The sequence below is a fragment of the Methylosinus sp. RM1 genome (genome assembly GCF_011378635.1).
Taxonomy (GTDB): Bacteria; Pseudomonadota; Alphaproteobacteria; order Rhizobiales; family Beijerinckiaceae; genus Methylosinus; species Methylosinus sporium.
Window position 1 is genome coordinate 1 of sequence record NZ_WOVC01000014.1, and the last position, 57,346, is coordinate 57,346.

At 63.9% G+C, this 57,346-nt stretch carries 50 protein-coding genes, 1 tRNA gene and 1 pseudogene (1 of these 52 cut by a window edge); 26 read left to right on the forward strand and 26 right to left on the reverse strand.

Annotation, left to right across the window (positions count from 1 at the left end; translation table 11 throughout):
* Positions 1-705: pseudogene (locus FMZ75_RS21555) on the reverse strand (relaxase/mobilization nuclease domain-containing protein); the annotation flags it as partial.
* A 669-nt stretch (positions 706-1,374) separates the two neighbouring features.
* Complete coding sequence (locus tag FMZ75_RS11525) at positions 1,375-1,770, reverse strand: transposase (RefSeq protein ID WP_255461805.1); 396 nt, start codon at positions 1,768-1,770, stop codon at positions 1,375-1,377.
* Positions 1,771-1,841: 71 nt separating this feature from the next.
* On the opposite strand from FMZ75_RS11525, the gene FMZ75_RS11530 reads away from it, so the two are divergent.
* From FMZ75_RS11530 to FMZ75_RS11540, 3 genes are all read left to right on the forward strand, one after another.
* Complete coding sequence (locus FMZ75_RS11530; RefSeq protein ID WP_166142913.1) at positions 1,842-2,042, forward strand: hypothetical protein; 201 nt, start codon at positions 1,842-1,844, stop codon at positions 2,040-2,042.
* Positions 2,039-2,542, forward strand: coding sequence for a hypothetical protein (locus FMZ75_RS11535; RefSeq protein WP_166142915.1), 504 nt, complete (start codon positions 2,039-2,041; stop codon positions 2,540-2,542). The genes FMZ75_RS11530 and FMZ75_RS11535 overlap by 4 nt, the downstream gene beginning before the upstream one ends.
* 188 nt (positions 2,543-2,730) lie before the next feature.
* Complete coding sequence (locus FMZ75_RS11540; protein WP_246728912.1) at positions 2,731-3,462, forward strand: imm11 family protein; 732 nt, start codon at positions 2,731-2,733, stop codon at positions 3,460-3,462.
* Between the two features lie 173 nt (positions 3,463-3,635).
* Here the strand turns inward: FMZ75_RS11540 and FMZ75_RS11545 are convergent, their stop codons facing one another.
* The gene (locus FMZ75_RS11545; RefSeq protein ID WP_166142917.1) at positions 3,636-3,905 is read right to left on the reverse strand and encodes a hypothetical protein; all 270 of its coding nucleotides are present in this window, start codon (positions 3,903-3,905) and stop codon (positions 3,636-3,638) included.
* 1,131 nt (positions 3,906-5,036) lie between these two features.
* On the opposite strand from FMZ75_RS11545, the gene FMZ75_RS11550 reads away from it, so the two are divergent.
* Entirely contained in the window at positions 5,037-11,510 is a 6,474-nt protein-coding gene (locus tag FMZ75_RS11550; protein ID WP_166142919.1) for a S8 family serine peptidase, read from the forward strand.
* 480 nt (positions 11,511-11,990) lie between these two features.
* On the opposite strand, the gene FMZ75_RS11555 is transcribed toward FMZ75_RS11550, so the two are convergent.
* Both FMZ75_RS11555 and FMZ75_RS11560 read right to left on the reverse strand, forming a co-directional pair.
* Positions 11,991-13,418, reverse strand: coding sequence for a FecR domain-containing protein (locus FMZ75_RS11555; RefSeq protein WP_166142921.1), 1,428 nt, complete (start codon positions 13,416-13,418; stop codon positions 11,991-11,993).
* 14 nt (positions 13,419-13,432) lie between these two features.
* Positions 13,433-14,767 (reverse strand): tetratricopeptide repeat protein, encoded by a 1,335-nt coding sequence (locus tag FMZ75_RS11560; RefSeq protein WP_370464706.1) that lies wholly within the window; start codon positions 14,765-14,767, stop codon positions 13,433-13,435.
* Between the two features lie 349 nt (positions 14,768-15,116).
* On the opposite strand from FMZ75_RS11560, the gene FMZ75_RS11565 reads away from it, so the two are divergent.
* The 8 genes from FMZ75_RS11565 to FMZ75_RS11600 all read left to right on the forward strand — a co-directional run bounded on the left by FMZ75_RS11565 (position 15,117) and on the right by FMZ75_RS11600 (position 25,787).
* Positions 15,117-16,004, forward strand: coding sequence for a transporter (locus FMZ75_RS11565; RefSeq protein ID WP_166142923.1), 888 nt, complete (start codon positions 15,117-15,119; stop codon positions 16,002-16,004).
* 39 nt (positions 16,005-16,043) lie between these two features.
* Entirely contained in the window at positions 16,044-17,693 is a 1,650-nt protein-coding gene (locus FMZ75_RS11570; RefSeq protein WP_166142925.1) for a cytochrome-c peroxidase, read from the forward strand.
* Positions 17,694-17,818: 125 nt separating this feature from the next.
* A complete protein-coding gene (locus FMZ75_RS11575) occupies positions 17,819-20,602 on the forward strand; it encodes a cyclic nucleotide-binding domain-containing protein (RefSeq protein WP_166142927.1) in 2,784 nt (927 codons plus the stop codon).
* Between the two features lie 22 nt (positions 20,603-20,624).
* A complete protein-coding gene (locus FMZ75_RS11580) occupies positions 20,625-22,187 on the forward strand; it encodes a hybrid-cluster NAD(P)-dependent oxidoreductase (protein WP_166142930.1) in 1,563 nt (520 codons plus the stop codon).
* A 348-nt stretch (positions 22,188-22,535) separates the two neighbouring features.
* Entirely contained in the window at positions 22,536-23,651 is a 1,116-nt protein-coding gene (locus FMZ75_RS11585; RefSeq protein ID WP_207783399.1) for an alpha-amylase, read from the forward strand.
* A gap of 157 nt (positions 23,652-23,808) precedes the next feature.
* On the forward strand, positions 23,809-24,069 hold the full coding sequence (locus FMZ75_RS11590) for a hypothetical protein (RefSeq protein WP_108918084.1): 261 nt from the start codon (positions 23,809-23,811) through the stop codon (positions 24,067-24,069).
* An 84-nt stretch (positions 24,070-24,153) separates the two neighbouring features.
* Positions 24,154-24,999, forward strand: coding sequence for a DUF692 domain-containing protein (locus FMZ75_RS11595; RefSeq protein WP_166142932.1), 846 nt, complete (start codon positions 24,154-24,156; stop codon positions 24,997-24,999).
* On the forward strand, positions 24,996-25,787 hold the full coding sequence (locus FMZ75_RS11600) for a putative DNA-binding domain-containing protein (RefSeq protein ID WP_166142934.1): 792 nt from the start codon (positions 24,996-24,998) through the stop codon (positions 25,785-25,787). Before FMZ75_RS11595 ends, FMZ75_RS11600 begins: the two co-directional genes overlap by 4 nt.
* 16 nt (positions 25,788-25,803) lie before the next feature.
* Here the strand turns inward: FMZ75_RS11600 and FMZ75_RS11605 are convergent, their stop codons facing one another.
* From FMZ75_RS11605 to FMZ75_RS11620, 4 genes are read right to left on the reverse strand one after another with little or no spacing between them, the layout of a single operon-like run.
* Positions 25,804-26,277 carry a DoxX family protein gene (locus FMZ75_RS11605; RefSeq protein WP_108918071.1) on the reverse strand — a complete coding sequence of 158 codons (474 nt, stop codon included), beginning with the start codon at positions 26,275-26,277 and terminating at the stop codon, positions 25,804-25,806.
* Positions 26,274-27,053 (reverse strand): putative DNA-binding domain-containing protein, encoded by a 780-nt coding sequence (locus FMZ75_RS11610; RefSeq protein ID WP_370464707.1) that lies wholly within the window; start codon positions 27,051-27,053, stop codon positions 26,274-26,276. Before FMZ75_RS11610 ends, FMZ75_RS11605 begins: the two co-directional genes overlap by 4 nt.
* Entirely contained in the window at positions 27,050-27,919 is an 870-nt protein-coding gene (locus FMZ75_RS11615) for a DUF692 family multinuclear iron-containing protein (protein ID WP_166142936.1), read from the reverse strand. Before FMZ75_RS11615 ends, FMZ75_RS11610 begins: the two co-directional genes overlap by 4 nt.
* Before the next feature lie 51 nt (positions 27,920-27,970).
* On the reverse strand, positions 27,971-28,255 hold the full coding sequence (locus FMZ75_RS11620) for a DUF2282 domain-containing protein (RefSeq protein ID WP_108918068.1): 285 nt from the start codon (positions 28,253-28,255) through the stop codon (positions 27,971-27,973).
* Between the two features lie 409 nt (positions 28,256-28,664).
* Between FMZ75_RS11620 and FMZ75_RS11625 the strand changes: the two genes are divergently transcribed.
* The 3 genes from FMZ75_RS11625 (at position 28,665) to FMZ75_RS11635 (ending at position 30,709) form a co-directional block, all read left to right on the forward strand.
* Complete coding sequence (locus FMZ75_RS11625) at positions 28,665-29,531, forward strand: 4-(cytidine 5'-diphospho)-2-C-methyl-D-erythritol kinase (protein ID WP_166143033.1); 867 nt, start codon at positions 28,665-28,667, stop codon at positions 29,529-29,531.
* Positions 29,528-30,328, forward strand: coding sequence for a 23S rRNA (guanosine(2251)-2'-O)-methyltransferase RlmB (gene rlmB / locus FMZ75_RS11630; protein ID WP_166142938.1), 801 nt, complete (start codon positions 29,528-29,530; stop codon positions 30,326-30,328). Before FMZ75_RS11625 ends, rlmB begins: the two co-directional genes overlap by 4 nt.
* 78 nt (positions 30,329-30,406) lie before the next feature.
* Positions 30,407-30,709, forward strand: a complete 303-nt coding sequence (locus FMZ75_RS11635; protein WP_166142940.1) for a hypothetical protein — start codon at positions 30,407-30,409, stop codon at positions 30,707-30,709.
* Here FMZ75_RS11635 and FMZ75_RS11640 read toward each other — a convergent pair.
* The gene (locus FMZ75_RS11640) at positions 30,706-31,599 is read right to left on the reverse strand and encodes a LysR substrate-binding domain-containing protein (protein WP_166142942.1); all 894 of its coding nucleotides are present in this window, start codon (positions 31,597-31,599) and stop codon (positions 30,706-30,708) included. The two genes, FMZ75_RS11635 and FMZ75_RS11640, sit on opposite strands and share 4 nt — an antisense overlap.
* 196 nt (positions 31,600-31,795) lie before the next feature.
* Between FMZ75_RS11640 and phnA the strand changes: the two genes are divergently transcribed.
* A complete protein-coding gene (gene phnA / locus FMZ75_RS11645; protein ID WP_166142944.1) occupies positions 31,796-33,013 on the forward strand; it encodes a phosphonoacetate hydrolase in 1,218 nt (405 codons plus the stop codon).
* Positions 33,014-33,060: 47 nt separating this feature from the next.
* Complete coding sequence (gene pstS, locus FMZ75_RS11650) at positions 33,061-34,095, forward strand: phosphate ABC transporter substrate-binding protein PstS (protein WP_166142946.1); 1,035 nt, start codon at positions 33,061-33,063, stop codon at positions 34,093-34,095.
* Here pstS and FMZ75_RS11655 read toward each other — a convergent pair.
* From FMZ75_RS11655 to hslV, 4 genes are all read right to left on the reverse strand, one after another.
* Positions 34,062-35,258, reverse strand: coding sequence for an acyltransferase (locus tag FMZ75_RS11655; RefSeq protein ID WP_166142948.1), 1,197 nt, complete (start codon positions 35,256-35,258; stop codon positions 34,062-34,064). The two genes, pstS and FMZ75_RS11655, sit on opposite strands and share 34 nt — an antisense overlap.
* Before the next feature lie 127 nt (positions 35,259-35,385).
* Positions 35,386-35,461, reverse strand: a tRNA-Ala gene (locus tag FMZ75_RS11660).
* A gap of 118 nt (positions 35,462-35,579) precedes the next feature.
* The gene (gene hslU / locus FMZ75_RS11665; protein ID WP_166142950.1) at positions 35,580-36,887 is read right to left on the reverse strand and encodes an ATP-dependent protease ATPase subunit HslU; all 1,308 of its coding nucleotides are present in this window, start codon (positions 36,885-36,887) and stop codon (positions 35,580-35,582) included.
* 18 nt (positions 36,888-36,905) lie between these two features.
* Complete coding sequence (gene hslV, locus FMZ75_RS11670) at positions 36,906-37,472, reverse strand: ATP-dependent protease subunit HslV (RefSeq protein ID WP_018265038.1); 567 nt, start codon at positions 37,470-37,472, stop codon at positions 36,906-36,908.
* 89 nt (positions 37,473-37,561) lie between these two features.
* On the opposite strand from hslV, the gene FMZ75_RS11675 reads away from it, so the two are divergent.
* Positions 37,562-38,212 (forward strand): class II aldolase/adducin family protein, encoded by a 651-nt coding sequence (locus FMZ75_RS11675; RefSeq protein ID WP_166142952.1) that lies wholly within the window; start codon positions 37,562-37,564, stop codon positions 38,210-38,212.
* A gap of 242 nt (positions 38,213-38,454) precedes the next feature.
* Here FMZ75_RS11675 and mtnA read toward each other — a convergent pair whose 3' ends face one another.
* The 3 genes from mtnA to FMZ75_RS11690 all read right to left on the reverse strand — a co-directional run bounded on the left by mtnA (position 38,455) and on the right by FMZ75_RS11690 (position 41,502).
* Positions 38,455-39,543: an S-methyl-5-thioribose-1-phosphate isomerase gene (mtnA, locus tag FMZ75_RS11680; RefSeq protein ID WP_166142954.1), complete on the reverse strand. Its 1,089-nt coding sequence runs from the start codon at positions 39,541-39,543 to the stop codon at positions 38,455-38,457.
* Positions 39,544-39,662: 119 nt separating this feature from the next.
* Positions 39,663-39,953, reverse strand: coding sequence for a hypothetical protein (locus FMZ75_RS11685; RefSeq protein WP_166142956.1), 291 nt, complete (start codon positions 39,951-39,953; stop codon positions 39,663-39,665).
* A 331-nt stretch (positions 39,954-40,284) separates the two neighbouring features.
* Positions 40,285-41,502, reverse strand: coding sequence for a polyhydroxyalkanoate depolymerase (locus tag FMZ75_RS11690; RefSeq protein WP_207783401.1), 1,218 nt, complete (start codon positions 41,500-41,502; stop codon positions 40,285-40,287).
* Positions 41,503-41,639: 137 nt separating this feature from the next.
* Between FMZ75_RS11690 and FMZ75_RS11695 the strand changes: the two genes are divergently transcribed.
* Positions 41,640-42,293, forward strand: a complete 654-nt coding sequence (locus FMZ75_RS11695) for a glutathione S-transferase family protein (RefSeq protein ID WP_142863069.1) — start codon at positions 41,640-41,642, stop codon at positions 42,291-42,293.
* Positions 42,294-42,324: 31 nt separating this feature from the next.
* On the opposite strand, the gene FMZ75_RS11700 is transcribed toward FMZ75_RS11695, so the two are convergent.
* Positions 42,325-42,561: a hypothetical protein gene (locus FMZ75_RS11700; RefSeq protein ID WP_142863052.1), complete on the reverse strand. Its 237-nt coding sequence runs from the start codon at positions 42,559-42,561 to the stop codon at positions 42,325-42,327.
* Positions 42,562-42,735: 174 nt separating this feature from the next.
* Here FMZ75_RS11700 and FMZ75_RS11705 point away from each other — a divergent pair, with 174 nt between their 5' ends.
* Both FMZ75_RS11705 and FMZ75_RS11710 read left to right on the forward strand, forming a co-directional pair.
* Positions 42,736-43,476, forward strand: coding sequence for a hypothetical protein (locus FMZ75_RS11705; protein WP_142863051.1), 741 nt, complete (start codon positions 42,736-42,738; stop codon positions 43,474-43,476).
* 81 nt (positions 43,477-43,557) lie between these two features.
* Complete coding sequence (locus FMZ75_RS11710) at positions 43,558-44,088, forward strand: transposase (protein ID WP_142863050.1); 531 nt, start codon at positions 43,558-43,560, stop codon at positions 44,086-44,088.
* A gap of 370 nt (positions 44,089-44,458) precedes the next feature.
* Here FMZ75_RS11710 and FMZ75_RS11715 read toward each other — a convergent pair whose 3' ends face one another.
* From FMZ75_RS11715 to FMZ75_RS11730, 4 genes are all read right to left on the reverse strand, one after another.
* Positions 44,459-46,372, reverse strand: a complete 1,914-nt coding sequence (locus FMZ75_RS11715; RefSeq protein ID WP_166142958.1) for a S9 family peptidase — start codon at positions 46,370-46,372, stop codon at positions 44,459-44,461.
* A gap of 109 nt (positions 46,373-46,481) precedes the next feature.
* A complete protein-coding gene (locus FMZ75_RS11720) occupies positions 46,482-47,399 on the reverse strand; it encodes a neutral zinc metallopeptidase (RefSeq protein WP_166142960.1) in 918 nt (305 codons plus the stop codon).
* A complete protein-coding gene (locus FMZ75_RS11725; protein ID WP_166143037.1) occupies positions 47,396-48,271 on the reverse strand; it encodes a TIGR00282 family metallophosphoesterase in 876 nt (291 codons plus the stop codon). Before FMZ75_RS11725 ends, FMZ75_RS11720 begins: the two co-directional genes overlap by 4 nt.
* Positions 48,272-48,395: 124 nt before the next feature.
* Complete coding sequence (locus FMZ75_RS11730) at positions 48,396-49,157, reverse strand: SDR family NAD(P)-dependent oxidoreductase (RefSeq protein WP_108918052.1); 762 nt, start codon at positions 49,155-49,157, stop codon at positions 48,396-48,398.
* Positions 49,158-49,237: 80 nt separating this feature from the next.
* Between FMZ75_RS11730 and FMZ75_RS11735 the strand changes: the two genes are divergently transcribed.
* Positions 49,238-49,672 carry a MarR family winged helix-turn-helix transcriptional regulator gene (locus FMZ75_RS11735; protein ID WP_166142962.1) on the forward strand — a complete coding sequence of 145 codons (435 nt, stop codon included), beginning with the start codon at positions 49,238-49,240 and terminating at the stop codon, positions 49,670-49,672.
* Between the two features lie 28 nt (positions 49,673-49,700).
* Here the strand turns inward: FMZ75_RS11735 and FMZ75_RS11740 are convergent, their stop codons facing one another.
* The gene (locus FMZ75_RS11740) at positions 49,701-50,132 is read right to left on the reverse strand and encodes a helix-turn-helix domain-containing protein (protein ID WP_166142964.1); all 432 of its coding nucleotides are present in this window, start codon (positions 50,130-50,132) and stop codon (positions 49,701-49,703) included.
* A 2-nt stretch (positions 50,133-50,134) separates the two neighbouring features.
* A complete protein-coding gene (locus FMZ75_RS11745; protein ID WP_166142966.1) occupies positions 50,135-50,362 on the reverse strand; it encodes a DUF4160 domain-containing protein in 228 nt (75 codons plus the stop codon).
* 169 nt (positions 50,363-50,531) lie between these two features.
* Between FMZ75_RS11745 and FMZ75_RS11750 the strand changes: the two genes are divergently transcribed.
* From FMZ75_RS11750 to FMZ75_RS11760, 3 genes are read left to right on the forward strand one after another with little or no spacing between them, the layout of a single operon-like run.
* Positions 50,532-51,731, forward strand: coding sequence for an aminodeoxychorismate synthase component I (locus FMZ75_RS11750; protein WP_166142968.1), 1,200 nt, complete (start codon positions 50,532-50,534; stop codon positions 51,729-51,731).
* On the forward strand, positions 51,683-52,378 hold the full coding sequence (locus FMZ75_RS11755) for an aminotransferase class IV family protein (RefSeq protein WP_166142970.1): 696 nt from the start codon (positions 51,683-51,685) through the stop codon (positions 52,376-52,378). The genes FMZ75_RS11750 and FMZ75_RS11755 overlap by 49 nt, the downstream gene beginning before the upstream one ends.
* Positions 52,375-52,851: a GNAT family N-acetyltransferase gene (locus tag FMZ75_RS11760; RefSeq protein ID WP_166142972.1), complete on the forward strand. Its 477-nt coding sequence runs from the start codon at positions 52,375-52,377 to the stop codon at positions 52,849-52,851. Before FMZ75_RS11755 ends, FMZ75_RS11760 begins: the two co-directional genes overlap by 4 nt.
* A gap of 139 nt (positions 52,852-52,990) precedes the next feature.
* Here the strand turns inward: FMZ75_RS11760 and clpB are convergent, their stop codons facing one another.
* On the reverse strand, positions 52,991-55,606 hold the full coding sequence (gene clpB / locus FMZ75_RS11765) for an ATP-dependent chaperone ClpB (RefSeq protein WP_166142974.1): 2,616 nt from the start codon (positions 55,604-55,606) through the stop codon (positions 52,991-52,993).
* 243 nt (positions 55,607-55,849) lie between these two features.
* Here clpB and FMZ75_RS11770 point away from each other — a divergent pair, with 243 nt between their 5' ends.
* Complete coding sequence (locus FMZ75_RS11770) at positions 55,850-57,169, forward strand: hemolysin family protein (protein WP_166142976.1); 1,320 nt, start codon at positions 55,850-55,852, stop codon at positions 57,167-57,169.
* A gap of 22 nt (positions 57,170-57,191) precedes the next feature.
* On the opposite strand, the gene FMZ75_RS11775 is transcribed toward FMZ75_RS11770, so the two are convergent.
* Positions 57,192-57,346: the end of a DUF4167 domain-containing protein gene (locus FMZ75_RS11775; RefSeq protein WP_166142978.1), read on the reverse strand. Its footprint extends 805 nt past the window's final position; 155 of the gene's 960 nt are visible here — the last part of the coding sequence; its start codon lies beyond the right edge, outside the window; the stop codon is at positions 57,192-57,194.

The window sequence follows — 57,346 nt, forward strand, 5'->3', positions numbered from 1 at the left end:
GAGGATGCGGCCGTCGTCGAGCACGCCCCGGACGATGATGTGGGTGTGAGGATGGCCGGTGTTGTGATGGTCGACAGCGATCCAGTCGAGGCTCGTGTCGAGGTCCTTCTCCACCTGCCGCATGAGGTCGCGGGTGAAGCTCCGCAGGTCGGCCATGTCGCCGGCATCCTCCGGCGCGACGATGAAACGGAACTGATGACGGTCGTCGCGTCCGCGCTCGACAAAGGCGCGGCCGTCTGCCTCGTTCTCGATCGCCGAATAGGCGTGGCCCTTCTCGCCGTCGCGGGTGACGCCATCGCGTTCGAGATAGCGCAGGTGAGCGTCGACGGCCTTGCTCGCGGCGCCGCGCATTTTTGGACCGCGCGTTCCGCGTTGCGGGTTGAGCTTCACGACCCGCGCCTTGACGACGACGCGACGCGCTCGGAACAGCCCCGCGGAGTCGCGCCGCCAGCCGCCGCCGTCTCTCGGAAGGGCCGCCGCCACCTTCGCGCCTCGTCCCCGCGCGTTGAACCGGCCGCTTCCTTCCCCTTTCCGGCCGACTGCGTCCGCAGAGCCTCGGCCGATCCGGTTGGGATTGCCGCCAGCCTTTCTGACAGCGATCTCGACTTGCCGAACGAAGGGCAGCGAGCGCGGACGGACGCTCCTTCCGCCAGCTCGGGATCGGCCGGGTCGAATGTGGAAATCGTCTCTGTCGTCGCTCACCATTCCAAGACGATCGGCGTCAAAATCGGCCTGTGCAATGGCTCTCGGGCGCCGATCGCAATGGAGCGCAAAAATACCGGCTGTGGCGTAGAAGCGGCGGGGCCTGCCACGTCACACCTCGCGAGCGCTGGCGTCTATCACGCTGCAAATACGAACGAATTCGATTCTACCGGAAACCGCCGCACATCGCGCGGTATCATGCCTGCACATTTGTAGCCTGCAAAAACCAATGTGCAGACAACCAATTACGAGCGACGCGAGGTGCGAACGTCAGTTCGCTTTATCTTGCCGTCTTAATCGGGCGTCGTCGTGTTGTCTTCTTCGCCATGTGTGTCTCCGTCTTGGGATAGTATCCGTTTCTTTTCTTCGATGCGACAGCCTACGCCAGTAGGCGATGAGAAGCGCCTGGGGGTCCATGCAGTCTTTCGTGCTCGGTCCCGCGTGCCGGGCGGGCGCACATTTTTGCGTCGGGATCGCGGGGCCACACAAGCATTCGGGCGCGCTGTCGGCCTCCGAGGAGGCGTCGTCGCCGGCAAGATATCGTGCTCTCCGCATCCGCTTCGATCCACCAGCTTCTCTCCCGCCGAATGGCGGAACTCGTGTCGGCGCCGCGCCGTCAATTCGTCGTCGTGTCGTCGTTCCCGCGCGCTTCGATCGACTCCGACGGCGCGCTCACGACGCGATCGCCAGCGTCCTCTTCGCTCCGCTTTTCGGCGCGCCCGAGGACTCCTCCTGCGCCGAGAAGCGGAACGCGCTGCCGTCGATCCACATCCGATGCATGATGACCGCGAGCTTGCGGGCGACCGCCACGACGGCGCGCTCGTGGCCACGCTTTGCTGCGATCTTGACGCCCCACGCCTTCACGGCGCACCATTTCTTGGAGCGCACGAGCATGGCGCTGGCCGCTTCGTAGAGCGCCGTGCGCACTTCGCCGTCGCCGCATTTGGAGATGTGGCCGTCGATATCGATCGTATCGCTGCTCTGAATGCGGCGTGATGTCAGTCCGAAATGCGCGCCGACGGTCTTCGATTTGGCGAAGCGGGTCGGCGCCTCGACCAAGGCAAGCATAGCGCTTCCGGCGTGGTCAATGGTGTGCGTTTCTCTTTGAGTTATATCTCCAACTTTGATAATATCGTCTCGTGCTCGATCTCAACGGCGACGGGATCACGCTCTCCGATTGGGTTTCGAACACCGTCCTCTTCAATGTCCTCGGCGACGGCAGGCTGCATCAGATCGGACGGACCGTCGGCGGCGACGGCATTCTCGCGCTCGATCTCAATGGCAATGGCGTCATCGACAATATAACCGAGACGATTTCCGCGCAGTTCTCGACTGGGTGAGCTTTAATGACAGCCTCGACGCGCTCGCCTCGCTCGCGCAGCCCGGCGCCGGCGTCTTCTCGCGCGCGACATCGGACATCAATTGGCGGACCGGAAATTCCTATTTCGACGATTTGCGCGTCTGGGTTGACGCCAATGAGAACGGCGTCACCGACGCTGGCGAATTGAAGACGCTCGACGAGCTCGGCATTGCGTCGATCTCCCTGCAAGGAACCGGCAATCAGGGCGAGACGATCGCCGACAATGACATTGTGAACCGGACGAGCTTCACGCGGGCGGACGGGACGACCGGCGAAGTGGCGAGCGTCGACTTCGAGGTCAATAGCGCGGGAGCGACGCTGACGCAGCTTCCCGGCGCGACAGTCGTTCGCGCCTATGGAGCCGAGACGGTCACGAGCTATAATCGTGACCGACAACGCTGGCCATGCGATCGACGTATCGAATTTCGCGCTCGCAGACGGAACGCATCCGGACGGCTTCTATTCGACGACGGGCGATGACGCCTTCCTCGCCGATCCAAACGATACGCGCTCCTATTGGCTCGGCGGCATCGCCCAAAATGATATTCTAAAAACGCATTTCGTTTTATTGCTGTATATTGACAGTTGTTCGATATAAATGTAATATATATCGTAATTTGGTTCGATCCGCGGGCATTCCGAAATGCTGTCGCGCAGGGGATTTTGAAATGAGCTATGATGCACCCGTACAGCTGCAGGATACGTGCCGGGACGAGGTTGAGCCGGTTGGCTTGGTTCGATGTGGCGCGACGCGGTGGGAGGATGCCATGACAAATAAACCGCAGACCAGCGGGCAGGGGATTTTTTGTGAGACGAGGAAGTACTATACATTCGCGACGGATTTCACCCTCAAAGACGCCCCTTTGCGACGATGGGTGAATGAGGAAGAGCAGATGAGGAATTTCCGCGCCGAGTCGGGTAAGCCTTTTCGTGGGATCAAGTTCTCGGAGCCGCCAAGAATAAGCTTTGATCGGAAGGGGCGTTGCGGCGCTGTGCTGGACGCCGATCCAATTACGTTGGGGATATGGCTGGTGTCGGATCGGTTGAAGGCGCTCTTTGAGCGTATCGATCCTGACCCCGAGGCTTTCGTCTTCCAGCGCGTCGATGTCGACTACAGTAATTTCCCCGAGCCTGGCCCAGGATTCTCGTTCTGTTACTTCATGCGCGAGTTAGACTGTATCGATGAAGAAAAGTCCACGTTAAGGTATTACGACAATGTTCCCGGCGTGAAGGGGTATCGTGCATTGCTCGATGTCAAAATGCGCCGGGAGACGGTCGGGTCGGCGCACGCATTTCGGCTGAAATACGCCACCTTGAAGTTAATCGTCGATGATTTAATCGTAGATGCTGTAAAGGCAGAGGGAATTCGCGGATTCGATTTCACGCCTATCCAAAAATAGCGACACGCGACATTGCGCAGGGCGATAGTTTTAGGAATTCCGCTATGACGAACAATCCAGTGATTCAGTTGCATCACGCGCTTCAACAGGCTGTCGGCGAAAAGAATGATGTTCTCAAAGCGCTGATAGCCAATGGTTGGAATATCGACGCATCCGAGAATACATTGTTCTTATCAAATGATGCGGAACTGGCGAATGCGACCGGTACAGTCCGTCATGCGGGCAATCACGCCCGCATAGACAAAGTAGAGAATGCGATATTGAATGAGTTTGGTGAGCAGCCGACGCAATTCGGCAATAAGACCAATCTTGATTTGATGAAGGAGGCCAATCCAGCGGGTCTGACAGCGGAAGAGCGCGCGGCGCGCGAGCAGGTGTTCAGGGATGCCGAAGCTCTCGCTAACAATCTTCGTGACTATACAACCAAGGCAATTGTTGACCATGAATTACCTCTTGTCGGCATCGCCGACGCCGACATCGCGCGCGTGTTCGGCACTGCCGCCGATGGCTATGCGGCGTTCGAGGCAGGCACTTCTGGTGGTAGCAATTCTCTCGCGGCTTTTCGTGCGGAGGAACAGTCGATCAAAGCAGCGGGTGGGGATATTCGCTGGCAAGCGTTCAACACCGGCGACAAGGTCGAGAAGCTCGTCGATTATGCAAAAGCGCACGATCTCCAGTTATACGGGGGAAAGCCGACCGAGGCCGGACTGAGAAATTATGTGGTGGCCCGGGGCCTTCCGGTTCCCGCCGCACTGGAGAAATCACTCGCCGTAGAGGCGACCCGAGGCGTCGAGAAGGCGATGGTGTCTGACATCGCCGCCGGCGGACGCGCTCTCGGCGTCGCCGGAGCTGTTTTGCTTTCAGCCCCTGACGCAATCGGAACCTATGTCGCGGCTCGGGCGAATGGCGAATCCGTCCTGTCAGCAGACGGTAGAGCGGCAGTCAAAGTTCTTGAGGGGCTCGCAATCGGGGCATTCTTTCTCGTTCCGGGCATGGCCGAAGCGGCTGTCATCGGTGGAGGCATATTAGCCGGATACGTTGTGCTGAAGTCCGTGACATCAAGCGCGTGGGCCTATGTTGGAGAGCCGATCGAACAGATAAAAAATCAGTTGATAGAAGGCGATCTCACTGGCGCGATGTCCTCCGTGATCGATGTTCATGCAGCAATCACGCGATGGTCACGGGAAGTAGTCGCGCCCTATGTCAAGAACATTGTCGATGACGTCGCTGCTTTCGCGAACGATCCGACAGGCCATGTTCAGAGCCTTTCTCAACAAATCTGGAATTCGACGAAGGGCGAACTGGGGAACCTCTTATCTGGTGGTAGCCAATTCCTGCGGGAAAATGCCGGCGCCATCATGAACGCCGTCGGACAAGGCGTTACGAACTCGCTTCCCGTGGAGGCCCAATTGGCGACGCAGATGCTGGGGGGAAGCGCAGCAAGCATCAACGCGAATTTTGCTTCTCTCAAGAACAAACTGGATCGCTCTGGTCTTGGCAGTTCTCAGCCAAATGGTTCTGCGAACAACTCCCGTCTCACCGTCACCGGCCAGAACTGGTCGAACGGCGCGCCGGTGAAGCTGTCTCCCACGCTCACCGATCCGCAGCCCAATGCGCCTGGCGGCTATGGGATCGTTTCCGGTTCTGGGGCCTTCACCGCCTCGACGCCCGACATCAACATCGATGGCATCGAGCCGGTGGCGCGGAATTATATCGTCACCGGCAATGTCAATCCCGCCCGCCAGACGACGCAGTCGAAATCTAGCAACGTGGCTCGGCGCCTCGACCAAGGCAAGAATAGCGCGTCCGGCGTGGTCAATGGTGTGCGTTTCTCTTTGAGTTATATCTCCAACTCCGATAAAATCGACCCCCTCGTGCTCGATCTCAACGGCGACGGGATCACGCTCTCCGACTGGGTCTCACAGACCGTCCTCTTTAACGTCCTCGGCGACGGCCGGCTGCATCAGATGGGATGGGCCGTCGGCGGCGACGGCATTCTCGCGCTCGATCTCAATGGCAATGGCGTCATCGACAATATAACCGAGACGATTTCCGCGCAGTTCGACTGGGTGAGCTTTAATGACAGCCTCGACGCGCTCGCCTCGCTCGCTCAGCCCGGCGCCGCCGCCTTCTCGCGCGCGACATCGGACATCAATTGGCGGACCGGCAATTCCTATTTCGACGATCTGCGCGTCTGGGTCGACGCCAATGAGGACGGCGTCACCGACCCCGGTGAATTGAAGACGCTCGACGAGCTCGGAATAACGTCGATCTCCCTGCAAGGAACCGGCAATCAGGGCGAGACGATCGCCGACAACGACATTGTGAACCGGACGAGCTTCACGCGGGCCAACGGGGCGACCGGCGAGGTGGCGAGCGTCGACTTCGAGGTCAATAGCGCCGGAGCGACGCTGACGCAGCTTCCCGGCGCGACGGTCGTTCGCGCCTATGGAGCCGAGACGGTCACGAGCTATGTCGTGACCGACAACGCCGGCCATTCGATCGACGTGTCGAATTTCACGCTGGCCGACGGAACGCATCCGGACAGCTTCTATTCGACGACGGGCGATGACGTCTTCTTCGCCGATCCGGACGATACGCGCTCCTATTGGCTCGGTGGCGGAACCGGATCGCTGACGCTGTTCGGCGGGGCCGGCGACGATCTTCTGTTCATCAACGCCGCGACCGCGCAGGCCAATATAGACGGCGGCGGCGGCTTCGATATCGTCAAGGTCAATGACACGCTCGGCGTGACGCTCGACCTCGCCGCCGCGCATGTGGAGGAGGCGATCGGCGACGATGGCGACGACGTGTTCAACGCCTCGGGGATGTCCTCCAACGCCTTCCTCGACGGCGCCGGGGGCAATGACATTCTGATCGGCGGCATCGCCGACGACGCCATCACCGGCAATACGGGCGATGATTACATCGACGGCGGTGCCGGAAACGACGTGCTGCGCGGCGGCGACGGCAGCGATCTCATCTTCGGCAATGAGGGCGACGACATTGTCTATGGCGAGGGCGGCGACGACATTCTGGTGGGCGGCGCAGTGTCTGGACCGGACGGCGCCAATATGCTCGAGGGCGATGAAGGCGACGATTTTCTGATCGGAACCGGCGGCTATTCGGTCGCGAGCTATCGGGGCTCGTTCGCCGATTACACCGTCACGCAGAATGAGGACTGGACCTTCACCGTCGCCGACCGCCATGCGGATCGCGACGGAACCGACACGCTGAAAGACATTTCGACGCTGAATTTCGCCGACATCACCAATGTGGCGCTCGATCCCAGCCTGTCGACCTACGGGCTGACGCTGCCCGCCAATGATCGAATCGATGTTTCGAGCATCGGGCCATATGTGATTTCCGCGGGCGTTGTGCTCGCCAATGACAAGAATATGGCCGGGCGCTCACTGTCGATCCGGCAATTGCTCGACGTGAACGGCAATCCGATCGTGCGCGGCGCGATCGGCGCGGCGATCGGCGGGACGGTGGCGCTCAGCACGGACGGGGCGACGATCACCTTCACGCCCGAGACCGGCTTCACCGGCGTGATGAAGTTCAAATATCTGGTGCAGGACAGCACGGGGCAGACGGGCCTCTATGCGCAGCAAGCCGGCACGTCCAATATGGCCGAAATGGCGGGAACGGTTTTTCTCGACACGCCCGACCATCCGACCGACGAAATGTTCGACGCGCAATGGTATCTGCCGGAAATCAATGTGCTGCCGATATGGGAGGACTATACGGGCGCTGGCGTCAGCATTGCGGTCTTCGACGCTTCGGGCAATGTCGATCTGACACATCCGGATCTCGCGACGAACGCCGGCAATTCGTTCAAGATCGACGGCTCTCCCGGAGTCGACCAATACGGCATGCATGCGACCCTCGTCGCCGGCGTCATCGGCGCGGAACGCAATGGTGAGGGCGTGGTCGGCGTGGCCTATGACGCGACCATCAGCTCCGTGGCGATCCCGACAGACTTCGTCGATCCAGACTATATAGATCTGACGCGCTGGCGGAATTACGACGTCGTCAACAATAGTTGGACGATGAACCCGGCCTTCGTCGATAATTTCCTGACCAATCCCTATTACGAAAACGCCTATGATTCCGCGGTCAGATACGGAAGAGGCGGCAAAGGAACTGTTCTGGTCTTCGCTGCCGGCAATGACCGGGGCGCCCGCAATACCAACGACCTCAATGAGACGAACTCTCTCTACGGCATAACGGTCGCCGGCATCAATGCGAAGACCGACCTTTCGACATTGACCGTCGCGCCGCAACCGTTCAGCACACAGGGCGAGACCATCCTGGTTTCGGCGCCCGGCTCCAACATCGCCTCCACCAGCGAAATTCTGACGAGCTCGACGGGCACGGTCTTTGGCAGCGACTATGCGACGGCCGAAGGAACCTCCTTCGCGACGCCGATCGTTTCCGGCGTCGCGGCGCTGATGCTCGAGGCCAATCCGAACCTCGGCTATCGCGACGTGCAGGACATACTCGCCTATTCCGCGCGCAAGGTGAGTGATCCGGCGACGAGCTGGCAGATCAACCTCGCGACGAATTGGAACGGCGGCGGTCTGCATTACAGCCGCGACTATGGGTTCGGCGAGGTCGATGCGCGCGCCGCGGTGCGTCTCGCCGAGACCTGGCAGGGCCAGAAGACCGCGAACAATATTCTCGGCCGCGACGCCGTCAGCCAGACCGGAACTTTCGGAAATGGAGCGCATCTCGTCGAAGATTACGGGCTTTTCTACCTTTGGGGCTCATACGTCTTGTTGCCCATCGGAGCCCATGTCGAATATAGCAGCTCGTTCACGGCGTCTTATGTGACGCCGGCCTCCGACGTGACGACCGAGCACGTCATGATCTATGTCGATCTCGATGTCGACGTCTATCCAATCGAGAGCCTCGAAGTGATCTATGAGCCGCTCGTCGCGAGCGGCGCGAGCTTCGACTATAATGGAACCCCTTATTCCGCGACGAATTATACCTATGACGATAGCCGGCGATCGATATTGCTGGACGGCGAACAATTGGTTTCCGGCCAATCTAGCTTCTCCACTGGCGCGGACGGGCACAGGCATCTCAATTTCGCATTCGGTTCGGCGAAATATCGCGGCGAGGATTGGAACGGCGACGAACAATGGGTGTTGCGGGTGTTCAGCAATGGTCAGGAAGTAGCGCCCTCCACGAATTGGAGAATAAGAGCATTTGGCGCGAGCGACGCCGCGCCGCGTCAGTGGATATTCACCGACGAGCTTTCCAGCGGCTCATGGATCACCCCGCAAACATCGAGCGATAGTTTCAATGCTTCGGCGGCGACCGGCAATAACATCATCGACCTGCGCGGCGGCTCGACAGATTCGACGATCAATGGATGGAACGTCGCCGTCAACGGCGATCTCGCGAAGGGATTCGGCGGGGACGGCAATGACGTTCTGATCGCCAATGCGTTTGGAGACGAGCTCGATGGAGGCCGCGGGAACGATCAGCTCTTCGGCGGCGCAGGCAATGACACACTAGACGGCGGCCAAGGCAATGACATCCTGACTGGCGGCGGCGGCTACGACACTTATGAATTCGACGCGAAGGGCGGCCAGGACGTCATCGTCAACGGCGTCGCCACGAATGCCGGGCCGAGCGGCGAGCTCGCTATGGGCGGTGGCGTTTCTCTATTCGACCTCCGGTTCATGCGGTCCGGCAATGATCTCGTCATCACCGTGATCGGCGCCGAGAGTCGAGTCGCTGTCCGCGACTGGTTCGCCGGTGCATATGCGCAGCTTACGAAACTCACCTTCTCCGACGGGTCGCAAATTGGAGCATCCGCGATCGCCGCCCTCGCCACGCTCGCCGATGCGCCGAGCGGCGTGATCGAGAACGCCGGCAACATCGCTCTCGTGGCGGCAGGCAATAATTACGGGCTCTACGGCAAGGACGGCTCGGGGAATCCGACGACGGGGCCGCTTCTGCGATATCAGGGCGGCGCCGTGACTGCGGGCCAGTTCTCGGGGTGGTCGCCGGTAGCCGCGGCGCAAACGGCGAGCGGTTATATGGTGGCGCTCCAGAGTGCGGACACAGCGTCGTATTCGATCTGGAGCGTCGACGCCGGCGGCAATTGCGTCACCAGTGTGGGCATCGAGAAGAACGACCCTCGTCTGTGGTCGTATGAGACGCAATTCAATTTCGATCTCGGCGGCGACGGCAAGATCGGCGCGCCGCTTTCGCCGAGCGGCGTGATCGAGAACGCCGGCAATATCGCTCTCGTGGCGTTGGGCGGTTATTACGGGCTCTACGGCATGGACAGCGCGGGGAATCCGACGACGGGGCCGCTCTTGCGATATCAGGGCGCCGACGTGACTGAGGGCCAGTTCTCCGGGTGGTCTCCGGCAGCCGCGGAAAAAACGGCGAGCGGTTATGTGGCGGCGTTCCGAAGTGCGGACAGCACGTCGTTTTCGATCTGGAACGTCGACGCCGACGGCAATCATCTTTCGCATGTGGGCGTCGATGAAAGCGATCCCGGTCTGTGGTCGTATGAGACGCAGTTCGATTTCGACCTCGACGGCGACGGCAAGGTCGGCGCGCCGGTTTCGCCGAGCGGCGTGATCGAAAACACCGGCAATGTCGCCCTCGTGACGGTGAGCGGTTATTACTGGCTCTACGGCAGGGACGGCGCCGGGAATCCGACGACAGGGCCGGTCCTGCGATATCAGGGCCCCGGCGTGACGCCGGGCCAGTTCCCCGGATGGTCGCTGGTCGCCGCGGAGCAAACCGCGAGCGGCTATGTGACAGCGTTCCGGAGCGCGGATCTCACGTCGTTTTCGATCTGGAGCGTCGCCGCCGACGGCAATTATGTTTCCAATGTGGGCGTCGCGGAGAACGACCCCGGCCTGTGGTCGTATGAGACGCAGCTCAGTTTCGACCTCGACGGCGACGGCAAGATCGGCGCGCCGATTTCGCCGAGCGGCGTGATCGAAAATACCGGCAATGTCGCTCTCGTGACGGTGAGCGGCTATTACTGGTTCTACGGCAGGGATGGCGCTGGGAATCCGACGACGGGACCTGTCCTGCGGTATCAGGGCGCGGGCGTGACGCCGGGCCAGTTCTCCGGGTGGTCGCTGGCGGCCGCGGAACAAACGGCGAGCGGTTATGTGGCGGCGTTCCGGAATGCGGATCTCACGTCGTTTTCGATCTGGAGCGTCGACGCCGGCGGCAATTATGTTTCCAATGTGGGCGTCGAGGCGAACGACCCGGGTCTGTGGTCGTATGAGACGCAGCTCGGTTTCGACCTCGACGGCGACGGCAAGATCGGCGCTCCGGTTTCCCCGAGCGGCGTGGTCGAAAACACCGGCAATGTCGCCCTCGTGACGGTCGGCGGTTATTACTGGCTCTACGGCAGGGACGGCGCCGGGACTCCGACGACGGGGCCGGTCCTGCGGTATCAGGGCGCGGGCGTGACGCCGGGCCAGTTCCCCGGGTGGTCGCTGGTCGGCGCGGAGGCGACGGCGAACGGCTACGAAGTCGCCCTGCAGTCGACGGAAAAACAGTTCCTGATATGGAACGTCGACAAGAGCGGCAATTACCGATCCAGCGCGGAATTGGGCGGCGCGCGCGATAATGCGGACGGGAGCGGCGGCCTGTTCCTGCAAGGCGATGACCTGACCATAACGCTTTCTCCGACACAATCGACCGTGACTACGGCGGCCGGAAACGCATTTACATTCGGCGGGCATGGGTCCGAATCGATCACGGCCTTCGGTTTGACCGACGAGACATTCGTCTTTACGCCCGGAGCGGGCCAGGACATTCTCTACGGCTTTGTGGCCGGCGGCGGGACAGGACACGACACGCTGCAGTTCGAAGCCTCGGCTTTCGGCGCCGGCCTGACCGCAGCCGATCAAAACGCCGATTGGCAGGCATTGTTGGCGCATACGGCGGACAACGCCGCCGGCTCCGCGGTGATCACAGATGTGTTCGGCGACAGCATCATCCTCAGCGGCCTTTCGAAAGCGTCGCTGACCGCGAGCGATGTGCGATTCGTTTGAATACGGCTTCGACGATTTCCGGCGCGGATCGGGGCGAGACGTCCATGGGAATTTGACGGAACCGCTCGGCGGCGCGCAACGCGCTCGCGTCGTTCCATTCTATGCTTCCCTCGCAGCGATCGGCCGCCTCTCCGCCGCCGGCTTCCATGCGCCGAGCCCGCCGCGCCTCTGGAGGCGGCGCGATAGGCACCGGATACTCGGGGCCTGGATCGAGCGGGCTCGGCCTACTTTTTATAGCATGATTTCAATCGTATAAGCGTTCACATCTTTGTCCCGACCGGCGCGCCAATCCTCAAAACATAATGGGCGCCATGCCGCCGAGAGCGCAGCCTATCCCGCGGGCGCGGATCGGGGGCGTCGCTCGGACGCCGCCGTCAGACTATAGCGGTAGCGACGCCGGCCGACCGCTCAACGGACGAGCATGAGGTCGCCGCAGCAAATCTATTTTCCGGCGCCATGAGCGCGGCGGAGCGCCGTCGCTCACGGATAGGAGAAGTCGAAGGTCTCCGTGAAACCGTCCGGCAGGCTGAAGAAGGAATTCACCGATGTGGCCGCCGTCTCGAGAATGATGCTGGATGCATTCACGAAATGCAGCGTATCGCTGCCGCTGACCGTGAATGTCGTCGGGACGCCATTCCCCGACACCGAGCCGGACCAGTTCACATTCTCGTTGATCGCAAAATTATACATATTGGTCTGAGCCGCCGCGCCGCTCTGCGGATAATAGGAGACCGTCGCGCCGATCACGCCGTTGATGGTCGCGGACGCCTGTCCGGCCGTATAATTGATGCTCTCGGCGTTCACCGTCAGCGCGATCAGAAAATAGCCGTGTCCGGGGAAGGTCGCCTGCATCGTTATGGTCGCATTGGCGCCGGAAACGCTCGTCGAGACGAATGTCGGCGCCACGCAGCCCCACACGCAGAATCCATTCGCGAATAGCGCGCCCGCCACGCCGCTCGCGGGATTGGACGGATCGATCGGGATTCCAGACGACGGCGTTCCATCGCCCGTTGTCGGATGATGAGCGGCCGCGTTCTGCGCCGCGACGACCGCGGCGATCGTTTGCTGCGTTTGCGTCGCGATCGCCTGATTATTCGTCTGCGCACGGCTCTGCGCAATTCCAGCGCCGCCCCAATGCGCGCCGATCGCCCCCAGTCCGGCCCAGGGCGTGCGATCTGGCTCGCGTATATTGCCGAGGCGCGCGAAGGCCTGCGCGTCGCTCGGCAGAGAGCCGAGGCTCGCGCCTCCCGTCTGCCCCGGCAGGCTGGCGAATTGCTGGTCGAATCCTTCTATGGCGCCCTCGCCCGCCGGCGCGGGATCGGAGACATCTCCGCCACCCGAGCCGATGACCACGCCATAGCCCGGACGTGTCAGGCGCAATCTCCGACCCGTCGCCGTGACGATGGTTGCGACGCCGTTCAGCAAGACGATCTCGTCGCAGCCGCCCGCCTGCGCCATGGCGCCGCAATCGGCGCCGCCGACGCGCACGAGCACCATGCCGCCGCGCACGCCGATCGTCGCAGAAGGCGTCTTGATCTCCATGCCGACGCCGTGACTGACCTCGCCGCCGATGAAGCGCAGCGCGCCTTTGGTGATGGAGAGACTCTGCTTTCCGCCCCCCGCCGCCGAATCATAGACGAAACGATCGATGGTCACCGAGCTGTTCGCGCCGATTCCGAGCGTCGATTTGTCGAGAAAGACGATTTGCGCTCGCCCCTCCTTCTTGGTGTCGATGCGCTCGTGATCGACGACTCCCGCGCCGAGCGTCAGCCCTTTGGCCGCGCCGCCGGGCGGAGTTCCCTGCGCCGCCGGATTGACGGCGCCGACATTGCCGACCACTTCCGCGCGAACATTCGCGGCGCCTAATCCAATGAGCGCGAGGAACGCGACGCTCGGCAGATTTCGCATAGCCTTCCCCATCGTCAAAATTTCGCCGTCGGCCCGAACGTCAGTGACACATTGTGCATTTTGAAGCTCGAAATATTCGAATCGTTGCGTAGAAATTCGAGATGGCCGGAAACGCCCAATTGCGCGGTGATCGGCGCATCCAGAGCGAGGCCATAGGTCCAGGCGTCGTCGCGCCTCATGCGCGAGGGATCGAGCGCCGGATTGGCGATGTCGAAGGCGATCTGCCGGAAACGCGCATAGGGCGCGAAGGTCCATCGCCGCGGCATCTCCGAGAGCGGCGGATCGACCTCGAAACGCAACATCGCCTGCAGATCGAACTGATCGGAAGCCTGCGCCGCGACATAGGCCGCAGCGCGCGAATAAGCGCCGCGCCCTTCGAGCCGAACATGGTCGAAAATGCGCAGGCTGACGCCGAGCGAGCCGGTGAACACATCGCCGCTCGCGATCGTCGCCACTGTCTGCGCGCTGCTTCCCGGACCAGAGCCCGAATTGACCCAGAGCCGCGACCATTCGAAGCCCGGCTCGAGCGACAGCCGATCGCCGATCATCTGCCGGAAGCCGACGCCGGCGCCGCCGGTGTTGAGATAATTCAGATTGCCGACGAGCGAAGCCGAGCCCGAGACATGAGGCCGAACAGAGAGGCCGGGCGCGATTTCGCTCAGGCCGAATCGCGGCCCGACGGACAGCGAAAACAAGGCGACGTTATATTGCGACAGCGCGAATTGCTGCGTCGCATAGGCCAGTCCGCGCGTCTCCAGCACATCGCCGCGTTGATTCTGGAAATCATAGTCATGCGCGATTTGCGCCTGCTCGAATGCGTTGACGTCCGATTGGCGTCCCGTCACGCCGCCGAAGGTCTGCACGCCGCCGACGTCATAGAGACCGCCCGACGGCAAATAGGCGGCGTTGGATTGCGTCCGCACGCCGATCTGCAGATTTCCCGAGAAGCGGCTGGCCCGCGTCTGTCTTTCGATATCGGGAATCTGCGCCTCGATCTGCGCTTTCTGCGTCGCGTCGAGATCGGCGGATTTCAACGCCGCGCGCAGATTGAACGCGGCGCTCTGATAAGCGCCGATGCGCGCATAGAGAAAACCGAGCTCCTTACGCGCGCGGCCGAGCGAAGGATTATACATGAGCAATCGCTCGAGCGCGCCGATCGCGGCTTCTTCATGCAGCTCCGTCGCCAGCCGAATATAGGCGTAGGTCTGCTCGTAATCCGTTGGACGCGTGCGGACATGAGCCGCGAGTCGATCCAATTCGGAACGCGCCCCCTGCACTGTCTCCGCCTGCGCCGAAGCGGCCACAAGGCCGACGATCGACGCTACTACGCTGATTTTATACTGTCTCACGAGCCCGCCCCGACGCGCAAAATGTCACTGATCGTCAAATTGTATCCGAATCTTTGCTCAAATGCGTCTTTTTTGAGGACCTCGTCAAGAGGCTCGACCGCGGCCGTATCGTGTCGCCACCGCCGGCGCGATCTTCGAACGACGATCCCGACTCGCGGCCGGGGCCAGCGATCGCGACGAATCCCGCCCGGTATTCGTCGCGCGCGACATGCACCCGACAATTGCGCGCACGAAGCGCGTCGATATGTCGAATATAATCGACAATGCGATTTCCCGACCGGGTTGACATCGAGCTCGAGCCGAACGATTAATCAAATATTGATACGATCAAGCTTCGCGGGGGCGGGCGATGTTCAATTTGAAGCGTTACGGCGCTGCGTTCTTTGCGCGCGCTCATGTCGCCGCCGCGACTCTGCTCGCAATGGCGGCCGGTTGCGCGTCGGCTTCCGCCGGCTCGATCCAGCAGCCTGGTCTCATGGCCGGCCTGCCGGAAGGCTGGGCTCCAGAGCCGGGTCTCTATGGCGTCATGGCCTTCAATTCCGGCGCCGACGAGAAGTTCAACTCGACGGTCGGCGTGCCCGCCTTTCTCAACTTCTCCACGCCGCTCGAAGTCGCCGGCGCGCGCGTGCAATTGAAGACCGTGCCGCTCGTCGTCGCCAACGTCAACATGCAGGGCCTGCATCGAATCGGCACTTACAATTCCTATGTCGGCACGTGGTTCTCGTGGTTTGTCGGCCATGGCATCAATGTGGCGATCGGCGAAGGCGCATGGATATCGACGGGCTCCCCGCTGACGCGCGCGCTCGGCACGGATTTCACGGCGTTTCAGCAGAATCTCGCGATCACTTATCTGCGCGACAATTGGAACGTCACGCTCAACAGCTTCTATGCGACGGGGCACACCAACGCTTTCGCGAGCTCGCCGCAGACGCTGAATTTCGATTTGACGGCGATCAAGCGCGACGGTCGCGCCGAGTGGGGTCTCATCGCTTTCAGCGAAGTGGATCTCGACAAGCCCGCGATCGGCTATATGAACCGACAGAGCTCGGTCGCGATCGGCGCCCTCTACGGCTATCTGATCGGCAATCAGATCAGCGCGCAAATCAAGCTGTCGCACACATTCTACGCGAAGAATACGGCGCGCGACACAAGGCTCGGCATTCAGTTCATCATCCCGATCTACACGCCGGCCGCGCCTGCGCCCTCCAATTCCGCAGAGGCGCTCGCGGCGCGCTAGCTCAACGTCAAATCAAGCTCGGACGAGCGGGAGAATTCGATGGAAATCCGGACCGTTCTCGCGGGAGCCATCCTATCGGCGAGCGCCATGGTCGGCGCCACGGCGAGTGAAGACGCGCACGGCGGATCGTCGCTCGATCGCGAGCTGCGCGCCTTCATAGCCCAAAACCATCTCACCGGCGACGCCGTCGACAGCCGCAAGCTGCCGATCCCTCCGCTGTCCGATCCGCTGCCGCGGCTCGGCAAGCTCTTGTTCTGGTCGAAAGGCATGAGCCCGGGGAAAGATGTGGCCTGCGTGACCTGCCATCATCCGATGCTCGGATTCGGCGACGCAATGCCGCTGCCGATCGGCGTCGGCGCCAATAATCCGGACATGCTCGGTCCCGGCCGCAAGCGCGTCGACAAGCCCGGCATGTTCCCGCCTTTCGGAACCGGCGATTCGGCGATGCCGCGCAATTCGCCGACGCTGATCGGCCTCGCCTTCTGGGATCAGTCGATCACCTGGGACGGCACTGTGTTCAGCACCACCGGCACGCCGGGCATGAGCGGCGTCGACGGCCGCATCGTCGCGCCGGTCGATTCGCCGCCCGTGCGCGGGATGTTCAATAATTTCATGCTGCCGCGGCAGGAATACATCTCCTACGAGGAAAAATTCAAAGCCGGAATGCCGATCAGCTCGGGGCATGGAATGTTCCCGACCGCGGTCAACGCCGCCATGCGCGGCAAGGCCTATGGCGCGGCCGGAAGTCCACAGACTCCGGGCGCCACCGACCTCGAGGTTCGCCAGAAGCTCGCCGCGCGCTTCGGCGGCTATGGCGATCCGAACGATCAATTCGCCAAAAACGAATGGCTGCCGCTGTTCCGCGCCGGCTTCAAAGACTATCAGTCGCCGCCCGAGCAGCTGGTGACGGCCAATAATATTTCGATCGCCCTGGCCGACTACGAGCGGACCATGACTTTCACCCATACGCCCTGGCGCGCCTATGTGCGCGGCGACAGCCATGCGATCAGCGAATCGGCCAAGCGCGGCGCGCGGCTGTTCTTCGCGACGGCCGAGCAAGGCGGCGCCGATTGCGCCTCCTGCCATTCCGGCGATTTCTTCAGCGACGAGAAATATTGGGTGCTCGCTGTGCCGCAGATCGGCCGCGGAAAGACCGACCTCGATACGATCGAGGACGGCATCGACGATTGGGGCCGCGCGCATGTCACCGGCCATCGCGACGACAAATACGCCTATCGCACGCCGACGCTTCTCGGCGTCGAAGTGACGGCGCCCTTCGGCCATAGCGGCGTGTTCAATACGCTCGAGGACGTCGTCCGGCATCATCTCAATGTCGAGCGCTCGCTCGCCGGCTTCGATTACAAAACGATCCCCGCGACCGGCGGGCCGATCAACTCGAAATTCGCCAAGGATCACACGCAAAACGCGCTCGACATGCTTCGCTCGCAGCGCGAGGCCCGTTTGCCCGGCGTCATTCGCGACGTCGAATTGACCGATGGTCAAGTCGCCGACGTCGTGAATTTTCTGAAGGCGCTGACAGATCCCTGCCTGAAGAGCGATAAATGCCTCGCGCAGTGGATTCCGAATGCGAGCGATCCTGACCCAGATGGCCTGCGGCTCTGCGCAGTCGACCAGCGCGGCCGTGAGTTCCTGCCCGGCTCGTGCCGCAAGTCGAGCGCTCGGCGCTGATCCAGATGCGGCGTTTGCTCATGGAGCAAACGCCGCATTTTTGGGTAGTCTATGATTTGGCCGGCTGACGAGCATGACCCGGCCGCGCGGGGGGACAAGTGCTTTCGCAAACATCCGAACGCTCCATGCGGAGCGTCAGAGTTGTCCTATTGCTCGCTTGGGGCGCGCTCATCGTCGCCCTGTTCTACGATCCGCTGACAACTTGGCTCACTCTGCCAGATTCGGGCAGTCCGTTTCGGATCGGCGACGACCCCGTCGTCATTCAGGGCGTCCCTCGCTATTCGACGCCCTATTCGATGACCAACCGCATTTTCTGGACGATAGCGGTGCCGCTCGTCCCCTTTTCGATCATGCTGCTCGGACATGAGTTCTGGCGTCGCGTCTGCCCGCTCTCGCACGCCAGCCAATTCGCCCGCACTTTCGGCTTCGAGCGCAAGCTGCCCAATCTGAACCGCAAGACGGGACGCGTCGAACGCGTCTTGGCGCTATTGCCCTCGCAATCCTGGCTGCGCCGCAATCATCTTTATTTCCAGCTCGGATTTTTGACAGTCGGCGTTTCTGGACGCATCCTCTTTTATAATTCGAGCCATGTCGCCCTCGCGGCGGCCTTTATTTTCATCATCTCTTTCGCCATTTTCGTCGGCTTCGTCTATGGCGGCAAGAGCTGGTGCAATTACTTCTGCCCCACGGCGGTCGTGCAGCAAATCTACACGGGCCCCGGCGGCCTCTTCGACTCGAAGCCGCATATCGAGCGGGTGGCGGTCAAACAATCCTCCTGCCGCGCCTCGACCGCATCGGCCGACCGCAGCATTTGCGTTGGCTGCACGACGAATTGTCCGGATATCGATCTCGAGAATAATTATTGGAAGACGGTCGACCTCGACCAGAAGCGGAACGTCTACTATCTGTTTTTCGGCCTCGTATTTGGATTCTACACATATTATTTCATCTATTCCGGCACTTGGGACTATTATATGAGCGGTTTTTGGACGCATGAGAGCGATCCGTTCGGCGCGCTTTTGAAACCCGGCCTCTATTTCGACGGCCACAGCATTCCGGTTCCCAAGCTCGTCGCCGCGCCTGCCTATATCGTCTTCTGCATGGTCCTCTCATTCGCGCTGTTCCTCGGCTTGGAGCGTCTCTACGAGCGCTGCAGCTCGGCGCGCGGCCTCGCGCTCTCCAAGACGCAGCGTCGGCATCATATGCTGACGATTTCCGGCTTCACGAGCTTCACCCTGTTCTACGCTTTCGCCGGCCGGCCGAATATTTTGCTGATGCCGTCCATCGCCGTAAAGCTCATCGATCTTGCCATCGCCGCGACCTCGGTGGCCTGGCTGATCAGTTCGCTGGCGCGCAACGCCGATCTCTATCGGCACGAGAGTCTCGGTCACGCCCTGCGGTTGGAGCTGAAACGCATGGGCTTTCGATCGGAAGAGTTTCTCGACGGACGCTCGCTCGATCAGCTTTCCGCCGACGAAATCTATGTGCTCGCCAAAACGCTGCCGAATTTCTCCGTCGACCAGAAGCGCAACGCCTATCGCGCCATTCTCGCCGACACGCTCGCGACGGGACAGACTCGCTCGTCGGAGAGCCTGAAGCTGCTGCGCGACCTGCGCGTGCAGCTGGGCCTCTCGGATTCCGATCACGACGCCATCGCCCATGCGCTCGGCGTCGAGGATCCCTCGCTCTTCAACTCCGATCTCGCGCGCACTGTCGAAGAACATGCGCGACGGAGAAATTATCGCGAATTCGTGATCGATCTCGTCCAGAAGGGCCTTGCGGCCGGCGTCGCGCCGAAAGCGTGGCTGGCGCAGACGGAGACGCTCGCCTCGATCCGCCAGATGCGCAACTGGTTCAACATTTCGGACGAAGAGCATGGCGAGATCGTCGGCGAAGCGACCAATGATCAAAAGCTTTCGACCGAGCGCATAGAGGCGCTCGTCCATTCGCTGAAGTGGACCGAATCCGCGCGCTTCACGCTCTCGCACGAAAATCGGCCCGAAGCCTCGCTGATCGCAAAGACCATCGTCAAATGGCAGGCTCAGCTCGTCCGCGAGATCGTTCATCTCGCCGCGACTCTGGAAGACGCCGCCCGCGCCGCCGAGCTCGTACGCCCGATCGCGCTGATATTGGGAACCGAAGGCAACTCCGCGCTCCTCGAGACGATCGACGCCGCGCCGGCGGCGCTGCGCGAGGCCATCCACAGCGCCAGAACGCAGACCTCCGCGTCTTATTTCGAGATCATCGAAATGTCGCGGCCCGCAGATGTCGTGTTTCGCAGCTTTCTCGACGATCGCGACGCGCTCGTGCGCGCGCTCGCCGTCTCGGCGCTCGCGACGGAATCCGCCGACGGAGCCGCGCTCGCCCGCGAAATCTTCGGCCATGGCGAGGCGCTGCCGCCGCTCGCCGAGGAGATCGTCGCCAGCGCCAAGCATGGCGAGCGCTCGCCCATGGTCACGATCATGGCGGAACTCCTCGTCTCATCCGTCTTCTCGCGCGTCGATCTGTCGGTGCTCGCGGAAATCGCGCGCCGCTCGTCGATCGAGATCCACCCCGAGGGAGCGCAAATCTGTCGCTACGGAGAGAGTTCCGACGGCATGTTCGTGCTGGTTCGCGGCGAAACGATCGCCTGGGTCGCCGGCGAGAACGGCCGCGAGATCATCGGTCGCGGCGGCGCCGGAACCGTGTTCGGCGAACTCGGCGTCATCAGCGGCCGGCCGCGATCGGCTTTCGTCGAAGTGGCGAGCGAGGAGGCCAGCGTCATCGCTATACCGCGAAGCGCAGTCGACGATTTGCTCGGACGGGACGCGAGCGCGGTCCAGAGCATATTGAAAACCGTCACCGGCTATCTGCTCGACAATATGGCCGCCGCATCGGCCAAAGCGAAACAGGAATTGCAGACATCATGACCGCCCTCGCCGGATTTCGATCATGACAGGAACGAAAGACAATTCCCGGGCGCTCGTCGAGCTGCCCATGCTGCTTTTCTTGAGGATCGCCGATGGCGACGGCGCGATGTCGGCGCAGGAGATGGAGCGATTCGACGCTCTGCTCCGCGCGCCGGACTGGTGCCGCTCGCCACTATTACGACAGTCTCTGGCGCTCACCGAGAAAGAAAAAGGCGCGCTGTGGCGTCGTTATGTCGACGGCGATCTCTCCGTCGATTCCGGCGCCGTCGCGACGGCGCTGGACAGCGTTCTCGGCGCGCTCGCGAGCGATCAGCAGGCGCTCGTCGAACAGGATCTGCTGTCCTTCTCGCGTCGAATTCTCGAAGCCGCCGATCGTCACGCCGGCTGGTTCAAGAGCGATGCGAAAGCCCACGCATCGTTCGATGCGCTGGACGAGCTGATTCGTCGCCCTTCCGCGCGCGGGCGCGCCGCCGCGCTGCATCGAATGTCCAAGACCCGCCCCGCGCCGACCGACAGCGACGGCGCGCTCCATCTGGCGCTCGCGGGCGAAGAGGCGTTTTGGCGCGGCGGCAAGCTGCCGTTGAGATGCATCCGCGCGATCGACGAGACGCATGACGTCAAAACCTTCGACTTCGTATGCGAGCCGCGGAAGTTCTTCTGCTACGAGCCAGGCCAGTTTCTCACGCTGGAGCTGCCGATCGACGGCCGGATCGTGCGGCGCAGCTATACGATCTCATCGTCGCCGTCGCGGCCGCATATTCTCTCCGTCACCGTCAAGCGGGTCGAGAATGGCCTCGTCTCCAATTGGCTTCACGATCATCTGCATCCGGGCATGACGCTGTCGGCCGATGGCCCCTATGGGAAATTCACCTGCGTCGACGGCGCCGCGGGTCCCTATCTCTTCATTTCCGGCGGCAGCGGCGTCACGCCGGTCATGGCGATGGCGCGCTGGCTCTTGGACACGACCGCGGACGCAGATATTCGTTTCGTGCATTTCGCGCGCCGTCCGGAGGATTTCGTCTATGAAAGCGAGCTTCGGCTGCTCGAATCCCGCTTCCCCAATTTCAGATGCGGCTTCGCCTGCTCGCGCGCGACGCCCGATGAATGGAGCGGCCCTGTCGGCCGCTTCTCCGTCGAGCTGCTGTCGCAGCTCGCGCCCGATATGATGTCGCGGTCCGTCTATCTTTGTGGTCCCGACGGCTTCACCGAAAGCGTGCGCGCCGGCCTGGCGGAGGCGGGCTACGACATGGCGCGTTTTGCGCAGGAGAGCTTCGGCGGCGCGCCGAGCCCCGCCGCGGCGTCGCCGAAGCCGATCGATGCGCCCAGCGCCAAAATCGTCTTTTCGGCGAGCGGCAAGGAGATCGCGTGCACGAGCGGCGATTACGTGCTCGACATTGCGCTCGCCAATGGAATCGAAGCCGCCTACTCATGCCGCGCCGGCCAATGCGGCGTCTGTAAAACGACAGCGCTCGAAGGAAGAGCCGTCCATGACTGTTCGGACGGGCTCACGGAGGACGATGTCGCTGTCGGCTTGATCCTCGCCTGCCGCGCGCGACCCGAGGGAAAATTGATCGTCGACCTCTGATCGAGAGGCGAGCCTTCGGACTCGCTCTTTCAAAACCCTCGAGTTCGATGAAGCGGACCGCTCGTGTTTTCGAGCGAGATGGGAAGCGGCTCGCATTCGCCGCGACAGGCGCACAGTCGGATAGCGCCGGCTCCCGGAGTCGCGTTCGAAATCGCGCAGCCACGATCGCGAACTCAATTCGGCGTTGCGCCGAGGCGTTGCGGAAAAGCCACACATACGGGCAATAACTACGGAAACACGCGGGAAACAGAATTTCAGACTTAAGCTGCAGCATTGACTCCCGTAATCTCGACAGTCGTTCGGGGCGCGGATCGACATTGCATCGATCCGTCGGAACGGGGGTGGATAATGAAGAAAATTTCTCTTGTCTCGTTGATGGCGCTCACATTGTCCGCAAATGCGGAACTCGCGGCGGAACCGTCATTGGGCAAAGGCAGGCTCGACAATGCGACGCCGCCTGCGCCGGCCGCCGCCGCCCCTGCCCCGCCGCCGCCGGCGCCCATGGGGGTTTTCGGCGCCGATATGCCGCCGCCCGAGAAGCTCGTGCTCTCGATCACGCCGAATTTCACGAATTTGTCGGGCATGAGGATCGGCACGCGCAACGTCTCGAACGAATATATCGTCAACAATGTCCCGTTCTTCCTCAATCCGACGCGGACAGTGCGCATCGTTCCGCAGAATATCGCGGCCAAGACGCAAGTGGTCGGCATCGCCTATGGCGTGACCAAGGACTTCTCGCTGGTCTTCACCGGGGGCATGGGCGAGAAAAACCTGGAGCCGCTGACGTTCAGCGGCGCCGCCGGCGTTCAGCAGCGCGGCAGAAGCTATGTGGGGACGGTCAGCCTGGTCGACTTCTCCCTCTCGGGCATTTATCGCGTCTATCAGGACGACATCCACCGCATCCAGATCAATCTGGGCTTCTCTTTCCCGACCGGCAGCAATCATGCGACCTTCAACGGCCTGCTGCTGCCGGACGGCTCGCGCGCCCTGGTCCGCGCGTTTTACGGAATGCAGCCGGGCACGGGAACCTTCGACATCATGCCGGGCGTCGTCTACGCTGGCCATCTCGACAAATGGTCCTGGGGCCTCTCCTACCGCGGACGCCACCCGCTGGCCGCCAATCCGCAAGGCTACATGTGGGGAAATCTACATGAGTTCAACGGCTGGGTGGGCTACACTTGGATTCCGGGCCTGACGACGACATTTCGCGCGCTCGCATCCGTGCAGGGACGCATCGCCGGCTTCGATCCGGAGATTCGCGGAATCGCCGCGCCGACCAATCCGCTCTTCTATGGCGGAACGCGCGTCGAGCTCTTCGGCGGCTGGACCGTCAGCGGAAAATTCATCGGCTTCGACAATCTGACGCTCGCCGCGGAAGCCGGCCTTCCGGTCCATCAGGATCTCAATGGTCCGCAGATCATGAAGAACTGGCAGGCGGGCATGTCGCTTCGTCTCAAGATTTGAGCGCGCGCGTACGGGCGCTCTCGTGAAAAAGTTTTCCTTCGATCGGCGCCGACAGTGTAACTTCGATCTCCGATGGACGTATAAATTGCGGGCGAGCTCGGGCTTCCGAACTCGCAGAATCGCTTTTTCGAGCGATCGAATGTCCAAGGAGACCAGAATGAAGACCAATATCGTTTCAGGCGTCTCGATTGCCGCCGCGGCGGTCGCCCTCGCGGTGAGCGGCGCCGCCGTCGCTCCGGCGCTCGCCAAAAAGGCTCCCGTTCATTGCGCGGGCATCAATTCCTGCAAGGGCGAGAGCGCCTGCAAGACCGCGAGCAGCGCCTGCAAGGGTCAGAACAGCTGCAAGGGCCAGGGCTGGCTGCCGGCGAAATCCGCCAAGGCCTGCAAAGCCAAGGGCGGCACGGTCGCCGAAATGTGATCGCCTCGGCGCGGGCGGCCGTCGCGCGCGCCCGCGCCACTTTCGATCATTTCACGAATGACGCTCGCGGTCAGGGGGATCGACATGAGCATTACCTCGTCGCTCGGTTTCGGACTCGGGCTTCGAACGATCTATTATCCCGACATTCTGGAGCATGAGCCCAACGTCGATTGGTTCGAGATCATTTCCGAGAACTATATGATTCCGGGCGGACGGCCGCTCGCTATTCTCGAGCGCATTCGCGCCGACTACCCGATCGTCATGCATGGCGTCTCCATGTCGCTCGCTTCGAGCGATCCGCTCGATTACGCCTATCTCAGAGAGCTGAAATCGCTCGCCGAACGGATCGAGCCCGCATGGATATCCGATCATCTCGCCTGGACCGGGGTTCACGGGGCCAATCTGCACGACCTCTTGCCCATTCCCTATACGCGAGAGGCCTTGGACCATGTCGTCGATCGCATCCGACGCGTGCAGGATTTTCTCGGTCGTCGGCTCCTCGTCGAAAATGCGTCGACCTATGCGACCTTCCAGGATTCCGAAATGGAGGAATGGGAGTTCGTGACGGAAATGGCAGAACGCGCCGACTGCCTGCTCCTGCTCGATGTGAACAATATATTCGTGTCCGGCTTCAATCATGGATTCGACGCAGAGAGCTTCATCGAATCGATCCCGGTCGCGCGCGTGGCGCAATTGCATCTGGCCGGCCATGGCAGCTATGAAACGCATAAGATCGATACGCATGATCAGCCCGTCTGCGAAGAGGTGTGGCGGCTCTATGAGCGGGCGCGCCTGCGCTTCGGCGACATCTCGGCCATGATCGAGCGCGACGACAATTATCCGCCTTTCGACGAGCTGCTCGCAGAATTGGAGCATATGCGCGAAATCGCGCGGACGGCCGACGATGTCCGCTCGCGGAGCGCGACATGACCTTGCGTGAGATCCAGGAGCGATTTCAGACGAGCGTGCTCGCGGGGCTCGCATCTGGACAGGCCGCTATTCTCGACTCGCTGCGAGATCCTCCGCGCACGGATCGCACAACCTTGTTCGCCGTCTATGTGGACGCCTATCGCCTCCGCCTCGCCGAATTCGTCTCGACCGATTTCGCCGTGCTGCGCGACTATATGGGAGATGAGGCCTTCGGCTCGCTGGTCGAGCAATATATCGCCACAGGGCCGTCGCATCATCGCAATGCGCGCTGGTATGCGTCGCGTCTGCCCGAATTCATGCGCGAGAGCGCGCAATGGCGCAGCGACAGGGCGGCCTGCGATCTCGCTCTGTTCGAAAAAAGTCTCGCGGATGCGTTCGACTCGGTCGACGTTCCTGCGCTCGCCATCGACGCGCTCGCCGCCGCCGAGCCGGACGACTGGCCGAGACTGGTCTTCGAGTTTCATCCGAGCGTCGCGGTTCTGGACCTCGCGAAAGGCGTCGCCCGCCTCTACAGCGCTCTTTCCGACGGCGGCGAGGCCGAGCGCGCCGATCCCGATGACGATGAGACCATTCTTCTCTGGCGCAGAGATGACGAGCCCGTCTATCGTGAAATCGCCGCGGACGAGCGTCTCGCGCTCATAGAGGCGAGAGCCGGAAAGAGCTTCGGCGATATTTGCACGCTTCTCGAATTTCAGAACAATGACGAGACGCTGCTGCAGCGCGCCGCCGGCTTTCTCGCGCAATGGTTCGCGGACGGCATAGTGACGAAAATTTCGCTGTCCACATGACGCGCCCGCGCGCCGATTACGCGCGCGCGCATCGCCGCGGCAGGAGATGATCGAGCGATAGGACGCCGGGTCCACGCGCGACAATGAGCAGCAAGCACGTCGCCCAAACGCCATGCGTCGGCCAGGCGTCCGGGTAGACGAAGATTTCGATCACCAGCGTCATGGCGAGAAGCGCCGCGGCCGAGAGCCGGCTCGCGAGGCCGAGAATGAGCAGAGCCGGAAAGACATGCTCCGCGACCGCAGCGAGATGCGCCGCGACTGTGGGATCGAGCAGCGGCAGCTTGTAATCTTCCTTGAAGAGATAAATGGCGTTTTCCGAGACGCGCCACCCCTCGACCTTCGTCTGTCCCGATTGCCAGAAGACCGCCGCCGGGAAAATGCGCGCGCCGAGCGCGATCACGGAATAGGGAATTCGTTCGAGCTCGCCGATCACGCGTTGCGTGAGGACGCAGAGCGAGAATCCCGTCGGCGCATTGGCGGAATCATTCATGTGTCACCTCTGAATGCCGTGAAAAATCCTGATGCGAGCGCTTCGACGAGCGCCGCCGCGAGATCGAATGCCGGCTGCTCGGCAGTCGCCGCGCTCACCGCTTCGCCGAATTCGGCGCCCGCCGCGAGGCGCCGGAGAAAAATCGCTCCGCCCGGCGCGAGACGGCGAGTCTCGACGCGCAGGCGCGGACGCGTCACGAGAGCGTCTTCGGCCGCCCAATGATCGAGCGTCCCGGCCTCCGCTTCGCCGGCGTTCATCGACCATATCGTCACCATCGGGTGATCGGACCGCAGCACAAAGGCTGATGGGTGAATGTCGAAAGTGAGCTCCGCCAGACGATCGGGAGACACCAGAGCCAGCGATTGCGGCGACAGCGGCTCGACATCGGCCGCGTGATAGGCGCGCACGCGCGCATCCTCGAGGCGCGCCACATCGGAGAGATAGGGCAGCTCCTTCGCCGGCGGAAAGCTCGCGACGAAATCCGGGAAGTCTTCGCCATATTCGAGCAGCGCCGCGGACGTCGGCGGACGCCGCAAGACGAACTCGCGCGCCATCGCTGCGAAAAACGCCTCTCCCACGAGACGTTCGACGGCGGGAAAGCGCGTCGCCAGAGCGCGAACGAGTCCGCCGATCACGCTGTTGCGATAAACGTCGAAGCGATCGCCGATCGCGCCCTTCTCGCAAATGAGGGACGAGGGCGCAGCGAGGCTCGTGTCGAGCAGCGCGGCTGCGAATTGCGCCTGCGCTCTGTCCCACATGCCGCCGGCCTCTGTCACGCCGCCCGCCGCGAGACGCCGTCGAGCGCGGATTGCGCTCGTCGCGCCTCATGAGCGAGCGCGGCCCATTCGGGCGTTTCATTGTCCCATTCGATCAGCGTCGCGACGGGCCCCGTCCGCGAGAGCGTCTGCTCGTACAGCGCCCATACGGCCTCGACGACAGGCGCGCAATGGGCGTCGAGCAGAAATCGCTCTCCAGCCGCGTCGCGCGTCTCGAAATGGCCGGCGAGATGGATTTCGCGCACATGAGCGAAAGCGAAACGCGACAGCTGCTCCGCAGCGTCGAAGCCCTTGTTCGTCGCCGTCACATACATGTTCTCGACGTCGAGAAGCAATCCGCAGCCGCTGCGGACCGCAATTTCGCCGAGAAACTCCGGCTCGGAAATCTCCGACTGCGCGAAGGACAAATAGGTCGCAGGATTTTCTAGCAGAATCTGCCGCCCGAGGAAGCTCTGAACCGCGTCGACTTTCTCGATCACCCGCTTCAGCGTGTCGCGATCATAAGGCAAAGGCAGAAGGTCGTTGAAATAGACGCCGCCATACGTCGACCAGGCCAGATGTTCGGAAACGCTCGCTGGCTCATAGCGGTCGCAAAGCTCCCGCAGCCGTTCCAATTGCCGCTTGTCGATCGGCTCGCTCGAGCCGATCGACAGGCCGACGCCATGGATCGACAACGGATGATCCTGCCGAAGACGACCGAGCGAGCGATGCGGCGGCCCGCCCGCGCCCATATAGTTTTCGGCGTGAATCTCGAAGAAGCCGATAGAGGACGGATCTGCGAGTATCGCGTCGAAATGCGCCGGCTTGAAGCCGACGCCCGCGCGGGCGGGGAGAAGCGACGAAAAAGTCGAGGCGATTTCGTCCATGCTCCTCTCCGCGCCATCTCGCCGCTCGATCGTAAACGTCCGTCAAAAAAATCAGGTCCGCCGCTTGAGCGCTTCCAGCGAGCCATTGCCGAACGGCGTCTTTATCGATGCGCAAGTTCCACGCGGAACATATTTCCAGGCGTTGCCTTGATAGTCGATCTTGGACGATCCCGCGCAGGTCGTCCCGGGGCCGGCGGCGCAGTCGTTCTGGCCCTTGAGGGCGACTCCGTAGCACTTTTCCTTGCCGTCTTCCTCGGCGGGAGCGGCGGAAGACAAAAGAGTGAGCGCAGTCGTGAGCGATCCGACCAAAGCGAGATTGAAAGAACGACGGTCCATCTTATTTGCTCCTCAAAGGCGCCGAATGCCGGCCTGCAAATCCCTATACGTTCGATTTGCGGGATTGTTACGGGCTCTCTATTCCCGGTGCAAGGCGCCGGAAAAACTCCCCAGCGACTTCGGCGGCGACGAACGAAGCGGGCGATGCGGCCGCCGGCGACGATAGGCGCGCCGCGCATCATTCGCGACCCGCTCGATGCGCGCTCGAGAGTTCCGCTCGCGCCTCGATATGATGCGCGGCGCCGATCGTCGTCAGCGACGCCGAGGCCGCGCGAATCCGCAAATGGGGATGGCGCTCCGCCTCCCGACGGGCCCGAAGGCGCGGTTCTTGACAGGGCGGGCGCGGCCGGCGCATCTGTCGCCCGCGTCCGGCGCGCCCGGATCGTTCCAGCCCGAGACATTGGAATTCATGCTCGCGACGCGCGCCCCCGCCAAGATCAATCTGACGCTGCATATTCTCGGCCGGCGCGCCGACGGCTATCACGAGCTCGAGAGCCTCGTCGCTTTTTCCGGCGCCGGCGACATTCTGCGGCTGGAGCCGGGCGACGACCTCTCCCTCGCCGTCGACGGCCCCACAGCCGCCGCGGCCGGCCCAATGGGCGATAATCTCGTGCTGCGCGCCGCCCAGCGCCTCGCCGAGCGCGTCCCCGGCCTGCGTCTCGGCGTCTTTCATCTCACCAAATATCTGCCGGTCGCGGCCGGCATAGGCGGCGGCTCCTCGGACGCCGCCGCGGCGCTTCGCCTGCTCGCCCGCGCCAATGATCTTTCTCTCGACGATCCGCGCCTGCTGGAGGCGGCCCGCGCCACCGGCTCCGACGTGCCGGTCTGCCTTTCTCCGCGCGCGCGCTTCATGCTCGGCCGGGGCGAGACGATCGGCGAGCCCCTCGGCCTGCCGCCGCTGCCGGCCGTGCTGATCAATCCCGGCGCGCCGGTCGAGACGCGCGGCGTCTTCGCCCGCCTCGGCCTCGCCCCGGGCGAGCGGACCGGCGCAGCTCCGCATCCCGATATCACGGCGGCGCTCGGCGCCGAGGGGATAGCGGCGGCGCTGCGCCGCGGCCGCAACGATATGGAAGACGCCGCCTGCGTCGAGGCGCCGGTCATCGTCGACGCGCTCGCCGTTCTCTCGGCCGCCAAGGGCTGCCGGCTGGCGCGAATGTCCGGCTCCGGCGCGACCTGCTTCGCCCTGTTCTCGACCCGCCAGGCGGCCGCCCGCGCCGCGGCGGTGATCCGCCGCCAGCACAGCGGCTGGTGGGTCAAAACCGCGGCGCTGCGATGACCCGCCCGCCAGCCAAGGATCGCGGCCGCCGCCCGCCGCCGCTGCGCCATCCGACGAAGGAGGAGACCCAATTTCGCCGCCCGGCGGCGGATGTCGTCGTGCTCTATGGCGCCCATGCGGTGCGCGAGGCGCTCATCGCCGGCCGGCGCAAATTGCTGGCGCTCTATGCGACGGAGAACGCCGCCGAGCGCATCGCGCCGCTCGCCGCCGCCGCCGGCCTCACGCCAAAGATCGTGGACCCGCGCGCGCTGTCGCAACGGCTCGGCGAGGAGAGCGTGCATCAAGGGCTGATGCTGGAGGCGCGCCCTCTGCCGGAGGCGGATATCGCCGACATAGAGCCAAAGAGCGGCCTCGTCCTCGTGCTCGATCAAGTGACCGACCCGCATAATGTCGGCGCGATTCTGCGCACGGCGGCGGCCTTCGCCGTCGATGCGCTGATCGTGACCGAGCGCCACAGCCCGGATTTCACCGGCGTGCTCGCCAAGGCCGCGTCAGGCGCGCTCGAGCATGTGACGATCGTCTCCGTCGTCAATCTCGCCCGCGCGCTCGAGCAATTGGCGGAGCGCGATTTTCTGATCGTCGGCCTCGATTCGGAGGGTCCGCAGCCGCTGGAGGCGAGCCCTTTGCGCAGGCCGCTGGCGCTGGTTCTGGGCGCCGAAGGCAAGGGACTGCGCCGTCTGACGCGCGAGCGCTGCGATATTCTCGCGCGGCTCGACATGCCGGGGCCGATCAAGAGCCTCAATGTCTCCAACGCCTGCGCCGCCGCTCTGATGGCGCTGCGACTTCGCCTGGGCTGAGGCGAAACGCCTCCGCTTGCCGCGCGGCGGGGCGGTTCGATGTAAGGGGCGGATCGAATTCGCGAAGGAGGAGACGCCATGTGCAAGCTCGCGCTCGTTTCGACGAGCCTCGTTCTGATCCTCGGCGGCGCCGCCATCGCCGAGCAGCAGATGACGCAGCGCGGCCGCACCTCCGGCCCGGCCATCGGACAAAATGTGACGCCGAGCACGGTGACGCAGAAATCCGCCGAGGGACGCTCCAGCTTCATCGATGAGAACGAGGGGTTCACCCTGGACGCGAGCGCCCTCGCCGCCGGCGCGCCGGGCGTCGAAGGCAAGCCGGGCGCGCAGAGCGGCCCCGCCCCGCGCGGCCGCGGCGGGACCTCGAAATTCGTGTATTAGACCCCTCGTTCCGCGGCGTTCGCGGCTTCGGCGAGCCACAGCACGAAACGCTTCGCCATCGGATAGCTCTCCGAATGCGGATCGATGAAGGCGACATGGCGCGGACCGGGCGCGACGATCTGCGGGAAAGGCGCGGCGAGCGCTCCTTCCGCGGTTTTTCCCATTGTCAGCTCGATCGGCCCGACAGCGACGCCCTGCCCGTTGAGAATCGCCATCAGCGCCGTGTGGAAATGGCCGAAACGACGCACGCGCCATTTTTGCAAGGGCGGCAGTCGCGCGACCTCGAGCCATCGCTCGGTCTCGCCGGGCCGGGTGTCGCTGACGGCGAATGTCTCGCCGAGGAGCGCAGCGACGCCGCGCGCGGCGAGCGTATCCGCATGGCGACGCGTCGTCAGCAGAGTGAGCGTCTCTTGCAGCACGGAAGAGGACTCCCAATTGCCGATCTGCTCGGAGCCGCGCATGATCGCGACATCGAAAAAGGCGAGAGCCGGATCTTCTCCGGTCTGACGCGTCTGCACATGCACATCCACATCGGGATGCAGCGCGTAGAATTGCTCGAGCCGCGGCACCAGCCAATGCATCGCGAAAGTCGCATGGGCGAAGACTTTGAGACGCCGCCGCGCCGTCGCGACGCGTCCCATGGCCGCATCCATGCGCTCGAAGCCGTCGGTGATGACGGCGACGAATTCGCGCGTTTCGTCGAGCGGCCGCAGACGTCCGCGATCACGCTCGAACAATGCGCGCCCGAGCCATTCCTCGAGCGCGGCGATCTGCCGGCTCACCGCGCCATGGGTGACGCCGAGCTCCCTGGCGGCGCTGGAGACGCCGTCGAGCCGCACCACGGCCTCGAGCGTCTGCAGCATTTTCAGCGGTAGCGGCTTGCGCGCCATCTCGTGTCACTCACTCTCTCATAGGCCGTATCACGTGATGAACATCCTGCGGATGCGACGCTTTTGTGAAGCATATCGGCTCCGCTCACAGGGGCTGTGAGATTTATTCGTTTCGAGATGACCTCCCCGCCTGATAGATGAACCAGCGCCGAAGCGAAGTCGCAAACGCAGCGACAAGAGAATGCGGGGCGCGAATATGACATCGAAGATCACCATCAACGGAAGGCGCTACGCCGCGCCCTCCGAGCCGACCGTCGTCGTCTGCATCGACGGATGCGAGCAGGAATATATCAATCAGGCGATCCGCGCCGGCGTCGCGCCTTTCTTCGCCGGCCTCGGCGAACGCGGCGCCGTGCTCGCCGCCGATTGCGTGATGCCTTCCTTCACCAATCCCAATAATCTCTCCATCGTGACCGGCGCGCCGCCGAGCGTTCACGGCATATGCGGCAATTATTTCTTCGATCCCGAGCAGGGCGTCGAAGTCTTGATGAACGATGCGAAATATCTTCGCGCGCCGACGATCCTCGCGGAATTCTCCAAGGCCGGCCGCAAGGTCGCCGCAGTGACGGCGAAGGACAAGCTCAGCGCGCTGCTCGGCTGCGGGCTCGAGGGCGTTCGCTTCTCGGCGGAGAAGGCCAATGAGGCGACGCTCGCGCAAAACGGCGTCGACGATCTTCTCGCCAAGATCGGCCTGCCGCTTCCCGCCGTCTATAGCGCGGAATTGTCGGAATTCGTTCTCGCCGCCGGCGTCTGGCTGATGAAGACGATGCGGCCGGACATCATGTATCTCTCGACGACGGATTATGTGCAGCACAAGCATGCGCCCGGAACGCCCGTCGCCAACGCCTTCTATGCGATGCTCGACAAATATCTCGCGCAGCTCGACGCGATGGGCGCCGTCATCGGAATCACCGCCGATCACGGCATGAACGCCAAGACGGATTCGATCGGGCGCCCCAATATTCTCTTCCTGCAAGACATATTGGACGCGCGTTTCGGCGCCGGAACATGCCGCGTGATCCTGCCGATCACCGATCCTTATGTCGTGCATCACGGCGCGCTCGGCTCCTATGCGACCGTCTCGGCGCCCGCGTCCTTGCTCGCGGAAGTGACGCAATGCGTCGCCGCGCTCGAAGGCGTCGATCATGTGCTCGACAATCGGGCCGCCTGCGCGCGTTTCGAATTGCCCAATGATCGCGTCGGCGATCTCGTCGTGCTGGCCAAGCGTCTCTTCGCGCTCGGAACATCCGCGACGAGCCACGACCTCAGCGGATTGACCGCGCCGCTGCGCTCGCATGGCGGTCTCTCGGAGCAGCAGGTTCCGCTGCTCATCAATCGCCCCGTCAGACGTGAGAGCAATACGCGCCTGCGGAATTTCGACGTCTTCGCGCTCGCGCTCAACCGCGCGATCTGACGCGCGCGACATTCACGATCTTTTCTCTCGCCACAGGACGAACGACCATGCGTAACGCCTGCAGCATTTTCATCATCTCGATCGCCGCCATCTCCCGTCTCGACGCCGCGCGCGCCGAGACGTCGCTCTCTGGAACGGGCTCCGCCTTCGCGGCGGCCATCTACACGCGCTGGGCGCAGGAGGCGAAGCCGAGCCTCGGCGTGCAAGTGAATTATCAGGCGACCGGCTCCGGCGTCGGCCAAAAGCAGGCCGCCGCGAGAACCGTCGATTTCGGCGCCTCTGATGTCGCCATGGAAGCAAAGCGCATAGAGGAAGCCGATCTTCTGCAATTTCCGACCGTCGTCGGCGGCCTCGACGTCATCGTCAACATTCCCGGCGTCGGCCCCAATGCGCTGAAGCTCGACGGACCGGTCATCGCCGATATCTATCTCGGCGCCATCACGCGCTGGAACGATCCGCGCATCGTCGCGCTCAATCATGGCCTCGCGCTTCCCGATCTGCTGATCATTCCGATCCATCATTCCAACGCTTCTGGAACGACCTTCGCGCTGTCGCGCTATCTCTCCAAGGTGAGCGAGGCGTGGAAGACGCGCATGGGCGTCGCGCTGACTCTGGAATGGCCCAGCGGCGTCGGCGTGCATGGCAGCGCCGGGACGGCGGGCGAGGTTCCGCGCACACTGGGCTCGATCGGCTATGCCGAGAATTCCTATGTGACGACCAATCATCTCGCGCCGGCGAAGCTGCTCAATCGCGCCGGCAAATATGTCGCGCCCAGTGAAGAGAGCTTCGCCGCCGCGGCGGCCAATGCGGATTGGGCGGCCGCTGATAATTTCGCCGTCGATCTCACCAATATGCCGGGCGAGAAAAGCTGGCCGCTGGTGACGGCGACCTTCGTGCTGGCGCCCAAAGCGCCGGCCAAGGCGGAGCGGACGGCCGCGCTGCTGAAATTCTTCGATTGGGCTTTCGCTCATGGCGACAAGGCGGCCAAAGCCCTGCAATATGTTCCGCTGCCCCATGCGGTGAAGGATCAGATCAGAGCCGCCTGGCGTCAGAAAGCGGCGTTCCGTTCTGCGCGCGACTGACGATCCCCTGGGTTTGTCTCAACTCCGGCGCATCGGCTCACGACCGGCGCGCCGCGAGGGGCTCGCAGCCGCCGCAGCAGCCAGCCGCGCACGACATCGGTGCGCCGCTCGAACAGGAACCAGACGGCGGCCGCATAGATCAGCGCGACCGCCATGAGAATGGCCATCTGCCCGAGGACGGCGAGGCCGGGCTGGCTCCGCGCCGGCGCGAGCAGCCAGAACCACAGCATCAGCAGCAGCGGAAAATGCACGGCGTAGAGCGTGTATGAGATTTCCGAGACGCCATGCGCCGCGGCGGCATAGAGACCGCCGATGGACGGAAAGGCGGCGAGATCGCGCAGCCAGAAAGCGATGGCGCAGCCGAGCGCTATATCGCCGAGAACAGTGCGCGACATATGCGAGACGCCGAGCGCCGCGAGCGTCGCCAGAGCGCCGGCGAGCGCACGCGCGAGCGAGGGACGCGCCGGATTATCCGCGGCGAGCGCCCCGGCGAGCCAGGGAAGCCCGAGCAGAGCCAATTCGCCCGGCAGCAGAGCCAGCGCCAGCGCGCCCGCCGCCGCGCAGAGCGCGCGCATGATCGGCGCGCGATGGAAAAAAGCGAAGGCCAGCAGCGGAAAGACGAGATAGTACCAGGCCTCGTTGGCGAGGCTCCACAAAGGCCGGTTGGAGCCGAAGACCGGCGTCTCGATCGTCTGCAAGAACAACAGATTGCCGAGGAGCGTCACCAGCGAATGGGTGGCCGGCTCGCGCGCCGTGGGGCCGCTCTCGAGGATCGCCGCCAAAGCGCCCTGATAAGCGCCGGCCGGCCCCAGCAGGGCGCCCAACGCGTCCCAAAGCGCCGTCAGCGCCAGCGCCGGAACCAGCACGGTCCACAGGCGTGAGAGTCGCGCGACGCCATAATCGGCCAAGGAAAAACGCCCCGCCCGCATCGCCGCCAAAGTCGAGCCGCCGACGAGAAAGCCGCTGAGCGCGAAAAAGGCGATGACGCATTCATGGCCGAGGCCGCCGAGCGCGAACAGCAATTTGTCGAAGAGCCCATGCCGCGCCGCCTCGGCATAGGGGACGACGAGCAGCGCCCGCAAATGGCTGATCACCACGCCGAGCGCGCAGAGGCCGCGCAGCATGTCGAGATGCTGGAGACGAGGTTTTCGGGAGAGGTCCATTCTGATCCGCCGAGGGGTGCGCGATTCGCGCGTCTTCGAGACCAGAGAATTACGCCCGCATTAGGGCTCCGAGCGCCGCCCGGACGGCGCAGAGCGGAAGCGTCAGCCTATGTCAGGGGGAGGTCTTTGGTGGAGCCAGACGGAATCGAACCGACGACCTCTTCAATGCCATTGAAGCGCTCTCCCAACTGAGCTATGGCCCCACTTTTGTCGCCGCCCTCTCTGGGGTGAGGGCGGGGCGAAGCGGCGTCACCGCCGCAGCGCGAGGGCTGTATAGTTCAGCAGGGCGCGCGCCGCAAGCCCGGTTTCGACGTTTCTGTGTCAGAGAATGAAACGGCTCAAATCCCGGTTCTTGGCGAGGTCGCCTATGTGCTTTTCCACATAATCGCCGTCGATCGTCACCGTCTCGCCGGCGCGGTCGGACGCGGAGAAGCTCACCTCGTCCAGCACGCGCTCCATCACCGTCTGCAGGCGGCGCGCGCCTATGTTCTCGACCGTAGAATTCACCTGAACGGCGACGCGGGCGATGGCGTCCACCGCCGACGGCGCGATCTCCAGCGCGACGCCTTCCGTGGCCATGAGCGCCACATATTGCTTGGTGAGGCAGGCCTCGGTCTCGGTGAGGATGCGGCGGAAATCCTCCTCGTCCAGCGAGGCGAGTTCCACACGAATCGGCAGGCGGCCCTGCAGCTCCGGCAGAAGATCGGATGGCTTGGCGACATGGAAGGCCCCGGAGGCGATGAACAGCACATGGTCGGTCTTCACCGGCCCGTGCTTGGTCGCGACCGTGGTGCCCTCTATGAGCGGCAGCAGGTCGCGCTGCACCCCCTCGCGCGAGACATCGGCTCCGCCCCTGCCCTCGCGGGCGCAGATCTTGTCCATCTCATCGAGGAAGACGATCCCATTGTTCTCGACTTCGGAAATCGCCTCGCGGACGCTCTCCTCCTGATCGATGAGTTTGTCGCTCTCCTCGGCGAGCAGCGGGCCATGGGCCTCCCTCACCAGCATTTTTCGGCGCTTCGGCCGGTTCTGAAAGGCCTTGCCGAAAATATCGCCGATGGAGAAGGCGGAGACGCTGGCGCCGGGCATGTTCGGCAGCTCGAACATGGGGACCTGCGGCCCCGATTGCGCCAGCTCGACCTCTATCTCCTTATCGTCCAGTTCGCCGGCGCGCAGCTTCTTGCGGAAGGAATCGCGCGTCGCGGGCGAGGCGGCCGGACCGACCAGCGCATCGAGCACGCGCTCCTCCGCCGCCAGCTGCGCCTTGGCCTCGACATCCTTGCGCCGGCGCTCCTTCACCAGCAGGATCGCCACCTCGACGAGATCGCGGACGATCTGCTCGACATCGCGGCCGACATAGCCGACCTCGGTGAATTTCGTCGCCTCTATCTTGAGGAAAGGCGCATTGGCGAGCTTGGCGAGACGACGCGCGATCTCGGTCTTGCCGCAGCCGGTGGGGCCGATCATCAAAATATTCTTCGGCAGCACCTCTTCGCGCATAGAGCCTTCGAGGCGCAGCCTGCGCCAGCGATTGCGCAGCGCAATGGCGACGGCGCGCTTGGCGTCCTTCTGTCCGACAATGAATCGGTCGAGCTCCGAGACGATCTCGCGCGGGGAAAAATCGGCCATATCAGTTCCTCGGAAAGCTCAGATCGATTCGAGCACGATGTTGCGATTGGTGTAGACGCAGATGTCGGCGGCGATCTCCATCGCGCGCTTGGCGATCACATCCGCCTCGATCGGCTGATCGAGCAGCGCGCGCGCCGCCGCCAGCGCATAATTGCCGCCGGAGCCGATCGCCGCCACCGAGCCATGCTCGAAGGCCTCCGGCTCCAGCACGTCGCCGGCGCCGGTCAGCGTCAGCCCCACCTCGCGATCGGCGACCAGCATCATCGCCTCGAGCCGACGCAGATAGCGATCCATGCGCCAGTCCTTGGCGAGCTCCACGCAGGCGCGCGTCAGCTGCCCCGGATATTGTTCGAGCTTGCCCTCGAGCCGCTCGAACAGAGTGAAGGCGTCGGCCGTTGCGCCGGCGAAACCCGCGATCACATCGCCCTTGCCGAGACGCCGCACCTTTTTGGCGTTCGCCTTGACGATGGTCTGGCCGAGGCTCACCTGTCCGTCGCCCGCGATGACGGTCTTGCCGTTCTTTTTCACCAGAACGATGGTCGTCGCGTGCCAGCTCGCCGGTTTCGTATTTTGTTCTTGTGTCATCCGAGCCTCGGCTGGAAAAAGAGTCTCGAGGATGTAGGGACTGGAGCGCGCCTCGGCAAGAGGCGCGCATCCGCAGGCGGAGGAGCGGAATGACGGATGCGACCAAGCGCGAGGCGATCGTCGAAGCGGCGCGGAGCATGAATGCGCTCGGCCTCAATCGAGGCACGGCCGGCAATATTTCGGCGCGCGACGGCGACGCCATGCTGATCACGCCGAGCGGAATGCCCTACGCCACAATGACTCCCGCCATGATCGCGCGAATGCCGCTCGCCGGCGACGGCGAATCGGAAGGGCCGCTCGCGCCGTCCAGCGAATGGCGGATGCATCGCGACATTTTGCGCGCGCGCGCGGATGTGCAGGCGGTCGTGCATACGCATTCGATTTATGCGACGACGCTCGCCGCATTGCGGCGCGAGATTCCACCCGTGCATTATATGATCGGGATTTTCCGCACGTCGCGCATTCGCTGCACGGATTACGCGCCTTTCGGCACGCAGGCGCTCTCCGATCTCGCGGTGGAGGGATTGGGCCGCGCGCATGGCGTGCTGCTCGGCAACCACGGCATGATCGCGCTCGGCGAAGGATTGGACCGCGCAATGTGGCGCGCCGTGGAATTGGAAGCGCTGGCGCAGCTCTATTATCTCGCGCGCATAGCCGGCGAGCCGGCGCTTATCTCCGAGGAAGAGATAGAGAATGAGATCACGCGCTTCGAGAATTACGGATTGAAATCGGTGAAGTGAAATCTCTCCGCTGCGCATCCTTCTCCCACTCGTGGGAGAAGGTGGCCTCGCGAAGCGAGGTCGGATGAGGGCTCTCGGCGTTCTGCCGTAAATTCATGTTCGCGCAATTCGGATACACACGGCAGCTTCATGCGCCCTCATCCGACCCGGCCAAAGCCCGTCGTTTACGACGGGCGTCCTCGCGAACACTCTATGGCCGGGCCACCTCTCCCGCAAACGGGAGAAGGAATCGCGCACGTCGATTAGGCTAGATCGGGAAAGAGTCCGCGCAAGCCCGCCTCGCTCGCGGCGCACACTCCGCGCTCGGTTATCAGCGCGCCGACGAGACGCGCAGGCGTCACGTCGAAAGCGTAATTGGCGGCGGGCGAGCCTTTCGGCGTCACTCGCACGCGCGTCACCGCGCCATTGTCGGCGAGGCCGGAGATATGTGTCACCTCGCTCGCATCGCGCTGCTCGATCGGAATTTCGGCGACGCCGTCGCGCATCGCCCAATCGATCGTCGAGCTCGGCAGAGCGACATAGAAGGGCACGCCATTGTCATGGGCGGCGAGCGCCTTCAGATAGGTGCCGATCTTGTTGCAGACATCGCCGATGCGCGTCGTGCGGTCGCTGCCGACGATGCAGAGATCGACGAGCCCGTGCTGCATCAGATGGCCGCCGGTGTTGTCGGCGATGACGGTGTGGGGAATCCCTTCGCCCGACAGCTCGAAGGCGGTGAGGCTCGCGCCTTGATTGCGCGGCCGCGTCTCGTCGACCCATACATGGAGATCGATTCCGTCGCGCGCCGCCTTGTAGATGGGCGCGAGCGCCGTGCCCCAATCGACGGCGGCGAGCCAGCCGGCGTTGCAATGGGTGAGAATATTGACTGGCCGGCCCGGATGCTCGGCGGCGGCGGCGCAGATCAGCGCCGCGCCATGATCGCCGATCGATTCGCAGCAGAGCGCGTCGTCATCCGCAATGGCGGCGGCCTCGGCGAAGGCGAGCGCGCGGCGGTCCGAGGGCGCCGCCGAAAGCAGCAGCCTGCGCATCCGATCCAGCGCCCAGCGCAGATTGACGGCTGTGGGCCGCGCCGCGGCGAGCCGCGAATGAGCCTCCTCGATCGCCTCGTCGCCGGGATCGGCTGCGGCGGCGAGCGCCAGCCCATAGGCGCCGGTGACGCCGATCAGCGGCGCGCCGCGCACGACCATTGTCGCGATCGCGGCGACGGCGTCGTCGAGCGAGGCGAGCCTTTTCGTCTCGAATCTGTGAGGGAGGCTGGTCTGGTCGATCGCCTCGACGCTGCCGTCGGCGTTTTCCCAGATGGTGCGGTAGTGGCGTGAGTCGATGCGCATCGCGGCGGCGGTCCGGCGGAGTTCTACTCCACGCCTAGCCTATGGCCGTCGCCCTGTCGACCTTTCGCCCGAAAGGATCGGGCGGCCCGCGCTTTCGCGCCGCCGCCCGCTCAGTGAGATCAAGCGGCGCGCTTCAGAGCGGCCGGGATGAGAGCCCATGCGCGGTCAGGAGCGGCGACGGGGCTCGCGGGGGCCTCGGCCAGCTGCGGCGCGGCCCAAGCGCTGGCGACGATCGCCATTTTGGCGCGCAGGGAACGCTCGTTCCACCACCAGACGAGGAAGCAGCTCACAGCGACCGCGAACAGAGCGGTGAAAGGCTCGCCGGGGAGGAACGACAAGTCGGGCGCGCATTCCTTGGCGAATTCGCAGGCGTCGGACCAGTCCTGAAACCAAGTCTTGATCGATTCCATAATGACCTCGTCTCGCCTTCGCAGCCACGAGAAACGGGTCGGAAGGCTTTCTTTTGTCGATCTCGTCGGCGCGGCTCGCGAATGATGCGCGATGACGCGGCGCTGAAATCCGATGAATGGAGAATATTGCGCCGCACAAAAGTTTCAAGGAAAAATTCCCGTAGGTCGATAGAGGACGCTGATGAAAGGGTCGGCTCCACAAATGCTGAACGCAATATTACTGTATGAAAATCAATATACTATGAAAGTTTTCGTCACCGACCGCCGCTCCTGCGGCGCCGCCATGACGCCCTGCAACAAAATGTCACAGTCCCGGTCGTGAGGCGCAAGGTCACAAGCTGTTTTGGATATGGTCGCGCAGGACGGGGTAGATCTGATTGTCCCAGCGCTTGCCGCTGAAGACGCCATAATGGCCGACGCCGGCCTGCAAATGGTGCGACTTCATATAGGGGCGCAGGCCGCTGCACATATCCTGAGCGGCGAGCGTCTGGCCCACGGCGCAAATATCGTCCTTCTCGCCCTCCACCGTGAGCAGAAAGGTCTTCTTGATCGCGCGCGGCGTCACCTTGCGCCCTTTGAAGAGCAGCCTGCCTGTAGAAAGGGCATTTTGGTGGAAGACGGTCTCGATGGTCTGCAGATAGAAATCCGCATCGAGGTCCATTATGGCGAAATATTCCTCATAGAAGGTGCGGATGCGGTCCGCCTTCTGGTGCTCGCCCTCGACCCTGTGGCGGAAGAGATCGATAAAGGCGTTGGCGTGGCGCTCGGCGTTCATGCTCATGAAGCCGGAGATTTGCAGAAAGCCGGGATAGACCCGCCGCCCCGCCCCCGGCAACATGCGCGGCACCGTGCCGATGACATTGTTGCGGAACCAGTCGATCGGCTTGGAGACGGCGAATTCATTGACCTTGGTGGGCGAGACGCTGACGTCGAGCGGACCGGCCATGAGCGTGAGGCTCGCCGGCTGGGCAGGGTCATTGTCCTCGGCCATGATGGAGACGGCGGCGAGCGCGGCCACAGTCGGCTGGCACACGGCGACGACATGCGCGGGCGGCCCGAGAAAGCGCAGAAAATCGATGAGATGCTGGGCGAACTCGTCCATGCCGAAGACGCCCTGCGAAAGCGCTATGTCCCGCGTATTGATCCAATCGGTGACATAGACGTCGTGATCCTGGATCAGCGTGCGGATGGTGCCGCGCAACAAGGTCGCGAAATGCCCGGACATGGGCGCGACCAGCAGCACGCGCGGCAAATTCTCCGCATCCTTGCGCGTAAAACGCAGCAATTGGCAAAAGGGCGTCGAATAGACCGGCTCCTCGAGCACATCGACGACGGCGCCATTATGGGTCGAGAGCTGCGTGATCCCATAGTCGGGCCGCGCATGGGTGAAGCCTGCCAGCGAGACCAGCTCGCAATAAGCCTCGAAGCACCGCAAAGGCGACGCATAGGGCGTGGATTTCCACAAGCGAGCCAGTCGCTCGCCGCTCGCCGCCGCCAGACGAAGTCGATTGCTCACGTCGGCGTAGCTCTGATATGCGTCATACATCATGCGGCCGAGCGAAACCTTCCGTTACCGATGGGGCTGGTCGAGCAAGCCCCGTGCCATGGACGGGCTCTAGCATGGCACAGCGCTTGCTCCGTAGTCCACTATAAGAAAAGGAGGAATCGTTACTCATGTCGGCTCAGATGGCGGCGACGACGCTCACGATCAGCAGCAAGAACTATTCGTCATGGTCCTTGCGGGGCTGGCTGATGGCCAAGCTTTCCGGCGTCGAATTCGAGGAGATCGTGGTCAGCCCCGACGATGTCGCGGCGCGCGCGGAGATTCTCCTGCTGTCGCCGTCGATCCTCGTGCCCTGCCTCACGCATGACGGCGCGAAGATTTGGGACACTCTGGCGATCGGAGAGTTCCTGAACGAGATCGCGCCGGCCGCGGGCCTATTGCCCGCCGACCGAATGCGCCGCGCGCATTGCCGCTCCATCTGCGGCGAGATTCACTCCGGCTTCACGTCGCTACGCTCGGCGCTGCCGATGAATCTCAAAGGGCGTTTTCCCAAGTTCAAAGTGTGGTCGAAGGCGCAGGGCGACATCACGCGCGTCACGCAAATCTGGCGTGAATGCCTCGAGACTTATGGCGGCCCCTATCTCTTCGGTCCGCTCTCCGTGGCCGACGCCATGTATGCGCCGGTGGCGACGCGCTTCCGCACCTATGACGTCCCGCTCGACGATGTCTCCAAAGCCTATTGCGATCGCATCTACGAATGGCCGGCGATGCAGGAATGGCTCGCCGCCGCGCTCCTCGAGAAGGAGGAGATCGAGGAGCTCGAGGTCGAGTTTTGAAACTCGCGCCTCGCGCTCTTCGAATTTTCGATCATCGCCTGTCACGCCACCTGCGCCGGGGCGCGACATAGATCGACCGTCCTGAATAATACGGCTCCACATAGCTCGGATAATAGTAATAATACTGCGGCTCGTAATAGGCCGGAGCCCGCGGCGTGGCGGCGTAATATTCCGCGCGATCGGTGAAATCATTATGCGCCCGCGCGGCGCCGGCGAAGCCGAAGGCCAGGGCGGCGGCCGCGGCCAGCTTCGATGCGTTTCGTCCCATCACGGCCTCCCTTTGCGCGCCCGGCCCCAAAGGCGTAGAAAACGCGCGAGCAGGATGCGAGTTCCGGGCGTCGCGAGCGTCCGGCGCTCCGGCCGCCGGCTTCGGGGAAATTCGACGGCTTGCTCATCGTTATGTATCATGGTTACATAATATGAACGAGACCCGAGCGCGCCCATGACCGACCCGAAATCCGACGGCCCCTCCTCTTTCTTCAACGCTATGGCGCAGGCTTTCGACGCGACGATCAGCGAGCGCCGCGCCCGGCCGGAGTTCATCGGCGCGCTCTGTCTCCAGGCTTTTGACAGTTTCGAGGGCAATCTCGCCATTCAGACCGAGGGCGCGCCGGCCATCGCCTGCGCCGGCGATTGTCCCGCCTGCTGCGTGCTGCGTGTCGTCGCCACAGCGCCGGAAGTGTTTCTCATCGCGCGTTTCGTCAACGCCAATCAGCGCGCGCTGGCGCAGCGCGGCGTCGATCTGCCCGGACGCATAGCGGCGATCAACGCCTTCGCCAATGGCTGCTCGGAGAGCGCGCGAATGTCCTTGCGCCAGCCCTGTCCCTATATAGAGGCCGGCCTCTGCCTGCTCTATCGGCTGCGGCCGCTCGCCTGCCGCGGCCACGCCTCCTATGACAAAAACGCCTGCCTCGCCGCGACCAGCGGCCAGGACGCCGACACCGCCGTTTCGACGCCGCATCTCATGGTCCGCAGCCTGGTGCAGAATGCGATGATGTCGTCGCTGCGCTCGGCCGGCCTCGCCTGGCGCCTCTATGAGATCAATGGCGCGGTGGCGCTGGCGCTCGGCGACGCCGAGGCCGAGCGGCGCTGGATCGACGGCGACGACCCGCTTCTTCCAGCCGCCATAGCGGATTTCGACGCCGCCGAAATCGGCGCGACATTCGACGCCTTGCGGGCGTGAGCGGCCGGCATTTGGCGTGCGGGGCGAAAATGTGGGATATGGGCGTCTTACGATAGGCGCACCCACTTATTGGCGACGCTCATGCTCTCGGCCGTCATCCTCGCATTCGACACGCCCCAGGCGACGCCCGGACGCGGCCGGGAATCGGCCGAGCGCGAGGCGATCGTGCGCACATTGGCCTCGCTCGTGGACGCTTGCGTCGCCGGCCTCGTCGCCGATGCGGTTCTGGTCGGTCCACCCGACTCCGGCCTCGGGCTCATCGCCGAGGAGGCCGGCTGCGGTCTGGTGGAGGCTGTCGATGCGCGCTCCGGCCTCGCCCGCGCGCTGCCGGCGATGCGCTATTCCGACGTGCTGGTTCTGCGCGCCGGCCATTCCCCCGAGCGCGGCTTCGTCGACGAATTGCGCGACGCTCTCGCCTATGGCGAGCAGGGCCGCGCCATGGTGCTGCGCGCCGCCCCGAATTCATTGCTCACGCGGCTCGCGCCGCGGCTCGCCGAGCCGGTCGGTCTCGTCGCGCGGCGCGAGGATTTCGGCGCCGCCGGCGATCTGGCCACGCTCGCCAAAAAGCTGCGCGCGACCGAACTGACGACGAAGGCGCGACGCGCCATCTGATCGCGCATCCGCATTTCGAGCCGCTGATGATGGCGATGCATGTGAGTTCATTGCTGCGGGCGACGCCAGCGCCGCAGGTCGGACAAAACTCGCGTTCGGTGAACCCGATCACAGGCGACTCCTATTGTAGCATTGCGCAGTGACGCGGCAGCCGCCGCAGGTTCGCGATCCATGGAGTCGCTCGCCGCCTAGCGAGCGACTGCCCACGGGGTCTGGAGCCGTTTCCGACTTCGATTTATGTCATAGCTGCAGGCCCTGAAATAGTTTGCGCATTCCATAGGGGGAAGATGTGCGAGCAGGTTTCGAGGGCGTGCATCATCAGGCCAGCGACGGTTCGCTCGGCGAGCTTGCGCAGATAACGCTCGCGAGCCTACGGCAGCGCCAGTTCCGACGCGCCCTTCTCGATCTTCAGGCTACTCGCGGAAAGCTCCTCGGCCCGCACCGGCTCGGCGCGGCCGCCGAGATGGCGGGCGAGGAAATTCTCCGCGACGGCGTGATAGGAGAGCGCATTCTCCGGCCGCGCGAAGCCATGTCCCTCATCGGGATAGAGCAGATAGGCGACGGGAATCTTCTTGGCCTCCAGGGCCGCGACCATCTGCTCGGCCTCGGCCTTTTTCACGCGCGGATCATTGGCGCCCTGCGCGATCAGCAGCGGCTTGGCGAGACGATCGGCGGCATGGAGCGGCGAGCGCTCGCGCAGCAGCGCGCGTCCCTCCTCCGTCGCCGGATCGCCGAGCGCCTTCACCAATTGCGCACGCGAGGATTCCCAATAGGGCGGGATCGTCGCGAGCAGCGTCTCGAGATTGGACGGGCCGACGACAGCGACGCCGCAGGCGTAGCGTTGCGGATTGCGCGTGAGGCCGACGAGCGTCGCGTAGCCGCCATAGCTGACGCCCATTATGGCGATGCGGCTCATATCGGCGATCCCCTGGCGGATCGCCCAATCGACGGCGTCGTTGAGATCATCGTCCATGCGCCGGCCCCATTCGTGATCGCCGGCGTTGACGAACGCCTTGCCGAATCCGGTCGAAGCGCGGAAATTCACGCTGAGCGCGACATAGCCGCGATTGGCGAGCCATTGATGCGTCGCATTGTAACCGAAGGAATCGCGCCCCCATGGCCCGCCGTGCACGACGAGCGCCATGGGCTGCGGCGCCTTCGCCTCCGCCGCCCGAGGCGAGGTGAGATAGCAGACGAGATCGAGCCCGTCGCGCGATTTGATCGTCACCGGCCGCATCGGACGCAGCGGCGCGCCGACGAGCTGCGGCCGCGCCTGGTGCAGGATGCGTAAGGTCTTCGCGCGCCGTTCGTAGAGATAATCGACATGCGGGCGCGTGTCGGACTGCGCCGAGACGATCCAGAGCGAATCATCCTCGGCTCGGCTGGCGATTCCCCAATCGCCTATGTCGCGACCATTCAAGAAATCTATATCGGCCTTCACGCGGTCGTCGAGCGCGACATGCTCGAGGCGTTCGCGCTCGACGCTATAGGCGACCGGCTCATAAGTGTCGCGGTCGGTGATGACATGGCCGATGTCGGCCTTGTCGCTTTCCGCTATGAGCTTCGTCTCACCCGAAGAAAGATCGACGCGAGCCAGCGCGGCTTTGTCGCGCCCGCGGCTGTCGCGCAGAAACAAGGTCTTTGCCGCGACGTCGAGATGGAGCGCCGATGAGGTTCCCGAATCTTCCGCGGAGAAGCGAATCCACGGCGTCCAAGCGCTACGGCCCGCGTCCGGGCGCAAAATCTCTCTGCTCCCGTCCTTGTTGTTGCGAATGGCGAGACGCGGAATGAAGTGATCGTCGGGGATGAAGCCGGCGAAGCCCGGATTTTCCTGGACGAGCGTCAGCTCGCCGGTCGCGATGTCCGCCGAATGGAGATCATGAAAGCGCTTGTCGCGGCGGTTGATGGAGAGAAGGAAACGGTCGCGAAGCTTGCGACTGGTTCTGTGGATATGCGCGGCGACGCCCTCGAAGGGCGTGAGATCGCGCGCCGCGCCGCCCTCGCAGTCGACGACATAGACATGGAAATTCTCATCGCCGCCCTCGTCCTGCATATAGAGCAGGCTGCGACTGTCATAGGCCCAGAGGAAGAATCTCACGCCACGCTTGCGATCATCGGTGACAACGCGCGCGTCCTCGAGGCGATCGAGCGGCGCGACGAAAATATTGAGCACGCCCGCATCCGGCTGCAGCCAGGCGAGCCGCCGTCCGTCTGGACTGAGCCGCGCGCTCGCCTTGGTCGGATTGCCGAACAAATGCGCTCTGGGAATGAGCTGGTCGAGCATAGGAAAACTCCGCAATTCGAAATGATGCTTTCCGGCGCCGCACGCAATGACGGCATTCATTCGATCGATGTCAGAACGCGCCCCTGCGGCGCATCGAGAATCCAAACTCTCAACGCTGCGCCGTGAATGTATTGCAGGCGTCGATCTTGCCGGTCTGCAGACCGCGCTGGAACCATTCGACGCGCTGCGCCGAGGAGCCATGGGTGAAGCTGTCCGGCACGGCGTAGCCCTGCGCCGAACGCTGGAGACGATCGTCGCCGATCGCCTGCGCGGTGCTGATGGCTTTTTCTATGTCGCCCTTCTCGAGAATCTTCCAATTCTGATCGGCGTGCGCCGCCCAGACGCCGGAGAGGCAATCGGCCATCAGCTCGACGCGGACCGAGAGATTATTGGCTTCGGAGCGGCTCGACGCCATCTGCTGCGCGCGCTGAACCTTGGGCAGAATGCCGAGCAGATTCTCGATGTGATGGCCCATCTCATGGGAGATCACATAGGCGTAGGCGAAATCGCCGCCGCCGCCGAAGCGGCGGTCCATGTCGCGGAAAAACGAGGTGTCGAGATAGATTTTCCGGTCGATCGGGCAGTAGAACGGACCCATGGCCGATTGCGCGCGGCCGCAGGCCGAGCCGGTGACGCCGTTGAACAGCACGAGCCGCGCCGGGTCGAAGCGAATGCCCTTCTGCTCGGGCAAAATCTGCGACCAGACGCGCTCATTGCCGGCGAGCACGGCGGAGATGAATTGGCCCTGTCGATCCGCCGGCGCGCCGGTCGGCGCTTGACGGGTCGGGCGGTCGAGCCTTTGCTGCGCCACCTGTCCGCCGCTGCGCATATTGCTGAGCACTTCCGCGCCGCCGATCAGCAGCGCGGGATTTATGCCGAACGCATAAGCGAGAACGCCGAGAATGACGATCGTGCCCAGCCCGAGCCCGCCGCCGCCGCCAAAGCTCGGCCCCGCGCCGGCGTCGGCGTAATCCTGGCTGCGTCGATCCTCGATATTGTCGGACTGGCCGAGCTGATCCCATCTCATCGCCTTGGCGCTCCGATCGCTTCGACGAGCCGCCCTGCCCGGGTCTCGTCCTCCTCCTGCCAGAAGTCCGGCTCGGCCTGCGCCAGCCGACCGCCGATCCGCACCGGCGCGATGCGCCGCGCGAGCCCGTCGGTCGAAAGCTCCACCGCGACCCCGCAGAGCGTCGCCTCGCCCTGGGCGGGCTCGAAACGGGCGCCCGGCGTTTTGCGTGTGAAGCGGCGCAACGGCTCCTCCTTCTCCATGCCGATGACCGAATCATAGTCTCCAGTCATGCCGGCGTCGGTCATATAGGCCGTGCCATGCGGCAGGATCTGCCCGTCCGCCGTCGGCACATGGGTGTGCGTGCCCACCACCAGAGAAGCGCGTCCATCGACGAAATGGCCCATGGCCATTTTCTCGCTGGACGTTTCGGCATGTATGTCGACGATGAGCGCGTCGCAAGCCATGCCCAGCGGACAGGCGCCCACTTCCCGCTCTATGGCGGCGAAAGGATCGTCCAGCGCATCCATGAAGACGCGGCCCTGGACGTTCACCACCAGCACCTGACGACCGTTCTCCGCCGTGTAGAGATTGGCGCCGCGGCCGGGCGTGCCGGGCGGATAATTCACCGGGCGCAGCAGCCGCGGCTGGCGCTCGATGAAGACCAGCGCCTCGCGCTGATCGAACACGTGATTGCCGGTGGTCACGCAATCGGCGCCAGCGGCGAGGATCTCGTCGCAAATGGCCTCGGTTATGCCGAAGCCGCCGGCGGCGTTCTCGCCATTGACGACGATGAAATCGAGCGCCCAGCGACGGCGTAGCTCCGGCAGCCGCTCCTGTATCGCTTTACGCCCGGCCCGCCCCACCACATCGCCGATAAAGAGCAGGCGCATTCCGCGCTCGCTCGGCGAATGATCGGAGGAATGGGGCATGAGACGCTCGCGGGACCGGAGGGAAAGCTCCGATGTTCCATATAGCGCAATGGGGCGGGGAGCAATTTTCCGCAGGGGGTCGACGCTACCAGTCCAGTCGCCCGGCGGGCCCCCAAAAGCCGCCGCTCGGCGGCGGCGGGTCCAGCGTCGCGAGACGCACGGCGACTTCGGCGCCCTCCGCCGGCGTCACCCCGCCCGCGCGATAACCATTGAGTGCGGTCGCGACCTGCCCCGGCGAGGTCGCATAGACTTTGACCGAGGTCTCTCTCAAATGCTTGGCATATTCCAAAGTGATCGAATTCAGCGCCGCTTTCGAGCTGTTGTAGGCGAGCCAATTGAGCTTCACCAGCGGCGGCTCCATGCGCGCCGTCATGCTGTGCGAGCCGAGCGCGGCCGATTGATTTATGATGCGGCCGTCATCCGACTTCATGAGCAACGGCAGAAACGCGTTCGTCACCGTGGCCACGCCGAAGACATTCGTCTCATAGGTCTCGCGAAAATCCTGCAATGTCGTTTCCGTCGGGCGCTTGTGCTGGTCCCGGGCGATCCCCGCATTGTTGATCAATACGTCGAGCCGGCCGATCTCGCCGGCGAGCCGGATCGCGGCCTGCGAGACGCCGGCGGAGTCGGTGACGTCCAGCGCGAGCGCGACGACATCCCCTCCCCCCGCGCGGAGTTCCGTCGCGATCGAGTCGCCGCGCTCGACGTCGCGCGCGCCGATGACGACCTTCAACCCTTTCGCCGCCAATTGACGAGCCAATTCGAGCCCCATGCCGGCAGTGGCTCCAGTTATAAGAGCGACGCGGGCGGTATCGCCCGTGGAATCGGCGGACTCGACGATGGACATGAGCGCTCTCCCGAAAATTAAAGGCCCCTAATACAAGGAACCTTATATCGTGATCGCAACGATTATGAAAGGAGCCTTATATGGTCGATGAGCGATTGAGGGCGGCGGCGCTCGGGCTGAAGCGCGCGCAAGCCGCAAAGAGCGCCGCCTTCGATCGATCTCTGGCGAGCGTGGGCCTGACGATGGCGCTCTGGGTCGTCCTCGAGCGAATTCGCGCCAATCCGGCCCTATCCACCCATGCGCTCGCCGAGGCGAGCCTGATGACCGATCAATCCGTCGGCGAGCTGGTGAGCAAATTGGCGAAACGCGGCCTCGTCGAGCGGGTGAGCGGTTCCGGCCGCGCGATCCGCCATCATCTGACGGATTCGGGAAGAGAGCTGCTCGAACGCGCGGCTCCCTTGCTGGCCGACGCCTTGCGGAGCGCCTTCTCCGAGCTGAGCGCGGCCGAGACCGAGCAGCTGATCCGGCTGCTCGACAAAATCGCGCCGGCGAAAGGCTCGGGAGCTCCGCCATGAATGGCGCGGCCATCCAGATCATCGCGCCTCACGCCGCATCGGCCTTCGCGTCGAAGCCGACGCAAGCGAGACGGACGGTTTTGGGCAGCAGATGTTCTCCCGCCTCGTAATAGCGCCACATGCGTGGGCTGACGCCCAAGGCCGACGCCGCTTCGGCTTGCGTCATCCCATGCGCCTCGCGCCATCCCCGAAGCCGAGCGCTCCCCTGTTCCAGCGCCAGACACCAGAGCGTGTCGGAGGCGATTTCCATCTCGTCGCTCCAATGAGCGCACCAGCCCCATTCGCCGACGGACACCGCGCGGAATGCGACGTCGTCCTGGCGCAAGGGAGCGAATATCGCGTAACGCGCGATATACGCGCCGACATCCACCGGGCTCTCGGCGCCGCCCTTCCAGGTCACCAGCAGCTGGCGGCCGTCGCCCGCGCGGATCGCGCGGATATTGGGGCCATGGTCTTCCATGCTCAGTCCCTCCGAACGATCCGATTCCATTCGGCCCGCAGCAGGTCTCTGTTCGACGCCGCCCATTCGAGCGCCTCAGCGGCTCTGCGAACGTCGCCCGCCCGAACCTCCAGGGTCTCAATCTCGACCAAGGCTCGAAAGCCTCGACCTTCGATATGGAAATGCGGCGGGAGATGATCGTCCGCATAGATCGCGATCTTGCAATTGGCGAAACGGCGGATCGTCGGCATCGAGCCTCCGCCTCCAATTTATAGGCAACCATTGCCTATTCGCCAAGAGCCGCCCGGCTCGTAAATCAGACGATCGCCGGGGAGCGCGAAACACGCTCCAACTCGCGGCTTCATCCGCAGGCCCGGCTGATATAAGATGCGCTTTCCGAACCGGAGCGCCGCGTCCCTCATGTTCCATATCGCCGAGCTTCGCGGGCGCGAGCCTTTCGACCCCAATAAGGCGCCCGATGGCCCCTTCGTCGTCTTCGAGGACGGACGAAACGGCGCCGCCCTGCTCTTCGACGAGCCGGAGGAGATCATCCGCGCCGATACGGCGGCGGAGGTCCCGCAGGCTTTCGCGCGCATGGAGGCGGCGACGCGGCGCGGGCTCTTTCTCGCGGGCTACGCCGGCTATGAGCTGGGCTATGCGCTGGAGGCCAAATTCGCGGGCGGCCCCGTGCCCCAGGCGCGCACGCCGCTGCTGCTGTTCGGCGCGTTTCGCGCGCCGCGCCAATATGAGTGGCGCAACGCCGCCTCGCTGGCGACCGAGACCGCGCCGGTCGAGATCGCGCTGACCCCGGCCTGGAGCCTCGCCGAATATACCGAGCGCTTCGACGCCTGCCGCGAGTTCATCTATGCGGGCGACGTCTATCAGATCAATCTGACCTTCCCCATGCATGGCCGCTATGAGGGCGAGGCGACGGCGCTCTATCGCGCACTGCGCAAGCGCCAGCCGGTCGCCTATGGCGGCGTGGTCGCGCTCGGCGAGGAGAAAATCGTCTCGCTCTCGCCGGAGGTTTTTTTCGACGCCTGCGAAGGCGTGATCCGCGCCCGGCCGATGAAAGGAACCGCACGGCGCGGCTTTCTTCCGACCGAGGATATGGCGCGCGCCGCGCTGCTGACGCAGGACGAGAAATCGCGCGCCGAAAATCTGATGATCGTCGATCTTCTGCGCAATGATCTCTCGCGCCTCTCGGAGGTCGGCTCGGTGCGCGTGACCGATCTCTTCACCGTCGAGACCTATCCGACGCTGCATCAGATGACCTCCGGCATAGAGGCGAAGCTGCGCGCGGGCGTGACGCTCGCCGATCTCTTCGCCGGGCTCTTCCCCTGCGGCTCCGTGACCGGCGCCCCGAAAATCCGCGCCATGGAGATTATTCGCGATCTCGAATGCGCGCCCCGCGGCGTCTATTGCGGCTCGCTCGGCCTCATCGAGCCCGATGGGGCGATCCGTTTCAATGTGGCGATCCGCACGCTCACACTTTTCCCCGATGGGGAGCTCGTCTGCAATGTCGGCTCTGCGGTCGTCGCCGATTCGCGGGCGCGCGAGGAATATGAGGAATGTCTGATCAAGGCGAAATTCCTGACCGGAGCGAAGACTTCGGCCTGATCGAAACGCTGCTGTGGACGCAGGACGGCGGTTTTCTCTATCTGGACGAGCATGTCGCGCGGCTTTCCGCCTCGGCGCGCGCGCTCGGCTTTCTCCATAGCGACGAGGCCTTTCTCGCGGCGCTGAACGAGGAGGTCGCCGATCCGCTCGATGACCGTCTGCGCGTGCGCTATGCGCTCGGCCGCGACGGACGTTTCGAGGCCAGCTCGCTGCCGATCGACGCGATCACGCCCGACACGATCTGGCGCGTCGCTATCGCCGAGGCGCGATTCGAATCCGATGATCCGATGCTGCGTCACAAGACGACTCGGCGCGAGCTCTATGAGCGCGAGCTGGCCGAAGCGGCGATGCGCTGCCGCGCCGACGAAGTGCTGTTTCGCAATGAGCGCGACGAAGTCTGCGAGGGCGCGCGCACCAATGTCTTTCTCGCACGCGATGGCGTGCTGCTGACGCCGCCGCTCGCCAGCGGGCTGTTGCCGGGGACGTTGCGCGCGCATCTTCTCGCCAGCGGCCAGGCGCGCGAGGCCGTGCTGCGGCTCGAGGATTTTGCCGGCGATGCGGAGTTCTATTTCGGCAATTCCGTGCGCGGGCTCGTTCGCGCGGCGTTGATCGTCGAGGACGAGACCACTGAGGACGAGGAGGCGTGATCCGCATCCGCCCCGCCGCGCGCGCGGATAGCGCGCTGGTCGTCGCTTTCGTGCGCGAGCTCGCGGATTATGAGAAGCTCTCGCATGAGGTCGAAGCGTCGGAGGAAATGCTCGCCGAAGCGCTGTTCGGGGACAATCCGCGCGTCTTCTCCGACATCGCGGAATGGGACGGCGCGCCGGCGGGATTCGCGCTGTGGTTCTATACGTTTTCCTCCTTTCGTGGCCGGCACGGAATCTGGCTCGAGGATATTTTCGTGCGCCCGCAATTTCGCGGCGCCGGCATAGGCAAGGCGCTGCTGGCCCATCTCGCGCGCCGTTGCGTCGCCGAGGGACTCGGCCGTTTCGAATGGTCGGTGCTGGATTGGAACGCGCCCTCCATCGCCTTCTACGAGGCGCAGGGCGCAAAGCTGATGCATGAATGGAAAATCTGCCGCATGACCGGCGCCGCTCTGGAAACTCTCGCGGAAAAATGACGCCGCATCCCTTCCTTCTCCCACTCGTGGGACAAGGTGGCCTCGCCATAGGGCGTCCGAGAGGACGCCCGTCGCAAGCGCCGGGCTAATGGCGAGGTCGGATGAGGGCGCGCTCGGCGCCCCCACCTCATCTCATTGCTCACGCCGCCTTTTCAGCCCCGAAGCTCCGCCGTCCGATCGGCCGCCCGTCCAGCGTCAGCCCTTGACTGTCGGTGGAGACCCACACCGTCGAGCCGTCCACAATGTCGCCGCCGAGCAGCGCCTCGGCGAGCGGGTCCTGCAGCTCTTTCTGGATCACGCGCTTCAGCGGCCGCGCGCCATAGGCGGGGTCGTAGCCCTTGGCGGCGAGCAGAGCGCGCGCCTTCTCGTCGAGCTTCAGCGTGATCTTGCGATCGTCCAGCAGCTTTTGCAGCCGCAGGATCTGAATATCGACGATCGCGCCCATATCCTCGCGCCGCAGGCGGTGGAACAGGATGATCTCGTCGACGCGGTTCAGGAACTCCGGCCTGAAGTGCGACCGCACCACCTGCATCACCTCGTCATGCACGGCGGAGGAATCCTCGCCCTCCTGCTGCATCACCAGGAATTCGGCGCCGAGATTGGACGTCATGATGATGAGCGTGTTCTTGAAATCCACCGTGCGGCCCTGGCCGTCGGTCAGGCGGCCGTCGTCCAGCACCTGCAAGAGGACATTGAACACATCGGGATGCGCCTTCTCGATCTCGTCGAACAGCACGACCTGATAGGGCCGGCGCCGCACGGCTTCGGTGAGCGCGCCGCCCTCCTCATAGCCGACATAGCCGGGAGGCGCGCCGATCAGACGCGCGACCGAGTGCTTCTCCATATATTCCGACATGTCGAGCCGCACCAAAGCGGTCTCGTCGTCGAAGAGGAAATTGGCCAGCGCCTTGGTCAGCTCCGTCTTGCCGACGCCGGTCGGCCCGAGGAAGATGAAGGAGCCGATCGGCCGATTGGGGTCCTGCAGACCGGCGCGGGCGCGGCGCACGGCAGTGGAGACGGCGGCGACCGCCTCCTTTTGCCCGACGACGCGGCGCGCCAGCTCGTCTTCCATATGAAGCAGCTTCTCGCGCTCGCCTTCGAGCATCTTATCGACGGGAATGCCGGTCCAGCGCGAGACGACCTGCGCGACATGCTCGGGAGTGACCTCCTCCTCGAGCATTTTCTGCGCGCCTTCCTTCTCGCTCGCCGCGAGCTTGCGCTCGAGATCTGGGATCAGACCATAGGCGAGCTCGCCGGCGCGCTGAAACTCGCCGCGACGCTGCGCCTGCGCCAGCTCGTTGCGGGCGTTCTCCAACTGCTCCTTCAATTTCTGGGCGACGCCGAGCTTGTCCTTCTCGGACTTCCAGCGCTGCGTGAGCGCCGATGATTTCTCGGTCAGCTCGGCGAGCTCCGTCTCCAATTTGGCGAGCCGATCCTTCGAGGCCGGATCGGTCTCCTTGCGCAGAGCCTCCTGCTCTATGCGCAGCTGAATGATGCGACGATCGAGCTCGTCCAATTCCTCGGGCTTGGAATCGATCTGCATCCGCAGCCGCGAGCCCGCCTCGTCGACGAGATCGATCGCCTTGTCCGGCAGAAAACGGTCCGAAATGTAGCGATTCGAGAGCGTCGCCGCCGCCACGATCGCGGCGTCGGTGACGCGCACGCCATGGTGCATCTCGTATTTCTCTTTCAGCCCGCGCAGAATGGAGATGGTGTCCTCCACCGTCGGCTCATCGACGAAGACGGGCTGGAAACGCCGCGCCAGCGCCGCGTCCTTCTCCACATGCTTGCGATATTCGTCGAGCGTGGTCGCGCCGACGCAATGCAATTCGCCGCGCGCCAGCGCCGGCTTCAGCAGATTGGAGGCGTCCATCGCGCCATCGGCCTTGCCGGCGCCGACCAGCGTATGCATCTCGTCGATGAACAATATGATCCCGCCCTGCGCGGCGGTGATCTCGTTGAGCACCGCCTTCAGACGCTCCTCGAACTCGCCGCGATATTTCGCGCCGGCGATCAGCGAGCCCATGTCGAGCGCGAGCAGCTTCTTGTCCACGAGCGATTCGGGCACGTCGCCATTGACGATGCGCAGCGCCAGCCCTTCGATGATCGCCGTCTTGCCGACGCCGGGCTCGCCGATCAGCACGGGATTGTTCTTGGTGCGGCGCGACAGCACCTGAATGGTGCGGCGAATCTCCTCGTCGCGGCCGATCACCGGATCGAGCTTGCCCTCGCGCGCCGCCTCGGTGAGATCGCGCGCATATTTCTTCAGCGAATCATAGGCGCTCTCGGCGGAGGACGAATCGGCGGTGCGGCCCTTGCGCAAATCCTCGATGGCGGCGTTGAGCGTCTGCGGCGTCACACCGGCCTCGCTCAGTATGCGCGCGGCGTCCGTTCCCTTCTCGAGGGCGAGGGCCAGCAGCAGGCGTTCCACGGTCACGTAGGAATCGCTGGCCTTTTGCGCGAGCTTCTCGGCATTGTCGAAGAGCCGCGCGGTGGCCTGATTGAGCGAGGGCTGTCCGGCGCCGCCGCCGGAGACTTTCGGCAGCTTGGCGAGAGCGGCTTCCGTCTTGGCGAGCGCCTCGCGCGAGCGGCCGCCGGCGCGATCGATGAGGCCGGCGGACAGGCCCTGCTCATCGTCGAGCAGCACTTTCAACACATGCTCGGGCGTGAGCTGCGGATTGCCCTCACGCGTCGCGAGCGACAGCGCGGCCTGCACGAAGCCCTGCGCGCGCGTCGTGTATTTGTCGAAATTCATGGAACCCCTCCGGCCTCGAGACGCCACGCAAAGCGGCGCGCCTCGTCCCTATATGGCGTGAAAACGGCCCCTTGCGGCGACCTTCACGGCCGATATGGGAAAGACCCTCGCGCTCGAAAAGAGGGTGCGACGACTGGAGCGCGAGGATTCCCGCTCGAACGGCGAGGGCGAAGCGGCGTTTTTGCACTCACGCGATCGTTGCCGACCCGAAAGGGGGACTCGCGGGACGGCGACGGCGCGGCTATGCTCGCATTTATGCCTTACTTGGAAATTGCCGTCGTCATCGCCTTGACCATGGTCAATGGCGCGCTCGCGATGGCGGAGCTCGCCGTCGTATCGGCGCGCCCTGCGCGCCTCAGAGCCTCGGCGGAGCGCGGGGTTCCCGGCGCGCGCGCCGCCCTCGTCCTCGCTTCCGATCCTGGAAAATTTCTCTCCGCCGTTCAAATCGGCATCACGCTGATCGGCGTGCTGTCCGGCGCCTTCTCCGGCGCGACTCTCGGCGCGCGGCTCTCCGAATGGATCGCCTCTCGAGGCCTGTCTCCGGCCATGTCGGAGACGCTCGGCGTCGGTGTCGTCGTCGCGGCGATCACCTATGTGTCGCTGATCGTCGGGGAGCTCGTGCCCAAGCAGATCGCCCTGCGCGATCCAGAACGGATCGCCTCCGCCGTCGCTCCGGTCATGAGCGTGCTGGCTCGGATCGCCGCGCCGCTCGTCTTCCTTCTCGACCTCTCCGGACGCGCGCTTCTGCGTGCGCTCGGCTATGGCGCGGCGGGCGCGCATCTGGTTTCGGACGAGGAGATCAGAGCGCTCGTCGCCGAGGCCGAGACGGCCGGCGTTCTGGAGCCGGGCGAGCGCGCGATGATCGCCGGCGTCATGCGTCTCGGCGATCGGCCGGTTCGCGGCGTGATGACGCCGCGCGGCGAGGTCGACATGATCGATCTCGACAATTCGCCGGAGACGATCCGTGCGGCGATCATCGCCAGCGTCCATTCGCGGCTGCCCGCCTATCGCGGCAAGACCGAGAACATGCTCGGCGTGCTGCAGGCGAAGGACCTGCTCGACTCATATCTGCGCGGCGAGAGCCCGCAGCCGAGCGAATTCGTGCGCCAGGCGCCGATCGTCCCGGCCTCCGCCGATGCGCTGGACGTGGTCGAGATGATCAAGCGCGCCTCCGTCCATGTCGCGCTGGTCTTCGACGAATATGGCCACTTCCAGGGGATCGTGACCGACGCCGACATTCTCGAGGCGATAGCCGGCGGATTCGGGACGGCGGAAGGCCCGCCCGAACCTCATGCCGTGCAGCGCGACGACGGCTCATGGCTCATTTCCGGCGCTATGCCCGCCGACGAAATGCTGGAGCTGCTCGCAATGCCCGCGTCCGAGGACCGGAGCTATCAGACGGCCGCCGGCTTCGTTCTGGCGCACGCCGGCCATCTGCCGGAGATCGGCGAGAGCTTCGACGCGCATGGATGGCGCTTCGAAGTTCTCGACAAGGACGGCCGCCGGATCGACAAGATTCTCGCCCAGCGGGCGCTGCGCGGGCAAAGACGCGCGGCGCTCTGACGGGCGCGCCGCAACGTTTCGATCAATCGGCGAGCGGCAGCTCGCCCGTGCGCGGCTGCTCGTCGCCGGAAGCGACATTGCCATTGGCCTCATCGCCCGGCGGACGCGTGCGACGGCGACGGCGCTGGTTCAGATGAAAGCCCGCGGCGGCTTCTTCATGCTCGCGGACCGCAGCGC

Coding starts and splice junctions, on each gene's coding strand:
- hslV (WP_018265038.1), bottom strand. CDS start 37,472: ATGACACAAGAACAAAATACGAAACCGGCGAGCTGGCACGCGACGACC.
- FMZ75_RS11590 (WP_108918084.1), top strand. CDS start 23,809: ATGAAGACCAATATCGTTTCAGGCGTCTCGATTGCCGCCGCGGCGGTC.
- rlmB (WP_166142938.1), top strand. CDS start 29,528: ATGACCCGCCCGCCAGCCAAGGATCGCGGCCGCCGCCCGCCGCCGCTG.
- FMZ75_RS11575 (WP_166142927.1), top strand. CDS start 17,819: ATGCGGAGCGTCAGAGTTGTCCTATTGCTCGCTTGGGGCGCGCTCATC.
- FMZ75_RS11710 (WP_142863050.1), top strand. CDS start 43,558: ATGCTCTCGGCCGTCATCCTCGCATTCGACACGCCCCAGGCGACGCCC.
- FMZ75_RS11585 (WP_207783399.1), top strand. CDS start 22,536: ATGAAGAAAATTTCTCTTGTCTCGTTGATGGCGCTCACATTGTCCGCA.
- FMZ75_RS11625 (WP_166143033.1), top strand. CDS start 28,665: ATGCTCGCGACGCGCGCCCCCGCCAAGATCAATCTGACGCTGCATATT.
- FMZ75_RS11690 (WP_207783401.1), bottom strand. CDS start 41,502: ATGATGTATGACGCATATCAGAGCTACGCCGACGTGAGCAATCGACTT.
- FMZ75_RS11695 (WP_142863069.1), top strand. CDS start 41,640: ATGGCGGCGACGACGCTCACGATCAGCAGCAAGAACTATTCGTCATGG.
- FMZ75_RS11620 (WP_108918068.1), bottom strand. CDS start 28,255: ATGGACCGTCGTTCTTTCAATCTCGCTTTGGTCGGATCGCTCACGACT.
- FMZ75_RS11685 (WP_166142956.1), bottom strand. CDS start 39,953: ATGGAATCGATCAAGACTTGGTTTCAGGACTGGTCCGACGCCTGCGAA.
- clpB (WP_166142974.1), bottom strand. CDS start 55,606: ATGAATTTCGACAAATACACGACGCGCGCGCAGGGCTTCGTGCAGGCC.
- FMZ75_RS11725 (WP_166143037.1), bottom strand. CDS start 48,271: ATGCGCCTGCTCTTTATCGGCGATGTGGTGGGGCGGGCCGGGCGTAAA.
- FMZ75_RS11700 (WP_142863052.1), bottom strand. CDS start 42,561: ATGGGACGAAACGCATCGAAGCTGGCCGCGGCCGCCGCCCTGGCCTTC.
- FMZ75_RS11635 (WP_166142940.1), top strand. CDS start 30,407: ATGTGCAAGCTCGCGCTCGTTTCGACGAGCCTCGTTCTGATCCTCGGC.
- FMZ75_RS11755 (WP_166142970.1), top strand. CDS start 51,683: ATGTCTGATCAAGGCGAAATTCCTGACCGGAGCGAAGACTTCGGCCTG.
- FMZ75_RS11705 (WP_142863051.1), top strand. CDS start 42,736: ATGACCGACCCGAAATCCGACGGCCCCTCCTCTTTCTTCAACGCTATG.
- FMZ75_RS11555 (WP_166142921.1), bottom strand. CDS start 13,418: ATGCGAAATCTGCCGAGCGTCGCGTTCCTCGCGCTCATTGGATTAGGC.
- FMZ75_RS11745 (WP_166142966.1), bottom strand. CDS start 50,362: ATGCCGACGATCCGCCGTTTCGCCAATTGCAAGATCGCGATCTATGCG.
- FMZ75_RS11770 (WP_166142976.1), top strand. CDS start 55,850: ATGCTCGCATTTATGCCTTACTTGGAAATTGCCGTCGTCATCGCCTTG.
- FMZ75_RS11730 (WP_108918052.1), bottom strand. CDS start 49,157: ATGTCCATCGTCGAGTCCGCCGATTCCACGGGCGATACCGCCCGCGTC.
- FMZ75_RS11565 (WP_166142923.1), top strand. CDS start 15,117: ATGTTCAATTTGAAGCGTTACGGCGCTGCGTTCTTTGCGCGCGCTCAT.
- FMZ75_RS11605 (WP_108918071.1), bottom strand. CDS start 26,277: ATGAATGATTCCGCCAATGCGCCGACGGGATTCTCGCTCTGCGTCCTC.
- mtnA (WP_166142954.1), bottom strand. CDS start 39,543: ATGCGCATCGACTCACGCCACTACCGCACCATCTGGGAAAACGCCGAC.
- FMZ75_RS11545 (WP_166142917.1), bottom strand. CDS start 3,905: ATGGTCAACAATTGCCTTGGTTGTATAGTCACGAAGATTGTTAGCGAG.
- FMZ75_RS11600 (WP_166142934.1), top strand. CDS start 24,996: ATGACCTTGCGTGAGATCCAGGAGCGATTTCAGACGAGCGTGCTCGCG.
- FMZ75_RS11675 (WP_166142952.1), top strand. CDS start 37,562: ATGACGGATGCGACCAAGCGCGAGGCGATCGTCGAAGCGGCGCGGAGC.
- FMZ75_RS11615 (WP_166142936.1), bottom strand. CDS start 27,919: ATGGACGAAATCGCCTCGACTTTTTCGTCGCTTCTCCCCGCCCGCGCG.
- FMZ75_RS11595 (WP_166142932.1), top strand. CDS start 24,154: ATGAGCATTACCTCGTCGCTCGGTTTCGGACTCGGGCTTCGAACGATC.
- FMZ75_RS11720 (WP_166142960.1), bottom strand. CDS start 47,399: ATGAGATGGGATCAGCTCGGCCAGTCCGACAATATCGAGGATCGACGC.
- FMZ75_RS11735 (WP_166142962.1), top strand. CDS start 49,238: ATGGTCGATGAGCGATTGAGGGCGGCGGCGCTCGGGCTGAAGCGCGCG.
- FMZ75_RS11740 (WP_166142964.1), bottom strand. CDS start 50,132: ATGGAAGACCATGGCCCCAATATCCGCGCGATCCGCGCGGGCGACGGC.
- FMZ75_RS11540 (WP_246728912.1), top strand. CDS start 2,731: ATGAGCTATGATGCACCCGTACAGCTGCAGGATACGTGCCGGGACGAG.
- FMZ75_RS11655 (WP_166142948.1), bottom strand. CDS start 35,258: ATGGACCTCTCCCGAAAACCTCGTCTCCAGCATCTCGACATGCTGCGC.
- phnA (WP_166142944.1), top strand. CDS start 31,796: ATGACATCGAAGATCACCATCAACGGAAGGCGCTACGCCGCGCCCTCC.
- pstS (WP_166142946.1), top strand. CDS start 33,061: ATGCGTAACGCCTGCAGCATTTTCATCATCTCGATCGCCGCCATCTCC.
- hslU (WP_166142950.1), bottom strand. CDS start 36,887: ATGGCCGATTTTTCCCCGCGCGAGATCGTCTCGGAGCTCGACCGATTC.
- FMZ75_RS11570 (WP_166142925.1), top strand. CDS start 16,044: ATGGAAATCCGGACCGTTCTCGCGGGAGCCATCCTATCGGCGAGCGCC.
- FMZ75_RS11525 (WP_255461805.1), bottom strand. CDS start 1,770: ATGCTTGCCTTGGTCGAGGCGCCGACCCGCTTCGCCAAATCGAAGACC.
- FMZ75_RS11715 (WP_166142958.1), bottom strand. CDS start 46,372: ATGCTCGACCAGCTCATTCCCAGAGCGCATTTGTTCGGCAATCCGACC.
- FMZ75_RS11580 (WP_166142930.1), top strand. CDS start 20,625: ATGACAGGAACGAAAGACAATTCCCGGGCGCTCGTCGAGCTGCCCATG.
- FMZ75_RS11750 (WP_166142968.1), top strand. CDS start 50,532: ATGTTCCATATCGCCGAGCTTCGCGGGCGCGAGCCTTTCGACCCCAAT.
- FMZ75_RS11640 (WP_166142942.1), bottom strand. CDS start 31,599: ATGGCGCGCAAGCCGCTACCGCTGAAAATGCTGCAGACGCTCGAGGCC.